At 67.5% G+C, this 47,382-nt stretch carries 48 protein-coding genes and 1 riboswitch (1 of these 49 running past the window's edge); of the genes, 31 read left to right on the top strand and 17 right to left on the bottom strand.

All coding sequences use genetic code 11. The features are described from left to right. From AC1DBE_RS05160 to AC1DBE_RS05140, 5 genes are all read left to right on the top strand, one after another. Positions 1-546 (top strand): ATP-binding cassette domain-containing protein (locus AC1DBE_RS05160; protein WP_476969798.1); only part of this gene is annotated, 546 nt, incomplete at its 5' end. A 277-nt stretch (positions 547-823) separates the two neighbouring features. Then, the gene (locus tag AC1DBE_RS05155; RefSeq protein WP_476969797.1) at positions 824-2,464 is read left to right on the top strand and encodes a peptide ABC transporter substrate-binding protein; all 1,641 of its coding nucleotides are present in this window, start codon (positions 824-826) and stop codon (positions 2,462-2,464) included. 215 nt (positions 2,465-2,679) lie between these two features. Then, positions 2,680-3,609: an ABC transporter permease gene (locus AC1DBE_RS05150; protein ID WP_476969796.1), complete on the top strand. Its 930-nt coding sequence runs from the start codon at positions 2,680-2,682 to the stop codon at positions 3,607-3,609. Continuing rightward, positions 3,599-4,591 (top strand): ABC transporter permease, encoded by a 993-nt coding sequence (locus AC1DBE_RS05145; RefSeq protein WP_476969795.1) that lies wholly within the window; start codon positions 3,599-3,601, stop codon positions 4,589-4,591. The genes AC1DBE_RS05150 and AC1DBE_RS05145 overlap by 11 nt, the downstream gene beginning before the upstream one ends. Before the next feature lie 11 nt (positions 4,592-4,602). Then, positions 4,603-6,324, top strand: coding sequence for an ABC transporter ATP-binding protein (locus tag AC1DBE_RS05140; RefSeq protein ID WP_476969794.1), 1,722 nt, complete (start codon positions 4,603-4,605; stop codon positions 6,322-6,324). 160 nt (positions 6,325-6,484) lie between these two features. Here the strand turns inward: AC1DBE_RS05140 and AC1DBE_RS05135 are convergent, their stop codons facing one another. After that, complete coding sequence (locus tag AC1DBE_RS05135; RefSeq protein WP_476969793.1) at positions 6,485-7,321, bottom strand: SGNH/GDSL hydrolase family protein; 837 nt, start codon at positions 7,319-7,321, stop codon at positions 6,485-6,487. 271 nt (positions 7,322-7,592) lie between these two features. On the opposite strand from AC1DBE_RS05135, the gene typA reads away from it, so the two are divergent. The 3 genes from typA to AC1DBE_RS05120 all read left to right on the top strand — a co-directional run bounded on the left by typA (position 7,593) and on the right by AC1DBE_RS05120 (position 11,124). Further along, complete coding sequence (gene typA, locus AC1DBE_RS05130) at positions 7,593-9,521, top strand: translational GTPase TypA (protein ID WP_476969792.1); 1,929 nt, start codon at positions 7,593-7,595, stop codon at positions 9,519-9,521. Positions 9,522-9,548: 27 nt separating this feature from the next. Further along, the gene (locus AC1DBE_RS05125; protein ID WP_476880378.1) at positions 9,549-9,926 is read left to right on the top strand and encodes a hypothetical protein; all 378 of its coding nucleotides are present in this window, start codon (positions 9,549-9,551) and stop codon (positions 9,924-9,926) included. Between the two features lie 388 nt (positions 9,927-10,314). Beyond that, a complete protein-coding gene (locus AC1DBE_RS05120) occupies positions 10,315-11,124 on the top strand; it encodes a hypothetical protein (RefSeq protein ID WP_476880379.1) in 810 nt (269 codons plus the stop codon). Positions 11,125-11,437: 313 nt separating this feature from the next. Here the strand turns inward: AC1DBE_RS05120 and AC1DBE_RS05115 are convergent, their stop codons facing one another. After that, complete coding sequence (locus tag AC1DBE_RS05115; RefSeq protein WP_476878408.1) at positions 11,438-11,692, bottom strand: putative acetyltransferase; 255 nt, start codon at positions 11,690-11,692, stop codon at positions 11,438-11,440. Positions 11,693-11,844: 152 nt separating this feature from the next. Here AC1DBE_RS05115 and fdxA point away from each other — a divergent pair, with 152 nt between their 5' ends. From fdxA to AC1DBE_RS05090, 5 genes are all read left to right on the top strand, one after another. Further along, positions 11,845-12,171 carry a ferredoxin gene (fdxA, locus tag AC1DBE_RS05110; protein ID WP_441403110.1) on the top strand — a complete coding sequence of 109 codons (327 nt, stop codon included), beginning with the start codon at positions 11,845-11,847 and terminating at the stop codon, positions 12,169-12,171. A gap of 10 nt (positions 12,172-12,181) precedes the next feature. Beyond that, on the top strand, positions 12,182-13,330 hold the full coding sequence (gene dapC / locus AC1DBE_RS05105; RefSeq protein WP_476903068.1) for a succinyldiaminopimelate transaminase: 1,149 nt from the start codon (positions 12,182-12,184) through the stop codon (positions 13,328-13,330). Between the two features lie 231 nt (positions 13,331-13,561). Next, on the top strand, positions 13,562-14,845 hold the full coding sequence (locus tag AC1DBE_RS05100) for a citrate synthase (protein WP_476878405.1): 1,284 nt from the start codon (positions 13,562-13,564) through the stop codon (positions 14,843-14,845). A gap of 137 nt (positions 14,846-14,982) precedes the next feature. After that, on the top strand, positions 14,983-15,621 hold the full coding sequence (locus AC1DBE_RS05095; protein ID WP_476878404.1) for a TetR/AcrR family transcriptional regulator: 639 nt from the start codon (positions 14,983-14,985) through the stop codon (positions 15,619-15,621). A 58-nt stretch (positions 15,622-15,679) separates the two neighbouring features. Continuing rightward, the gene (locus AC1DBE_RS05090) at positions 15,680-16,291 is read left to right on the top strand and encodes a hypothetical protein (RefSeq protein ID WP_476878403.1); all 612 of its coding nucleotides are present in this window, start codon (positions 15,680-15,682) and stop codon (positions 16,289-16,291) included. Between the two features lie 28 nt (positions 16,292-16,319). Here the strand turns inward: AC1DBE_RS05090 and AC1DBE_RS05085 are convergent, their stop codons facing one another. Together AC1DBE_RS05085 and dapD are read right to left on the bottom strand one after the other, a co-directional pair. Continuing rightward, positions 16,320-17,171 carry a hypothetical protein gene (locus AC1DBE_RS05085; RefSeq protein ID WP_476878402.1) on the bottom strand — a complete coding sequence of 284 codons (852 nt, stop codon included), beginning with the start codon at positions 17,169-17,171 and terminating at the stop codon, positions 16,320-16,322. Between the two features lie 66 nt (positions 17,172-17,237). Beyond that, entirely contained in the window at positions 17,238-18,248 is a 1,011-nt protein-coding gene (gene dapD, locus AC1DBE_RS05080; RefSeq protein WP_476969791.1) for a 2,3,4,5-tetrahydropyridine-2,6-dicarboxylate N-succinyltransferase, read from the bottom strand. A gap of 73 nt (positions 18,249-18,321) precedes the next feature. Here dapD and dapE point away from each other — a divergent pair, with 73 nt between their 5' ends. Further along, positions 18,322-19,446: a succinyl-diaminopimelate desuccinylase gene (gene dapE, locus AC1DBE_RS05075; RefSeq protein ID WP_476878400.1), complete on the top strand. Its 1,125-nt coding sequence runs from the start codon at positions 18,322-18,324 to the stop codon at positions 19,444-19,446. 84 nt (positions 19,447-19,530) lie between these two features. Here dapE and AC1DBE_RS05070 read toward each other — a convergent pair whose 3' ends face one another. The 4 genes from AC1DBE_RS05070 to AC1DBE_RS05055 form a co-directional block, all read right to left on the bottom strand. After that, a complete protein-coding gene (locus AC1DBE_RS05070) occupies positions 19,531-20,382 on the bottom strand; it encodes an amino acid ABC transporter permease (protein ID WP_476878399.1) in 852 nt (283 codons plus the stop codon). Further along, positions 20,379-21,026 (bottom strand): amino acid ABC transporter permease, encoded by a 648-nt coding sequence (locus AC1DBE_RS05065; RefSeq protein WP_476878398.1) that lies wholly within the window; start codon positions 21,024-21,026, stop codon positions 20,379-20,381. Before AC1DBE_RS05065 ends, AC1DBE_RS05070 begins: the two co-directional genes overlap by 4 nt. 62 nt (positions 21,027-21,088) lie before the next feature. Further along, complete coding sequence (locus AC1DBE_RS05060; protein WP_476969790.1) at positions 21,089-21,988, bottom strand: glutamate ABC transporter substrate-binding protein; 900 nt, start codon at positions 21,986-21,988, stop codon at positions 21,089-21,091. 60 nt (positions 21,989-22,048) lie between these two features. Further along, positions 22,049-22,804 carry an amino acid ABC transporter ATP-binding protein gene (locus tag AC1DBE_RS05055; protein ID WP_476878396.1) on the bottom strand — a complete coding sequence of 252 codons (756 nt, stop codon included), beginning with the start codon at positions 22,802-22,804 and terminating at the stop codon, positions 22,049-22,051. Between the two features lie 155 nt (positions 22,805-22,959). Here AC1DBE_RS05055 and AC1DBE_RS05050 point away from each other — a divergent pair, with 155 nt between their 5' ends. The 4 genes from AC1DBE_RS05050 (at position 22,960) to AC1DBE_RS05035 (ending at position 25,943) form a co-directional block, all read left to right on the top strand. Then, a complete protein-coding gene (locus tag AC1DBE_RS05050) occupies positions 22,960-23,835 on the top strand; it encodes an LOG family protein (protein WP_476878395.1) in 876 nt (291 codons plus the stop codon). A gap of 35 nt (positions 23,836-23,870) precedes the next feature. Then, a complete protein-coding gene (locus AC1DBE_RS05045) occupies positions 23,871-24,251 on the top strand; it encodes a DivIVA domain-containing protein (protein ID WP_476878394.1) in 381 nt (126 codons plus the stop codon). Next, a complete protein-coding gene (locus AC1DBE_RS05040) occupies positions 24,248-25,552 on the top strand; it encodes a hypothetical protein (RefSeq protein ID WP_476969789.1) in 1,305 nt (434 codons plus the stop codon). Before AC1DBE_RS05045 ends, AC1DBE_RS05040 begins: the two co-directional genes overlap by 4 nt. A gap of 223 nt (positions 25,553-25,775) precedes the next feature. After that, positions 25,776-25,943: a DUF3117 domain-containing protein gene (locus AC1DBE_RS05035; protein WP_079550332.1), complete on the top strand. Its 168-nt coding sequence runs from the start codon at positions 25,776-25,778 to the stop codon at positions 25,941-25,943. A gap of 62 nt (positions 25,944-26,005) precedes the next feature. On the opposite strand, the gene AC1DBE_RS05030 is transcribed toward AC1DBE_RS05035, so the two are convergent. After that, complete coding sequence (locus AC1DBE_RS05030) at positions 26,006-26,638, bottom strand: O-methyltransferase (RefSeq protein WP_476878393.1); 633 nt, start codon at positions 26,636-26,638, stop codon at positions 26,006-26,008. Between the two features lie 238 nt (positions 26,639-26,876). Between AC1DBE_RS05030 and sigE the strand changes: the two genes are divergently transcribed. The 3 genes from sigE to AC1DBE_RS05015 all read left to right on the top strand — a co-directional run bounded on the left by sigE (position 26,877) and on the right by AC1DBE_RS05015 (position 29,116). Beyond that, complete coding sequence (gene sigE / locus AC1DBE_RS05025) at positions 26,877-27,506, top strand: RNA polymerase sigma factor SigE (protein WP_476878392.1); 630 nt, start codon at positions 26,877-26,879, stop codon at positions 27,504-27,506. Between the two features lie 8 nt (positions 27,507-27,514). Further along, positions 27,515-28,639: a hypothetical protein gene (locus AC1DBE_RS05020; RefSeq protein ID WP_476878391.1), complete on the top strand. Its 1,125-nt coding sequence runs from the start codon at positions 27,515-27,517 to the stop codon at positions 28,637-28,639. Positions 28,640-28,738: 99 nt separating this feature from the next. Then, positions 28,739-29,116, top strand: a complete 378-nt coding sequence (locus AC1DBE_RS05015) for a twin-arginine translocase TatA/TatE family subunit (protein WP_476878390.1) — start codon at positions 28,739-28,741, stop codon at positions 29,114-29,116. Positions 29,117-29,155: 39 nt separating this feature from the next. Here the strand turns inward: AC1DBE_RS05015 and AC1DBE_RS05010 are convergent, their stop codons facing one another. The 3 genes from AC1DBE_RS05010 to AC1DBE_RS05000 are packed head-to-tail and all read right to left on the bottom strand — an operon-like array spanning position 29,156 to position 32,300. Next, positions 29,156-30,304, bottom strand: a complete 1,149-nt coding sequence (locus tag AC1DBE_RS05010; protein ID WP_476969788.1) for an Mrp/NBP35 family ATP-binding protein — start codon at positions 30,302-30,304, stop codon at positions 29,156-29,158. 12 nt (positions 30,305-30,316) lie between these two features. After that, positions 30,317-31,036 carry a DUF1003 domain-containing protein gene (locus AC1DBE_RS05005; protein WP_476878388.1) on the bottom strand — a complete coding sequence of 240 codons (720 nt, stop codon included), beginning with the start codon at positions 31,034-31,036 and terminating at the stop codon, positions 30,317-30,319. Then, a complete protein-coding gene (locus AC1DBE_RS05000) occupies positions 31,017-32,300 on the bottom strand; it encodes a magnesium transporter MgtE N-terminal domain-containing protein (RefSeq protein ID WP_476878387.1) in 1,284 nt (427 codons plus the stop codon). The genes AC1DBE_RS05005 and AC1DBE_RS05000 overlap by 20 nt, the downstream gene beginning before the upstream one ends. A gap of 77 nt (positions 32,301-32,377) precedes the next feature. On the opposite strand from AC1DBE_RS05000, the gene AC1DBE_RS04995 reads away from it, so the two are divergent. Beyond that, the gene (locus AC1DBE_RS04995; protein WP_476969787.1) at positions 32,378-33,274 is read left to right on the top strand and encodes a YflT domain-containing protein; all 897 of its coding nucleotides are present in this window, start codon (positions 32,378-32,380) and stop codon (positions 33,272-33,274) included. Positions 33,275-33,360: 86 nt separating this feature from the next. On the opposite strand, the gene AC1DBE_RS04990 is transcribed toward AC1DBE_RS04995, so the two are convergent. Continuing rightward, a complete protein-coding gene (locus AC1DBE_RS04990) occupies positions 33,361-34,944 on the bottom strand; it encodes an aminopeptidase P family protein (RefSeq protein ID WP_476969786.1) in 1,584 nt (527 codons plus the stop codon). A gap of 71 nt (positions 34,945-35,015) precedes the next feature. Between AC1DBE_RS04990 and AC1DBE_RS04985 the strand changes: the two genes are divergently transcribed. Together AC1DBE_RS04985 and AC1DBE_RS04980 are read left to right on the top strand one after the other, a co-directional pair. After that, entirely contained in the window at positions 35,016-35,861 is an 846-nt protein-coding gene (locus AC1DBE_RS04985) for a PHP domain-containing protein (RefSeq protein WP_476903064.1), read from the top strand. An 8-nt stretch (positions 35,862-35,869) separates the two neighbouring features. Continuing rightward, positions 35,870-36,478, top strand: a complete 609-nt coding sequence (locus AC1DBE_RS04980; RefSeq protein ID WP_476903261.1) for a MarC family protein — start codon at positions 35,870-35,872, stop codon at positions 36,476-36,478. 28 nt (positions 36,479-36,506) lie between these two features. Here the strand turns inward: AC1DBE_RS04980 and AC1DBE_RS04975 are convergent, their stop codons facing one another. The 3 genes from AC1DBE_RS04975 to AC1DBE_RS04965 form a co-directional block, all read right to left on the bottom strand. After that, positions 36,507-37,400, bottom strand: a complete 894-nt coding sequence (locus tag AC1DBE_RS04975; RefSeq protein ID WP_476880508.1) for a DNA-methyltransferase — start codon at positions 37,398-37,400, stop codon at positions 36,507-36,509. Positions 37,401-37,408: 8 nt separating this feature from the next. After that, the gene (locus tag AC1DBE_RS04970) at positions 37,409-39,157 is read right to left on the bottom strand and encodes a DEAD/DEAH box helicase (RefSeq protein WP_476969785.1); all 1,749 of its coding nucleotides are present in this window, start codon (positions 39,155-39,157) and stop codon (positions 37,409-37,411) included. A gap of 329 nt (positions 39,158-39,486) precedes the next feature. Next, entirely contained in the window at positions 39,487-41,043 is a 1,557-nt protein-coding gene (locus AC1DBE_RS04965; protein WP_476969784.1) for an RNB domain-containing ribonuclease, read from the bottom strand. A gap of 40 nt (positions 41,044-41,083) precedes the next feature. On the opposite strand from AC1DBE_RS04965, the gene AC1DBE_RS04960 reads away from it, so the two are divergent. Then, the gene (locus tag AC1DBE_RS04960) at positions 41,084-41,755 is read left to right on the top strand and encodes a ferritin-like fold-containing protein (RefSeq protein WP_476903062.1); all 672 of its coding nucleotides are present in this window, start codon (positions 41,084-41,086) and stop codon (positions 41,753-41,755) included. On the opposite strand, the gene thiE is transcribed toward AC1DBE_RS04960, so the two are convergent. Continuing rightward, positions 41,756-42,460 (bottom strand): thiamine phosphate synthase, encoded by a 705-nt coding sequence (gene thiE / locus AC1DBE_RS04955; protein ID WP_476969783.1) that lies wholly within the window; start codon positions 42,458-42,460, stop codon positions 41,756-41,758. It abuts the gene before it with no gap. A 26-nt stretch (positions 42,461-42,486) separates the two neighbouring features. Continuing rightward, positions 42,487-42,604, top strand: a riboswitch (TPP riboswitch). Between thiE and thiO the strand changes: the two genes are divergently transcribed. From thiO to AC1DBE_RS04925, 6 genes are all read left to right on the top strand, one after another. Next, on the top strand, positions 42,595-43,845 hold the full coding sequence (thiO, locus tag AC1DBE_RS04950; RefSeq protein ID WP_476969782.1) for a glycine oxidase ThiO: 1,251 nt from the start codon (positions 42,595-42,597) through the stop codon (positions 43,843-43,845). (Overlaps the previous riboswitch by 10 nt.) Further along, positions 43,842-44,078, top strand: a complete 237-nt coding sequence (gene thiS, locus AC1DBE_RS04945; RefSeq protein ID WP_476878210.1) for a sulfur carrier protein ThiS — start codon at positions 43,842-43,844, stop codon at positions 44,076-44,078. Before thiO ends, thiS begins: the two co-directional genes overlap by 4 nt. A gap of 5 nt (positions 44,079-44,083) precedes the next feature. Continuing rightward, complete coding sequence (locus AC1DBE_RS04940) at positions 44,084-44,890, top strand: thiazole synthase (protein ID WP_476969781.1); 807 nt, start codon at positions 44,084-44,086, stop codon at positions 44,888-44,890. Between the two features lie 166 nt (positions 44,891-45,056). Further along, positions 45,057-45,338 carry a DUF3311 domain-containing protein gene (locus tag AC1DBE_RS04935; RefSeq protein WP_476878212.1) on the top strand — a complete coding sequence of 94 codons (282 nt, stop codon included), beginning with the start codon at positions 45,057-45,059 and terminating at the stop codon, positions 45,336-45,338. Then, the gene (gene mctP / locus AC1DBE_RS04930) at positions 45,335-47,029 is read left to right on the top strand and encodes a monocarboxylate uptake permease MctP (protein ID WP_476969780.1); all 1,695 of its coding nucleotides are present in this window, start codon (positions 45,335-45,337) and stop codon (positions 47,027-47,029) included. Before AC1DBE_RS04935 ends, mctP begins: the two co-directional genes overlap by 4 nt. 140 nt (positions 47,030-47,169) lie before the next feature. Next, positions 47,170-47,382 carry the 5' portion of a YciI family protein gene (locus AC1DBE_RS04925; protein WP_476969807.1) on the top strand. Its footprint extends 114 nt past the window's final position, so the window shows 213 of its 327 coding nt (coding positions 1-213); its start codon is at positions 47,170-47,172; the stop codon falls past the right edge of the window.

The following is a 47,382-nucleotide window of genomic DNA, read 5'->3' as shown; positions in this document are numbered from 1 at the left end:
CCGTCGTCCTCCCTGAACCCGCGGCTGCCCATCGGGGAGAGCATCGGCGAACCGATGTTCCTCGCCGGCGTGGCCAAAGGGGCGGAACTGCAGTCGCGGATCGAGGCGCTGCTGGACCAGGTGGAACTGCCGCGCGACTACCGCAACCGCTACCCGCACGAACTCTCCGGCGGCCAGAAGCAGCGCGTCGGCATCGCCCGGGCCCTGTCCCTGAAGCCGAAGCTGATGGTGGCGGACGAGCCCACATCCGCCCTGGACGTCTCCGTCCAGGCGAAGGTCCTCGAGCTGTTCCAGGCGCTGCAGAAGGAACTGGGCTTTGCCTGCCTCTTTGTCACCCACGACCTCGCCGTCGTGGACGTGCTGGCCGACAGGATCTGCGTGATGCAGCGCGGCCGGATTGTCGAGCAGGGCAGCCGCGACCAGATCCTCCGGAACCCGCAGCAGCCCTACACGCAGCGGCTCCTGGCCGCCGTACCGCTGCCGGATCCGGAGAAGCAGCGCGAACGGAGGGAGCTCAGGGCGCAGCTGCTCGCAGGCGCGAACTAGGCGGATTTTGGGGGTTTTTCGGTTAATCCGGTATAACCCGCCGCCTCCGGAGGCGTATGGTACCAGCCAGTAATGTGTGACTTGAAATACGTGGCGATTGACGCTAGCCGTCACGAGATTGTTGAGTCACGGTTTGGCAACGGAGTTCCATCATTCGGACTTTTTGCGGTTAGGCTACTTCCATATGTAGGCCACGTCACAGGATATTTCTGTGCCCGGGCCTGCCGGGAAGCACAAGTCTCTCCCGCACGAACTCCCACAACTCTTAGGAGGCGGAATGCGTTTTTCGCGCACTTCCAAAGCACTGGGCATGGTGGCTATCGCCGCTCTGGCCCTGACCGGCTGCGGCGGCGGCGGTTCTAACACCGCCGGTGGCAGCACCGGTGGCAACGCCAGCAAGGTCATCATCGCTGACGGTTCCGAGCCGCAGCGTCCGCTGATGCCCGCCGACACCAACGAAGTTGGCGGCGGCAAGGTTATCGACATGATCTTCGCCGGTCTTGTCAGCTACGACCCCAGCGGCAAGCCCGTGAACGAACTGGCGGAGTCCATCGAGGGCAAGGACGGCCAGCACTTCACCATCAAGATCAAGAAGGACCAGAAGTTCACGAACGGCGAGGCCATCACCGCCAAGACGTTCGTTGATTCCTGGAACTTCGGCGCAGCCGCGAAGAACGCCCAGCTCAGCGGTGCCTTCTTTGAAAGCATCAAGGGCTACGACGAAGCCAGCAAGGAAGGCTCCAAGGTCGAGACCATGTCCGGCCTGAAGGTCGTCGACGACCAGACCTTCACCGTTGAACTGAAGCAGCCGGAATCCGACTGGCCGCTCCGCCTTGGCTACACCGCATTCGTTCCGGTTCCGTCCGGCGCGCTGAAGGACCCGAAGGCGTTCGGCGAAAAGCCGGTCGGCAACGGCCCGTACAAGCTGGCCGACGGCGGCTGGCAGCACAACGTGCAGATCCAGCTCGTCCCGAACCCGGACTACAACGGCCCGCGCAAGGCCAAGAACGCCGGCGTGACGTTCAAGATCTTCCAGAACGACGACGCTGCGTACCAGGACCTGCTGTCCAACAACCTGGACATCCTGCAGACCATCCCCACGAGCGCCTTGAAGAACTTCAAGAGCGACCTGGGCGACCGCACCATCAACAAGCCGTACGCCGGCAACCAGACCATCGCGATTCCGGAATACCTGCCGGAGTGGAGCGGTGAAGCCGGCAAGCTCCGCCGCCAGGCCATCTCCATGGCCATCAACCGCGACGAAATCACCAAGGTCATCTTCAACGGTGCACGCCAGCCCGCGAAGGACTTCACCGCTCCGGTTCTGTCCGGCTACAGCGACTCGATCCCGGGTTCCGAGAACCTGAAGTTCGACGCCGACAAGGCCAAGGCCGCTTGGGCCAAGGCTGACGCCATCCAGAAGTGGGACACGAACAAGACCTTCACCATCGCCTACAACGCCGACAAGGGCGGCCACAAGGCATGGGTTGAGGCTGTTGTGAACCAGCTCAAGAACACGCTGGGCATCAAGGTTGAGGGCAAGCCGTACGCAACCTTCAAGGAAGCCCGCAACGACGCCACCGCGGGCACGCTGACCGGTGCAATCCGCGCCGGCTGGCAGGCCGACTACCCGTCGCTGTACAACTTCCTCGGACCGATCTACAAGACCGGTGCAGGCTCCAACGACGCACGCTACGCCAACCCGGCGTTCGACAAGGCCGTCTCTGAAGGTCTTGCCGCTTCCTCCGTTGCCGACGGCAACAAGGCCATGAACAAGGCTCAGGAAACCCTCCTGACCGACCTTCCGGCCATCCCGCTGTGGTACCAGGTTGCCCAGGGCGGCTGGAGCGACAAGGTCTCCAACGTTGACTACGGCTGGGACGGCGTCCCGCTGTACTACAACATCACTGGCAAGTAATAACTGAACGACGGCGGGGGCTGCCTGGATTGGGGCCCTCGCCGTTGTTTTGCTTTCCCCCTATTTCTAAGCACCCGCCACGGCCGGTGCGATACGCAGCCGGTCCGCCGTGACCGTACCGGCGCCGGCTGCACACCATAATGAAAAGGTTCTTTGATGAACAACTCCGCCGCATCCTTGCACGGGATGCCTGCTGACGGGGGTGTCGTTCGCTAATGGCGACTTACATCCTCAAGCGTTTCCTGCAGCTGATCCCGGTCTTCCTGGGCGCCACGCTGCTGGTGTACTTCCTGGTCTTCAGCCTGCCTGGCGACCCCATCGTGGCCCTCTTCGGCGACAAGCCGGTCAACGAGGCCGTCGCGGCCCAGCTCCGGCAGCAGTACCACCTGGATCAGCCGTTCTGGATCCAATACCTGCTCTACCTCAAGGGCATCTTCACGTTCGACCTCGGCCAGGACTTCTCCGGCCGCCCCATTGCCTCCGTGCTGGGTGAGGTCTTCCCGGTGACGGCCCGCCTCGCCGTTATGGCCCTGATCTTCGAAGCCGTTTTCGGCATCATCTTCGGGCTGATCGCGGGCCTCCGCAAGGGCAAGTTCTTCGACGCGACCGTCCTGATCGCTTCCCTGATCGTCATCGGCATCCCGATCTTCGTGCTCGGCTTCGTGCTGCAGTTCACCATCGGCGTTCAGCTCGGCTGGGCCAAACCGACCGTCAGCTCGGCCGCCACGGTCCAGGACCTCATCCTGCCCGCGATCGTCCTGGGCCTCGGCTCCTTTGCCTACGTGCTGCGCCTGACCCGGACCAGCGTCATCGAAAACATGAACGCCGACTACGTCCGCACCGCCACCGCCAAGGGCCTGTCGCGTTTCCGCGTGGTCCGCGTGCACATCCTGCGCAACTCGCTGATCCCCGTCATCACCTTCCTCGGTGCTGACCTGGGCGCCCTCATGGGCGGTGCCATCGTCACCGAAGGCATCTTCAACGTCCCGGGCGTCGGCAACCGGCTGTACCGGGCCGTCACGCAGGGTGAGGGACCCACCGTCGTCTCCATCGTGACGGTGCTGGTGCTCATCTATGTTGTGTCCAACCTGCTTGTAGACCTGCTGTACGCCTGGCTTGACCCAAGGATCCGCTATGACGCCTGAGAACATCACCCCGGACCAGCGCACTGCGGCCCCGGCCAAGCGGCACGTCGAGCACTTCGTCGCCGACTTCTCCGAGACACCGCTGCAGGCAACCGACAAGGTCAAGGAAGACCAGGCTCCGCTGAGCCTGTGGGGCGAGGCCTGGAAGAACCTGCGCAAGCAGCCGCTCTTCCTGATCTCCGCCTTCCTGATCCTCGTCGTCGTCGCCGTGTCACTTTTCCCCTCGCTCTTCTCCGGCATCGACCCCGCCTCGGAGGCATGCCAGCTGGCCAACTCCGACGCCGGACCGACCGCCGGGCACCCGCTGGGCTTCACCCAGCAGGGCTGCGACGTGTACGCACGCGTGATCTTCGGTACCCGCTCCTCGGTGACCGTGGGCCTCTTCACCACCCTGGGTGTCCTGCTCATCGGCGGCATCATGGGCGCGCTTGCCGGTTACTACGGCGGCTGGGTGGACTCCATCCTGGCCCGCATCAACGACATCTTCTTCGCCCTGCCGCTGATCCTCGGCGCCATCGTGATGATGCAGCTGCCCGTCTTCCGTGCCAACCGCACGGCCTGGACGCTGGTGCTGATCCTGGTGACATTCGGCTGGCCTCAGATCGCCCGTATCACCCGCGGCGCCGTGATCGAGGTCCGCAACGCCGACTTCGTGACCGCCGCCCGCTCCCTGGGCGTTTCGAAGTTCGGTGCGCTGATGCGCCACGTTATGCCGAACTCGCTGGCTCCGATCATCGTCGTCGCCACCATCTCGCTGGGTACCTTCATCGTCGCGGAATCGACCCTGTCGTTCCTCGGCATCGGGCTGCCGCCGAGCGTGATGTCCTGGGGCAATGACATCCAGGCAGCGCAGGCTTCCCTGCGGTCCAACCCGATGCCCCTGCTCTGGCCGGCCATCGCGCTGTCCATCACGGTCCTGAGCTTCATCATGCTGGGCGACGCCCTGCGCGATGCGCTCGATCCCAAAGCGCGCAAGCGATGAAAGGGGACGCCATGAACGCCTCTGTCGAATTCCACGAAGCCGGCGCGGCCGCCGGACGTCCGCTCCTTGAAATCAAGGACCTGGCGATCAGCTTCACCACCAGCAACGGCGAAGTGAACGCTGTCCGCAACGCCCACCTCACCGTAATGCCGGGCGAAACCGTCGCCATCGTCGGCGAGTCCGGTTCCGGCAAGTCGACGACGGCGCTGGCCGCCATCGGCCTGCTGCCCAGCAACGGCCGTGTGGCCGCCGGCAATGTCTTCTTCGACGGCGAGGACATCGCCCACGCGTCGGAGAAGCGGATGATCGAACTGCGCGGCAACAGCATCGGTATGGTGCCGCAGGACCCGATGTCCAACCTCAACCCGGTCTGGAAGATCGGTTACCAGGTCCGCGAAACGCTGAAGGCGAACGGGCTGCCCAGCGGCCCCGACGACGTCGCGAAGGTGCTGTCCGAAGCCGGGCTGCCAGATGCCTCACGCCGTGCCAACCAGTACCCGCACGAGTTCTCCGGCGGCATGCGCCAGCGTGCCCTGATCGCGATCGGCCTGTCCTGCCAGCCGCGCCTGCTCATCGCCGATGAGCCGACGTCGGCCCTGGACGTGACCGTCCAGCGGCAGATCCTGGATCACCTGGACAAGATGACCACCGAACTCGGCACGGCCGTCCTGCTCATCACCCACGACCTCGGCCTCGCCGCCGAGCGCGCAGACAAGGTTGTGGTCATGTACCGCGGCCAGGTCGTCGAAGCCGGTCCGTCGCTGGAGCTGCTGCAGAACCCGCAGCACCCGTACACCCAGCGGCTGGTTGCCTCGGCGCCGTCGCTGGCGTCACGGCGCATCCAGGCTGCCAAGGAACTCGGCGTCGAATCCGATGACCTGCTGGCACCCGCCGAGGACGTCGTCGTTGCCTCGACCCTGCCCGACGAGGTGCTGCAGATTGAGAACCTCAAGAAGGTCTTCAAGCTGCGCTCCGGCTTCGGCCGTTCCACCGACTTCACCGCTGTGGACGACGTGTCCTTCAGCGTCAAGCGGGGAACGACGACGGCGATCGTGGGGGAGTCGGGTTCCGGCAAGTCCACCGTGGCCCAGATGGTCCTGAACCTGCTCCAGCCGACCTCCGGCAAGATCGTGTTCGACGGCGTCGACACTTCCACGCTGAACAGCAAGGAGATCTTCGCCTTCCGGCGCCGGGTGCAGCCGATCTTCCAGGACCCTTACGGTTCCCTCGACCCGATGTACAACATCTTCCGGACCATCGAGGAACCGCTGCGGACCCACAAGATCGGGGACAAGGCCAGCCGCGAGAAGAAGGTCCGGGAACTGCTGGACCAGGTGGCACTGCCGCAGTCCACCATGCAGCGCTACCCGAACGAGCTCTCCGGCGGCCAGCGCCAGCGTGTGGCTATCGCCCGTGCCCTGGCCCTCGACCCCGAGGTCATCATCTGCGACGAGGCGGTGTCCGCCCTGGACGTGCTGGTGCAGGCGCAGGTGCTGAACCTGCTCGCCGACCTGCAGTCGCGGCTGGGCCTGACCTACCTGTTCATTACCCATGACCTCGCGGTGGTCCGGCAGATCGCCGACCACGTGTGTGTGATGGAGAAGGGCAAGCTGGTCGAGACCGGTTCCACCGACGAGGTCTTCGACTCGCCGAAGCAGGATTACACGAAGGCGCTGCTGAACGCGATCCCCGGAGCGAAGCTGATGCTTCCCCCCGAGGTGGCTTCGGCCTAGCCAAGCGGTACCCCGCACGGCAGCACCACAACAAGAGCCGGCGTCCACCCTGGGGTGGACGCCGGCTCTTGCGTTGGCTGTTGCTGTGGTGGCTGGTGTTGAGTTGGCCGCTGTTGAGTTGGCTGATTCGCGTGTGTTCCGGCGGGGGCCGGGCGCATTGCTAGCCGAGGCCGAGGGCCTCGAAGCGCTTGGTGAGCACGCCGGCCGCGATCTCGTGGCCCTGCGCGTTCAGGTGTCGGTCGTCCTTCAGGTACTGCGCCAGACCGTACCGGGTGAGCCAGTCGCCGACGCTGACAAACGAGAGCCCGTATTCCTTGGCCACGGCACCCAGCAGCGTATCCACCTCGGTACGGCGCCCGCCGCCGGCCTGTGAGCCACGGGCGAGCGTTCCGACCATAACCACTTCGGCGTCGGGGTAGCGGTCTTCCACGGCCTGGATCAAACGCTCGGCATGCTCGGCGATCTCAACATTCGATGCTCCCCGGGTGGCATCGTTGCCGCCGCCTTCGATGACCACCAGGGGCGGTGTGCCGTAGGGCAGGTACCAGTCACCGTTTTCCAGGCCGTCGATGTAGCTGCCGCGGGTGCTGTTGCCGACGACGAATCCGGTGCCGCTGCCGCCGCCGAACACCACGTGGTAGCCCAGCCGGCCGAGGGCCTGCCGGGGCCAGCTGTCAGTGGGCTCCGACTGGGAATCACCAATAAGCACGGCCGTGTGGGCAACGTCTTCCACGATGATTTCCAGTCGGCCGTTCGCCGGGTTGCGGTACAGGGAACCGGCGGGAAGGCTGGCCGGGTCCACCGTGCCCTTCTTGCGGACCGTCCCGGCGGCCGCGGGCTGGCCTGGCCCGGCGACGGCCGCGACCGGGACGTCCTTCACACGGTCGGCGGACTTGGTAGGAGCAGCAGAATCCAGTGCCGGGGCACAGCCGCCAAGAAAGAGGGCGGCGGCGATCAGGGGCGGCATGACATGGGTCATCCTCAGGGCACTTCGCATGTCGGACTCCCCGCACGGTCGTAGGTACTCCAGCAATGATCCGGCATGTACCGGCCGAAAACCAGTGACATTGGTCACGGTGGGCCCCCGTCGGGTCAACGATTTGGTAACGGGGCGGGGGAGGGGTGCTGCCGGGATTTAGGCCAATAAATGCCCGGTCGTCTAGAATGGATGAAGGAGCCCTGTGTCAAAGGGCCTTGTCCGTCGTGCGTTCCGGTTGGAAATGTCGCGATACAACAGCTGACTTCACCACTGAATCGAGCAATAACGCATGTCTGAAACCACCACCAACACTGCGGTAGCCACTGCATCGCGCAGTGACCTGCGCAACGTCGCGATCGTGGCCCACGTTGACCACGGCAAGACCACCCTGGTCGATGCCATGCTCAAGCAGACCAACTCCTTTGCCGAGCACAACCACCTCGAAGACCGCGTCATGGACTCCGGTGACCTGGAACGCGAAAAGGGCATCACCATCCTCGCCAAGAACACCACGGTTGCCTACAACGGCCCGTCGTCGAACGGCGAGACCATCACCATCAACGTCATCGACACCCCCGGCCACGCCGACTTCGGCGGAGAGGTCGAGCGCGGCCTGTCCATGGTCGACGGCGTCGTCCTCCTCGTGGACGCCTCCGAGGGCCCGCTGCCCCAGACCCGCTTCGTGCTGCGCAAGGCCCTGGCCGCGCACCTGCCGGTGATCCTGCTGGTCAACAAGACCGACCGCCCCGACGCCCGGATCGAGGAAGTCGTCCACGAGTCCATGGACCTGCTCCTTGGCCTCGCCTCCGACCTCGCCGACGAAGTGCCGGACCTGGACCTGGACAAGATCCTCGAGGTTCCGGTTGTCTACGCCGCCGCCAAGGTTGGCCGCGCCTCCCTCGAGCAGCCCGCCGACGGCACCCCCCCGGAAAACGAGGACCTGGAGCCGCTCTTCAAGACCATCGTCGAGCACATCCCGGCCCCGACGTACAACCCCGAGGGTGTCCTCCAGGCGCACGTCACCAACCTGGACGCCTCCCCGTTCCTGGGCCGTCTGGCGCTCCTGCGCATCTACAACGGCACCCTGCGCAAGGGCCAGACCGTGGCCTGGGCGCGTGCCAACGGTGAGCTGAAGAACGTCAAGATCACCGAACTGCTGGCCACCAAGGCCCTGGACCGCGTCCCGGCCGAGTCCGCCGGCCCGGGCGAGATTGTCGCCGTCGCCGGTATCGAGGAAATCACCATCGGTGAGACCCTGACCGACGCCGAGAACCCGCAGCCGCTGCCGCTGATCACCGTGGACGATCCCGCGATCTCCATGACCATCGGTATCAACACCTCGCCGCTGGCCGGCAAGGTCAAGGGCGCGAAGGTCACCGCCCGCCAGGTCAAGGACCGCCTCGACAAGGAACTGATCGGTAACGTCTCGATCAAGGTTCTTCCCACCGAGCGTCCCGACGCTTGGGAAGTCCAGGGCCGTGGCGAGCTCGCGCTGGCCATCCTCGTTGAGCAGATGCGCCGCGAAGGCTTCGAGCTGACCGTGGGCAAGCCGCAGGTTGTCACCAAGGTGGTCGACGGCAAGGTCCACGAGCCGATGGAGCACATGACCATCGACGTGCCGGAAGAGTACCTCGGCGCCGTCACCCAGCTCATGGCAGCCCGCAAGGGCCGCATGACCAACATGGCCAACCACGGCACCGGCTGGTGCCGCATGGAATTCATCGTTCCGGCCCGTGGCCTGATCGGCTTCCGCACCCGGTTCCTCACGGACACCCGCGGCGCCGGCATTGCCGCTTCGATCTCCGAGGGCTACGAGCCGTGGGCCGGCCCGATCGAGTACCGCACCAACGGTTCGATGATCGCCGACCGCGCCGGTGTTGTGACGCCGTTCGCGATGATCAACCTGCAGGAACGTGGCTCCTTCTTCGTCAAGCCCACCTCCGAGGTGTACGAGGGCATGATCGTCGGCGAGAACTCCCGCGCCGACGACATGGACGTGAACATCACCAAGGAAAAGAAGCTCACCAACATGCGTGCCGCTTCCTCCGACACCTTCGAGAACCTGACGCCGCCGCGCGACCTGACCCTCGAAGAGTCCCTGGAATTCGCCCGCGAGGACGAGTGCGTGGAGGTCACCCCGGACGCCATCCGCATCCGTAAGGTCATCCTGGACACCAACGAGCGTGCCAAGGCCAACCGCGCCCGCGCCAAGGTCTGATCCCGGTCCTCGGGCCTCGGCTGAGACGTGACTAAGAGAGCTGCCGGCAGGGCAGGCGGTATTGCCGCCGCCCTGCCGGCAGCTCTTTTTGCTGCCCTGGCCGGGACCGTACTGCACCGCCAGAGCCTGTCCCTCGCCGGGGTTGAACTGCCCTGGGGTGTGCTCGCCGCGCTGGTGCTGCTGGCGTCGGTGGAGCTGTGGCTCGGAGCGGCCTTCCGTTCGGTCGTTCCGGCCGCTGTCTGCGGGGCAGGATGCTACGCCTTGGCCGGGTGGTGGGCCACCCTGGAGGCGGGCAAGCGGCTGATCATCGGAGACCTTCCCGGAAACCTGTGGATCTTCGGCATTGGCGTGGTAACAGTGGGCATGCTCATCTGGTGCCGCCGCTACGCCCGGGCGCGGAGGTAGGGCGGCTTCCCCTCCGACGGACATGCCCATCCTTCGTGCACCCGGATGAGCATGTCCATTTGCTGTGCCCGGATTTGGGCATGCCCGCCCCTCGCCCCCCGCCCGGATGGACATGCGCCGCTTCTGGTCCCCTGGACGGACATGCCCATTTTTCGTGCCAGGAATCGAGCATGCCCGCTCCTGCCGAGCACCCCGGACGGACATGCTCATTGGTCGGCTCAAAGGGTGGACATATATGCACTATGTCCATTGGTCAGGGAGGGCGTTGGACATGTCCGGCGCCGCCGACGGACATGTCCATTTCCGGGCGCTGGGACCGGACCCGGGTTTGTGCACATAGCGCCTTACGGGGCTGTCCTAGGCCAGACCTGGTCGTAACCATGGGCGCATGGTGAAAATCAATGAAGTCATGTCCACGTTCGACGGCGTCGCCCGCGCCAAGCACCTCGCGGCGGCGGGCGTTTCGGGCTTCCAGCTTCGGACAGCGCTGGCCGACGGGGCAGTCACCCGGGTGGCCCGTGGCGTCTATGCACTGCCGGACGCGGATCCGGTGCTGGTCTCCATCCGCTCCCTGCCCGCCGAACCGGCCTGCGTCAGTGCGGCCCATTTCGGCGGCCTATGGGTGCTGGATATGCCCCAACAACCCCACGTCGGCCTGACCCACAGCCGCAGCTACCCGGGTTTTGTCTGCCACCGCGCCGTGGCGCCGCCCACCCTGCTCGATACGGTGGTTCAAAGCCTGCGCTGCCTGCCTGAACTGGACGGGCTCGTGATTGCGGAATCGGCGGTCGCCATCAAGGGACTGCCATTGTCATCGCTTCGGCTACGTTTGGCCGGCCGGAACGACGCCCGGGAGCGCGCCATCGCCGCGGCCATTGTCCCGCAGTCCCAGTCAGTCATTGAGTGCCTGGCCCGATTCACTCTTCGCCGGGCTGGCTTCCACGTTGAGTCGCAGGTGAACATCCGGGGGATGGGCCACCTGGACCTCATGGTTGACGGCCGCCTGGGCATAGAGACCGACGGCGCGGGCTTCCACATGGACCGGCGGAGTTTCGAGGAAGATCGACGCCGATGGAACGTCACCACCCGGCTCGGGGTCCCCACCCTGGTGGTCACCTACCCCTTGCTCAAATACCGCCCGGAAGAATTCATCGCCATGGTCCGGGACGCGTTGAACCGGCTCAGCGTGGCAGCCTGAACCGGCGGCCCCAGCTACGGATCAGTCCGGGCCGCGACCAATGAGCATGTCCGTCTGAGACGCTTCGGCAAACGACCAATCCCGCCTGAGCTCTGAAGAATGAGCATGCTCGTCAGAAACGGTTCTGAAAAATGGGCATGTCCGTCCTGACGCACCGCGGTTGGACATGATGCCTATATGTCCATCCGTAGCGCCCGGGGATGGGCATGCCCGGCGGGGTGGGCGAAAAATGGGCATGTCCCGTCGTGGGTGGCGCGAAGGTTGGGCATGTCCCGCGGGGTGGGCCAGGGACGGGCATGTCCATCGGTGGGGGTCAGGGATGGGCATGTCCAGTGGGGCGCGGGCGCGGTTGCGGGGCCGGGGGGACCTCCTTGGCCGCCACCACCAGCGAAAGGGGAATGACGACGTCGGCGCGGCGGGTGCGGACGGTGCAGCCGTCGCCGGTCCGGTCCACGAGGTCGCCGAGGGCGTCCGTGAGGCCGCCCTCGATCCGGTAGCGCACCACCACACGGGTGCCCAGGGGCGCGTCGGAGAGGAACTGCTGCGGCGGAGGGATCGGTGAACTCACCCGTTCATAGTAGGACGCACCGGCTCTGTGACGCCCGGCTAGGTTCGCGGGATCAGGCTGGGAGATAATAGGCTCAGAAGTCAGCAGCCCGGCGCTCAGGCCGGGAGCAAGATCCGGCGGGACGCCGGAACCAACGTGGAGAGGCCAGGGACGTGACGTACGTAATCGCGCAGCCGTGTGTAGATGTCAAAGACAAGGCATGTATCGAAGAATGCCCCGTCGACTGCATCTATGAGGGCGAGCGTTCCCTGTACATCCACCCGGACGAGTGCGTGGACTGCGGCGCCTGCGAGCCGGTCTGCCCCGTCGAGGCGATCTACTACGAGGACGACACCCCCGAGGAATGGGCCGATTACTACAAGGCCAACGTCGAGTTCTTCGACGTGCTCGGCTCGCCGGGCGGCGCCGCCAAGATCGGCAACACCCACACCGACCACGCCATGATCGCCGCCCTGCCCCCGCAGAACCAAGACAACTAGGACGGCGCCGGTGACTTCTGCGGTGCGCAGCTTCGGACTCAGCCTGCCCGACTACCCGTGGGAAGCCATGGCCCCGTATCTTGCGCGGGCCGCCGAGCACCCCGGGGGCGTCGCGAATCTCTCCATCGGCACCCCGGTGGACGACACCCCGGCACTGGTGCAGGAGGCGCTCCGCGCGGCCTCCAACGCCCCCGGCTACCCCACGGTGCACGGGACGCCGGCGCTGCGCCAGGCCATCGCGGACTGGTTTGACCGGCGCCGCGGCGTCCCCGGGCTGGACCCGGCCAACGTGATGCCCACTGTTGGGTCCAAGGAACTGGTGGCCTGGCTGCCGTTCCTGCTCGGGCTCAAGCCGGGCGACGTCGTGGTCCGGCCGACCGTCGCGTACCCCACCTACGACATCGGGGCCACCTTCACCGGCGCCGAGCATGTGGCCGCCGATGACCTTGATGAGCTCGACGCCGGCACCAGGTCCCGGGTCCGGCTCATCTGGGTTAACTCCCCGGCCAACCCCACCGGCAGTGTGCGCGACGCCGAATCCCTGAAGCGGATCGTCGACCAGGCCCGGGAGATCGGCGCCGTGGTTGCCTCGGACGAGTGCTACGCGGAACTCGGCTGGGGGGAGTGGGACCTCCAACGCGGCGGGCAGCCCGTCCCCAGCATCCTGGACCCCCGCGTGGCCGGGGACTCCCACGAGGGCCTGCTGGCGGTCTATTCGTTGAGCAAACAGTCCAACCTCGCCGGCTACCGGGCCGCTTTTGTTGCCGGGGACGGCGCTATCATGGCCAACCTGGTGAACAGCCGCAAGCACGCAGGCATGATCGTCCCCTACCCCGTCCAGGAGGCCATGCGGGTGGCCCTCGGCGACGACGCGCACGTCCAGGCCCAGAAGGACCTGTACCGGGGACGCCGCGAGCGGATCGTCCCGGCGCTGGAACGTTTCGGCCTGGCCATTCACGAATCCCGCGCCGGACTCTACCTCTGGGCCACGGCCGGGGAACCGACCTGGGACACCGTGGGCCGGCTCGCGGACCGCGGGATCGTCGTCGGCCCCGGTGTGTTTTACGGCGACGCCGGAAACGGCTTCATCCGGGTGGCGCTCACTGCCTCGGACGAACGAATCGACGCCGCCGTCGAACGTCTGGCTACGGGACCGTAACAATGCTGTGACGCGGGCCACAAGATGCGCGATTTGGTCGCTTTGGCGGCGTCCCGGATTAGTGCCACCCGCGAACTGACGGTAGTTTTTAACTGACTATCAATGGTGGCTTTCCACAAGAAGGCAGCGCAGCCGTTGGAATCCGTGTCCCGATACAGGTTCCGTGGGCCGCTCCACCAGATGTTGGATCAAGCTTTCAACAGGGGCCCAGACGCCTCATGAGGAGAATCCATGACTGAGACCACCAGCGCAACCCTGCGTCATGCAGGCGGGGAGCTCGAGCTCCCGCGCATCAAGGTTGTTGAAGGAAACGAAGGCTACGACGTTTCCAAGCTGCTGAAGCAGACCGGCGCTGTCGCCTTTGACCCCGGTTTCATGAACACCGCGGCCACCACCTCCGCCATCACCTACATCGACGGCGACGCCGGCATCCTGCGCTACCGGGGCTACCCGATCGAGCAGCTCGCCCAGCACTCCAGCTTCCTGGAAGTTTCCTACCTGCTGATCTACGGCAACCTGCCGACGCCTGCCGAGCTGGAAGCGTTCGACCAGCGGATCCGCCACCACACCCTGCTGCACGAGGAGCTCAAGGGCTTCTTCAGCGGCTTCCCGCGCGACGCCCACCCCATGCCGGTGCTGTCCTCGGCCGTGTCCGCACTGTCCACGTTCTACCAGGACTCGCTGGACCCCTTCAACGCCGAGCAGGTTGAGGTTTCCACCTACCGGCTGCTGGCCAAGATGCCCGTCATCGCCGCCTACGCCCTGAAGAAGTCCGTCGGCCAGCCGATGCTGTACCCGGACAACTCGCACAACCTGGTGGAGAACTTCCTGCGCCTGAGCTTCGGCCTGCCGGCCGAGCAGTACGAGGTGGACCCGGTGGTCGCCAAGGCCCTGGACCTGCTGCTGATCCTGCACGCGGACCACGAGCAGAACTGCTCCACCTCCACGGTGCGGCTGGTCGGCTCCTCGAACGCCAACCTCTTCGCCTCCGTCTCGGCCGGCATCAACGCCCTCTTCGGCCCGGCCCACGGCGGCGCCAACGAGGCCGTGCTCAAGATGCTCCGCCAGATCCAGGCCGACGGCATCAAGCCCGAGGACTACATGGAGAAGGTCAAGAACAAGGAAGACGGCGTCCGCCTGATGGGCTTCGGCCACCGGGTCTACAAGAACTACGACCCCCGCGCCAAGATCGTCAAAGCCACGGCCCACGAGATCCTCACCAAGCTCGGCGGCAACGACGAGCTCCTGGACATCGCGCTCCGCCTCGAAGAGAAGGCGCTGCAGGACGACTACTTCATCGAGCGCAAGCTCTACCCGAACGTCGACTTCTACACCGGCCTGATCTACAAGGCCATGGGCTTCCCGGAGAAGATGTTCACCGTGCTGTTCGCTATCGGGCGCCTGCCGGGCTGGATCGCCCAGTGGCGTGAAATGATCAGCGACCCGAACACCAAGATCGGCCGCCCGCGGCAGCTCTACACGGGAGAGCCGGAGCGGAACTACCCGTCCCGCTAGGCACAGACTGACAAACGACACCGGCCGCGCACCCCACCCGGGGGCGCGGCCGGCGTCGTTCCCGGATGTTGCTGGAGTTACTGGTGTGACCGGCGTGGGACGCCGTTGAGCGGACACATCCGTGCTAAAAAAGAGCAATGCCCAAATTTGTCGACGCTGCTTTGCGGCGCCAGGAAGTTGTCGAAGCCGTCTTCAGGATCATCGCGGCCGACGGCCTGGAACGGGCCTCCCTCCGCGAAGTGGCCGACGAGGCCGACCTGGCCGTCGGCTCCGTGCGGCACTACTTCGCCAGCAGCGACGAGCTCCTGGCCCACTCCTTCGGGGTGGTGATCGACCGGATCGCCGGACGGCTCGACGCCGCCGAGACCCGGCTGGCAGCCGAGGCCCCCGGCTCGGCGGAGCACCGCACCGCGGTGCTGACCCTGCTGTCGGAACTGCTCCCGCTCGACGAGGACCGCGCCGTCGACGCCTGCGTGTGGATGGCCTTCAAGAACGCGGCCCGGACCCGGCCCTTCCTCGCCGCCGAAGCGGACCGCAGCCACCGGACGGTGGCCGCCGTCGTCGGCCGGCTGATGATGGACCTCACCGCGGACGACGGCGGTGCGGACGACGCCGGGCGCCAGCGCCTGGTCACCGAGGCGGAACGCCTGCTGGCCACCCTGGACGGCCTGACCATGCACGCGCTGCTGCAGCCCGAATGGATGACAGCGGAAATGTGCCACGATGTCCTGGACGCCCACCTGGCGAGTCTGGGCAGCGGCACCACCGCCCATTAACCTGCGCCAGCTTCAGGAATAGACTGGGAAAGTACGTCATGCCAAGGGAGGCAATCGGATGCACCACACAGGCGGTCCCGGCTGGCGGATCACCATGGACACCTCGGGGCCGATGCTGATTGCGCTTTACGTCCGGGACGCCGCCGGCCTGGACACTGCGGGCCAGCCGACACTCTCGCACGTCGCGCCGAAGATCCGCTCCTCGGACCACACCCACCTCATCGACGAAGTCGGCGGCATGCCCGCGCTGAAGACCGAGTGGGAGGCGTGGTGGGCGCAGCTCCTGAAAGCCCACCCGGAGATGGAACCCGAACTGGGTCCGCCCAGCTTCGGCGCGTTCGGCAATTCCCCGGCGCTCCGGCGGGTGCTCCAGGCGCATTTCGGTGCGGCCCTCAGTTGGGCGCGGGAACGCCGCGGCGAGTACCTGGCGCTGGAAGCGGAGCGCGACGCCAGCGGAGCCACGCAACTGCTGGCCGACCTGGTGGATGACCGGCTCTTGGAAGTCGGCCGGGCCGCGCGTGATTTCGACCTGACCATCATCGAACTTCCGCTCGCCGAGCCGCGGGCGTGGTACCTCGAGCCGGACAAGATCATCATGAGTTCGGCGCTGTTGTCCGAACCGGAACTGTTCCGCAGTTACGTCCAGCCCGTGGTGGACCTGCTGGTCTGAACCTGCTGGTCTGCGCCCCCTGCAGGGACTACGCTGCTGGCTTCTCGGCCATCGTGATGGTCACTGTCCCGGCGGGACCATCGGCGGACTGCCAGCCGTTGTGGGACATCCTGTTCCAGCTCTTGCCATCGACGTGCACCTCGGAGATGGACAGGGCCTTGGCGTTCGCGACCGCCCACTGGGCCACCGCCCACGCCGTGTTGTCCCGGGCCTGGACAGTCACGGTCCGGCCGGACGCGGCTGCGGGCACGGCCCCGAACGCTGAGACGAGCCGCTGCCGGACCAGTCCGGCGTTCCCGGCGGCGTCCGGCGTGCGCAGCGTGCAGTCGAGTCCCTGGGGCGTGTAGCCGGTCAGGGAGGAGGCAAACGCCCGCGCCATCGGCTCATGCTGCGCGTAGGCCCCTGGATACGCCGAACGCTGGACCCGCTGGGCAGCCTCGGTAATCGGAATCACTTCGTAGCCCGGGACCTTTTCGAGCGCGTCGTAGAAGGCATTCGTGGCATGGAACGGGTCCATCACCTGTTGCTCGGTGCCCCAGCCTTGCGAGGGCCGTTGCTGGAACAATCCCCGGGAATCCGGGCCGGCCTGATCGCCGTGGCCGATGTTGCGCAGTTTCGATTCCTGCATGGACGTGGCCAGCGCGATGCTGGCGGCGCGGGCCGGCAGGCCGCGCCGGACCGCGACGGCACTGATGAGGGAGGCGTTGGCAGCCTGGTCGGTGGCCAGGTCTTCACCGCCGGCGCCTGTCGCGGTGCACCGTTCAGTGACCAGGGTGTCGGAGCGCTGCAGGAATCCCACCGCCGTGTAGACGGCGCCCGCCACCATGGCCAGGGCCAGCAGCAGCACGATCCGACGGCGCCAGCGACCTCTGCGTGCCACGTCTGTTACTCCCTCGGGCCCGTCAGGGCCGGTCCATACTTGCGCCGGTCAGTTCTCGGAACCAGCCTAGTTGGTGTGCAGGGCCTCGTTGAGTTCCACGGTCTGCCCCTTGCGCGGCAGGACCTCCACCTCGCCGCTGGAGGAGTTGCGGCGGAACAGCAGGTTAGGGACGCCGGAGAGTTCCACGGCCTTGACGATCCGGCTGGTGTCCTCGCCGTCGTCGTCCTTCGGGCCGACCACGCGCACCCGGGTGCCGGCGGTGACGTAAAGGCCGGCCTCGATCACCGAATCGTCGCCGATGCTGATGCCGACGCCGGAGTTGGCGCCGAGCAGGACGCGCTCGCCCAGCGAGATCTTCTCCTTGCCGCCGCCGGACAGGGTGCCCATGATCGACGCGCCGCCGCCGACGTCGGAGCCGTCGCCGGCCACCACACCGGCGGAGATGCGCCCCTCGACCATGGAGGTGCCCAGCGTGCCGGCATTGAAGTTCACGAAGCCTTCGTGCATCACCGTGGTGCCTTCGGCCAGGTGCGCGCCGAGCCGGACACGGTCGGCGTCGGCGATCCGGACACCGGAGGGGATAACGTAGTCGACCATCCGCGGGAACTTGTCCACCCCGTACACGGTCACGGCGCCGCGCTTGCGCAGCCGCGCACGGGTCAGTTCGAAGTCCTCGACGGCGGCGGGACCGAAGTTGGTCCACACCACGTTCGGCAGCTTGCCGAAGATCCCGTCCAGGTTGATGCTGTTGGGCCGGACCAGGCGGTGCGAGAGCAGGTGCAGGCGCAGGTAGGCGTCCGCCGTGTCCGCCGGCGCCTCATCGAGGTTGATCTGCGCGAAGACCACTTTCTGTTCGGTGCCGCGGTCGGCGTCGTCGCCCGCCGCGGCGATGTCGAGCAGTGACTGGTCCGCGTTGGCGACGTCCCGCAGGTTGTCCGCGGCCGTGCCGAGGGCCGGCGCCGGGAACCAGACGTCCAGGACCGTGGCCTCGCCGTTGCGGGTGGCGATGGTGGCGACGCCGTAACCGTAGGCGGAGCGGGCGTCGGCGGGCACAGCGGCAGCAGGGGTTTCAGTCATGGGGTTAAGTCTATAGACGGCCCCTGCGCTGCCGGAAACCTGTGACGGGCGGGCGGGCGGATACAGTGGAACGGTGACTGAGCATACTGCCCCCGCCCGCCTGGACCTTCGCCAGGACGTAGCCCTGCTGACCGCGGATATCATCGACATTTTCAGTGTCTCCGGTGAGGAAGGGCGGCTGGCCGACGCCGTTGAGCACGCCTTGCGCGCCATTCCGCAACTCGAGGTGACCCGCGACGGCGATGCCATGGTTGCCCGCACCAACCTGGGCCGGGCGGAGCGGGTCATCCTCGCCGGGCACCTTGACACGGTCCCGCTGCCGTCCACCGAGGGCGCCCTGGGCACCGTTCCCTCGTACTGGCCATCCGGTTCGCCGGGGGAGGGGGTCCTCTACGGGCGCGGTGCCACCGACATGAAGAGCGGCGTCGCGGTGCAGCTGGCCCTGGCCGCGGGCCTGTTCGACGGCGCGGAGCCGAACAAGGACGTCACTTTCGTCTTTTACGACCACGAGGAAGTCGAGGGGGTCAAGAGCGGCCTCGGACGGCTGGTCCGCAACCACGGCGGCCTGCTCGAAGGCGATTTCGCGATCCTCCTGGAACCCACCGACGGAACGGTCGAGGGCGGCTGCAACGGCACCATCCGGTTTGAGGCGACCACCGTCGGCGAGGCCGCCCACTCGGCCCGCGCCTGGATGGGCAGCAACGCCATCCACGCCGCAGCGCCCATCCTGTCACGGCTGGCCGCGTACGAGCCCCGCACCGTCGCCGTCGACGGCCTGGACTACCGCGAGAGCCTGAACGCCGTGCGGGTGCACGGCGGAACGGCCGGCAACGTCATCCCGGACCGCTGCGTGGTGGAAATCAATTACCGCTTCGCCCCGGACAAGACCCCCGACCAGGCCGAGGAGCACGTCCGTGAACTGCTGGCCGGGTTCGACCTGGTCCGCACCGACGGCGCCGCCGGTGCCCGGCCGGGGCTGAACCACCCGGCTGCTGCGTCCTTCGTCGCCGCCGTCGGTGCCGAGCCGAAGCCCAAATACGGCTGGACCGACGTCGCGCGTTTCAGCGAACTGGGCGTCCCGGCGGTGAACTTCGGTCCGGGTGATGCGCTGCTGGCGCACAAGGACGACGAGCACGTCCACGCCGATGCGATCCGCGAATGCCTGCGCGCGCTGCGGAGCTGGCTTGGCGTGCGGTGACACACCGCGCTTAAAACGAACGGCCCGGAACCGCAAGGTTCCGGGCCGTTCCCGTTTCCGGCGCTGGGCGCCGTGGTCGGTTCGCTACACTTCCGCGGGCACGCTGGCCGCCGGAGTGACAGCCGCACCGGGCTTCCGGGACAGCCGGCGCTCCAGCCACTTGGCGATCGCGGCCAGGATCAGGCACATGCCGACATACAGGACGGCAGCGACGATCGCCGCCGGGATGATCGGCGAACCGTACTGGATCTGGCTGCCGAAGAACTTGGCCTGGAACAGGATCTCGTTGTACGTCACGATGAACCCGAGTGCGGTGTCCTTCAGGATCACCACAAGCTGCGAAATGATCACCGGGAGCATGGAACGGACCGCCTGGGGGAGCAGGATGCTGGTCATGACCTTGCTCTTGGGCAGCCCGATGGCGTAGCCGGCCTCGCTCTGGCCGCGGGGCAGCGACTCGATGCCGGCCCGGAAAACCTCGGCCAGCACAGAACCGTTGTAGAGCACCAGGCCGGCGACGACGGCGGTGAACGGCGTGATGCCCTGCACCCCAACCGTCGGCAGGCCGTAGTAGAAGATCATCATCAGGATCAGCAGCGGCACGGCACGGAAGAGTTCCGTGAAGCCGTAGCACGGTGCGCTGATCCAGCGGCGGTCGGAGAGGCGCCCGAAAGCCAGCAGGATGCCCAGGATCAGGCTCAGGACCGCGGCCGTGCCGAAGGCGGCCAGGGTGGCCCCGACCGCCTGGCCGATGGTCTGCTGCACCAGCGGGAACGTAAAGAGCTGCCACTTCTTGGCATCAAACTGGCCGCTCTGGGCAAACCTCAAAACGATAAAGCCCACGATCAGCAGGATCACCAGGGCAGTGATTACCCCGAAGATCCGGTACCGCGAGCGGGCCTTGGGCCCGGGGGCGTCAAAGAGGACAGAACTCATCGGGCAACCTTCCACTTCAGTTCAAGCTTTCGCTGCAGCGCGGAAAGGATGAAAACGAGGATCACGAACACCAGGGCCACCCACAGGAGGCCCACCATGGCGGGTTCGCCGCGTTCGGAGAGGTTGGCACGGATCGCGCCGGCCTCAAAGACCGAGAAGCCTGCAGCAACCGTTGTGTTCTTGAGCAGCGCGATAAACACGCTGAACATCGGCGGGATGACGGCGCGGAACGCCTGCGGCAGGATCACCAGGGTGAGCGTCTGGGCGAAGGGGAGTCCGATGGCCCGGGCCGCTTCAGCCTGGCCCACGGGGACGGTGTTGATGCCCGACCGGACCGCCTCGGCCACATAGGTGGCGGTGTAGAGGCTCAGGCCGATGATGGCCGCCGTTGTGAAGTCGATGGGGACGAGCCCGAGCTTCGGGTACCCGAGCGCGAAGAAGAACAACACCAGGGTCAGCGGCGTATTGCGCACCACGTTCACGTACAGCGTCGCGGCCGCGCGCATCGCGGGAACCGGCGAGACACGCAGGGTCGCGACGATGGTGCCAAGAATGAGGGCGAAGATCGCGGAAAAGAAGAAAAGTATCAGTGTGTTCCGGAACCCCGTGATGAAGAGGTCCGAATTGTCCAGCAGCGTATTCACAGAATCGTCGCTTTCAGCAGGTGCGGAGGGGGCGGCCCTTCGGCCGCCCCCTCAACATCGGTTTAGTAGTTATCTACTGCGGGCTGCTTGACCTTGGTGCCGGACTGGCCGAGCGACTGGTCGTAAAGCTTCTGCCACACGGAACCGCCGTCGGTGAACATCTTGTTGATGAACTGGCGCAGGGCGGTGTCACCCTTCTTCAGGCCGACACCGTACTTCTCGGTGGTGAACGGCTCGCCGACGACCTTCAGGTTGTCCGGGTCCTGGGCGGCGTAGCCGAGGAGGATGGCCTGGTCGGTGGTGACGGCGTCAACCTGGCCGCTCTTGAGCGCCTCGACGCACTGCGAGTACGTGTCGAACTCGGTGGTCTTGGTGTTGGGGAAGTTCGCCTTGATGTTCTGGATCGGCGTGGAACCGGTGGCCGAGCAGACGATCTTGCCCGAGATGTCCTTCTCGCTGTTGATCGAGGAGTTGTCCTTCTTCACGAGCAGGCCCTGGCCGGTCACGAAGTACGGGCCAGCGAAGTCGATCAGCTTCTTGCGCTTGTCCGTGATGGAGTAGGTGCCCACGTAGTAGTCGATGTCACCGTTGGTGATGGCCGACTCGCGGTTGGCGGAGGGGATCGGCTTGAACTCGATCTTGTCCTTGCTGATGCCCATCGATGCCGCGATCCACTTGGCGATCTCGATGTCGAAGCCGGTGAACTCGCCCGTGGCCGCATCTTTGAAGCCAAGGCCGGGCTGGTCCTGCTTGACGCCGACCCGCAGCTTGCCGCTGGACTTAACGGCGTCGTAAGTGGGGCTGCCCGTGAGCGTGACGTTGTCCGCGACCTTGTACGGGGCGGGCTCGGAGTTGGCCGGAGCCGCGCCGCCACCGGTGCCGCCGCAGGCGCTGAGGGAAAGAGCCAGTGCCGCAGTAGCTGCGACCAGCATCGGCTTCTTCCGGGTAAAGAAGTTCTTCATCGGATACCTTTCATTGGACGGCCGCCGTGGGGCGGCCAGAGACAAATACCTGGTGGTTTTCTAGTGCGTCAGGAGCTTGGACAGGAAGTCCTTGGCGCGGCTGCTCTTCGGGTTGGTGAAGAATTCCTCGGGCGTCGCGTCCTCGACGATCTGGCCGTCCGCCATAAAGACCACACGGTCCGCGGCCTTGCGGGCGAAGCCCATCTCGTGGGTCACCACAATCATGGTCATGCCTTCTTTGGCGAGCTGGACCATGACGTCGAGGACCTCGTTGATCATTTCCGGGTCCAGCGCGGAGGTGGGCTCGTCGAAGAGCATCACCTTCGGCTTCATGGCCAGCGCCCGGGCAATCGCCACGCGTTGCTGCTGCCCGCCGGAGAGCTGCGCCGGCAGCTTCGGTGCCTGCTGCCCGACGCCGACGCGCTCCAGCAGGGCCATGGCGTCCTTGTCCGCCTCCGCCTTGGACACCCCCTTGACCTTGATCGGTCCGAGGGTGACGTTTTCGAGGATGGTCTTGTGGGCAAACAGGTTGAAGGACTGGAAGACCATACCGACGTCGGCGCGCAGCTTGGCGAGTGCCTTCCCTTCAGCGGGAAGTTCCTTGCCATCGATCTTGATCACGCCGTCGTCGATGGTCTCGAGACGGTTGATGGCACGGCAGAGCGTTGACTTGCCGGAGCCCGACGGGCCAATGACAACAACCACCTCGCCCTTGCGGACGCTGAGGTTGATGTCCTTGAGGACGTGCAGCTGGCCGTAATGCTTGTTGACGGCATTCAGGGAGACAAGGGCATCGCCCGGCGCTTGAGTAGTCATAAGAAGAATCTAGCGAACATTAGCCGAATATGACCGCAATCACTCGGAGATGGTCCACATCGTGATCCAAGAGATACCCGCAGGTCAGGCTCCCTGCGGCCGCTTCCGGGGGTCCGACGCGCCGCTGCGGCCGGGGCTCCGATCCGCGCTAGCCTATGGGGATGAGTACCGAACCGCAGCCCGCTGAGGGCCAGAACCCCGCAGGAAACGCCGGTTCCGGACGGCGGGACGTCCCGCCGCCCAACGGCATCCGCCATAAGGGCCCGCTGGAACTGCGGCGCAAGGCTGCGCGGGTCACGATGTCCGACCAGACGCTGCTGGACACCAAAGGACCGGGCCAGTTTGTGCACACCGACCCGTGGCGGGTGCTGAGGATCCAGAGTGAATTCGTCGAAGGCTTCGGCGCCCTCGCCGACCTCGGATCGGCAGTCAGCGTCTTCGGCTCCGCGCGGACAAAGCCCGGCAGCCCCAACTACGAGCTGGCCGTCGACGTCGGACGCAAGCTTGCCGAAGCCGGGCTGGCAGTCATCACCGGGGGCGGTCCGGGTTCCATGGAGGCCGCGAACAAAGGCGCCGTCCAGGGCAACGGGGTATCCGTCGGCCTCGGGATCGAACTGCCCTTCGAGCAGGGCATGAACCAGTGGGTGGACCTGGGCATCAACTTCCGGTACTTCTTCGCGCGGAAGACCATGTTCGTGAAGTACGCGCAGGGGTTTATCGTGCTCCCCGGCGGCCTCGGCACCCTCGACGAGCTGTTTGAGGCCATGGTCCTGGTGCAGACCCGGAAGGTCACGTCCTTCCCGATCGTGCTGATCGGCACCGCGTTCTGGAGCCCGATGCTGGACTGGATCCAAACCACCCTGGTCGCCGAGGGCATGGTGTCCGAAGTGGACCTCGACCTCGTCCAGGTGGTCGATGACCCGGCGCTCGCCGTCGAACTCATCGTCGAAGGCGCCGCACGCCACCGTAATCCGAACGGGAACAACCCGGCGACCGGCGGCACCGGCACCGGCGACGGCCCGCGGGCCTGAGCCTGCGGCCCAGCCGCGTCTGGCACGATGGAGCTGTGAGCTTCTTCCTGGTCTTTGTGGCGGTCGTGCTGGTCGCCGTCGCCATCCTCCTCGGCACCGATCTGGTGCAGCGGGTCCTTCGCCGCAGCAGCGGCGAACAACCCTTCAACGACGGGTTCGACGAGCCGGTGGCGTCGCTGCCGGCGGTGCTCCTGCCCGAGCGGGCCGAACCGGCCGACATCGACCGGATTCGGTTCGCCGTGGGTGTGAGGGGCTACCGGATGGACCAGGTGGACCAGGTCCTTGACGAACTGCGCGACCAGATCGCCCGGAAAGACCGTGAAATCACGGCCCTCCGGGACGGCCAGGCGCCCGCACGCCCGGAAAACCCGCAGCCGGCCGTTGAGGCGAAAAGCGCCCCGGACCCGGCCCCGTGACGCCGGTGGTGCAGGAGGGCCTGAACACAGCCGTGTGGCGCAGGATCTCCGCCGGCGCCGGCCGCGCCGCGCGCTGGCCCTGGTGGCTGCAGGTGGGCGGCCTCTACATTGCCGCCCGGCTGGTCAGCGCCTGCATCTTTATGGCGGCGGCGCTGCACCAGGGCGTGAACCCGTGGTTCCCGGCTAAGCCCGATTACTGGAACTTCATCAACATTTGGGACGCCCGCTGGTACGGGGAGGCCCTGCAGCACGGCTACCCCGCCGAGCTGCCCACCGACGCTGCCGGCAACGTGCAGGAAAACGCGTGGGCCTTCTACCCGCTCTTCCCGCTGCTGGGCCGGATTCTGGCCGGACTGACCGGCATCGCGCCGGCATCCGCCCTGACGATCATCGCCATGCTCTCCGGCCTGGCCGCCTCGTTTGTGGTTTACCGGCTTTTCCGGCAGAAAGCCACCCACCGCACCGCGCTCTGGGGCACGGTATTCCTCTGCTCCTTCCCCATCTCGCCGGTCCTGCAGGTCCCCTACGCGGAGTCACTTAACCTGTTGCTGCTGGCTGGCGCCCTGCTGCTGGTCCTCCGCCGGCGCTACCTCTGGGCCGTACCGGTGGTGCTGCTGATGTGCCTCTCCCGGCCCACCGGAGTTCCGTTTGCGGCCATGGTGGGGCTGCTCTTCCTGTACCGGGCCTACCCGGGCGCCGTCGCCCTCTTCCGGGGCCGGCCGTCCGCCTCCGGCCAGGCGGCCGTGCCCGCTCCTGCCGCGGCCGCCCCTGCCGCTCCGCCGCACACCGCCGGCCAGCTGTGGTCGCTGGCGGTTCTGACTGCGGCCAGCGGGATCGGCGCGCTGTTGTGGCCCGCATACGCCTGGGCCGTCACTGGCGACATTGAGGCGTACACCAAAACTGAAACCGTGTGGCGCGGGCAGGACCTGGTGCCGTTCAAGCCCTGGTTCGACACGGGCGTCCAGTTGTTCGGGCCCGTCCTGGGGCTGCTGGCGCCGTTTGTGTTCGTAGCCGTCTTCGTCCTGCTGATGATGTCCCGGCCGGTGGTGGCCCTGGGCACCGAGATGAGGCTGTGGTGTGTTTGTTACGTGGGCTACCTGCTGGTGTTCCTGCACCCGCAAACCAGTACCTTCCGGATGCTCCTGCCGCTGTTTCCGCTGGCCCTCGGCGCCGCGTTTGTTTCCCGCTCGCGCGCCTACCGGGGAACGGTTGTGGTGATGTTTTTGCTGCTGCAGATTGTCTGGGTGGTGTGGCTCTGGGCCTGGGCCCCGCTGCCCGGCGGGGGCGACTATCCGCCGTGACGCGGAACACCTTTGGCTGCGGGAATTCCCGGATTCGCGCGGACCACAAAATATCCATCGATTAGCTACACGGGCGTAATTACGGGATAATGGAGCGTAAGCAAGGAAAACTAAGTATTGAGCTTCGGCGGCACCATCACGACCGCCAGGCTGCTTGTTTGACCAAGCGGACACAGCCCGGCCGGGCTGGTAAGTCACGGGACTACTGGAGGGGATATTCCTCATGGCGGCTATGAAACCACGCACCGGCGACGGCCCTATGGAAGTGACAAAAGAGGGCCGCAGCCTGATTATGCGGGTTCCGCTCGAAGGCGGGGGACGGCTTGTGGTCGAACTCAATGCTGCAGAAGCGACAAATCTTAAGGAATGCCTGGTCGGCGTTACCGAATAACTTTTAGTCACACCAGAAGGGGCCCGCTGCCAATTGGCTGCGGGCCCCTTTGTGTGTCCGGGTTATTTCTTGACCGCCACCAGCAGGCCGTCTCCGGTCGGCAGCATGGCCGCGGAGAGACGCTCGTCGTCGCGGATGGACTTGCCCACCTGGCGGAGCACCACAGTGGTGGCGTCGCGGGCGGCGGGGTTGGAGACGCGGTCCTTGTCCAGGGCGTCGTTGACAATCAGCAGGCCGCCGGACTTAAGCAGCCGGACGGCCTGCTCCACGTAGCCGGGGTAGTTGGGTTTGTCCGCGTCAATGAACACCAGGTCATAGGCGCCGTCGGTCAGGCGCGGCAGCACGTCGCCGGCGCGGCCGGAAATCGTGCGGGTGCGGTTGGCCGGGCTGCCGGCCTCCTGGAAGGACTCCCGGGCGGCACGCAGGTGCTCGACGTCGACGTCGATGGTGGTCAGGACCGCCTGCGGGCCGAGGCCCCGGAGGATGCAGACGCCCGAAACGCCCGCGCCGGTGCCGATTTCCACGGCGGTCTGCGCCTTGGACGCGGCGGCCAGTACCGTCAGGACGGCGCCGACGCCGGGACCGATCGGGGTGACACCGAGCTCGAAAGACCGTTCACGCGCGTGCAACAGAACCTCGTCCTCGGCAGGCAGATCTTCTGCGTAGGACCAGCTCGTGGACTTATCGGCGCTCATGGGTATCGCTTTCCGGGCAGGAGGGGAGTGTTTCATACAGCGTACTGTGTCCGGCCCGCCGTACCGGGCCGGCGTTCCGCCGTGGGCGGAAGAATCAGCGGCGTCAGGAAATTCCCAGCTTATTTTGACATGATGGTGATCCGCTCATCCGCGAGGTGATCGGCGCCGAACCTAGGGTATGGACCCTGCAGCAGCGTGAACCATTCGGCGTAAGAACCATCCGCGAGGGGAGTGGACAATGTCAGTTCTGGCAAGTGTCCCTGCAACTGATGATTCCCAGCCCACGGCCGAGGCCGAGTGGGTCAGGCCTACATGGGAAGAAGTGGTGACGAACCACTCCGCCAAGGTCTACCGCCTGGCGTACCGGCTCACGGGCAACAAGTTCGACGCCGAAGACCTCACCCAGGAAGTGTTTGTGCGGGTCTTCCGCTCGCTGGAGAACTTCAAGCCCGGCACTCTCGACGGCTGGCTGCACCGTATCACCACCAACCTCTTCCTTGACCAGGCCCGGCGCAAGAGCCGGATCCGCTTCGACGCTCTGGCCGAAGACGCCGAGTCACGGATCCCGGGCCGCGAACCGGGCCCGGAACAAAGCTTCGAATTCAACAACCTCGACCTCGACGTCCAGGCCGCCCTGGAGGAGCTCCCGCCGGACTTCCGCGCCGCCGTCGTACTATGCGACCTCGAGGGCCTGTCCTACGACGAGGTGGCCGTGGCGCTTGACGTCAAGCTCGGCACCGTCAGGTCCAGGATCCACCGCGGCCGGACCATGCTCCGCGAAAAGCTTGCCCACCGCGCACCGCGGCCGGCGTCGAAGCAGGCTCTGAAGCCGCGGCTCAAGATGCCGCGCATCGCCGGCCTCCTCTAACACCGGCAATGGGTCTGCTGAAACACTCCCTGGGCGGCCTTGCCTGCGCGTACTTCGCCCGCAGGCCGCGACGCCCCCTCGCCCCGGCCCGGACGCTGACCGCAAAGGCTCAGGAGCGGCGCCGCAAACACGTCGAACGCTGCGCCGCCTGCCGCGCGCGCCAGCAGCGCGAACGTGAGTACCTGGAACGGCTGCGCGCCGCCGCCGTGCCCGCCGCGAGCAGCGACCTGACCGCGCGCTTGCTGGCACGCACAAGCGCACTGGCCGCCGGGCAGGACACCGCGGGGCACAGCGCCGCCGACACAGAAGCTGCGCCCCAGCCGGGCAGACCGGAGCGGAAGTCCCAGCGCCCACCACACCGGCCGCTCGGTCTTGCCGTCCGGATCGCCGGGGGAGCCGCTGCGACGGCGGCCCTCATGGGCGGCGCCGCGTACGTCATGGGCGGCGACACCGCGCTGCCCGCGAGGGATGCCTTGTCCGCGGCGTTTCCGGGGACTGCACCGTCCGGCCCCGCTATGGCGGCGGCCAGTGTCTCCGGGGCCGCCTGGCAGCTGAGCAGCGAACCCGATGTGGCACCGCCCGGCTCGCTCACCGCCGAACAGCTCGCCGCGCTGCAATCCGGTGGCTGGGCCTGCCCGGAACTGCGGGAACTCGGCTACCACCTCGTCTGGGCCCGGGGCACCGTCGCCAACGGCTCCGAAGTCCTGGAACTCCGCCTCACCGACGGCAGCCATTTCGCCACTGTCCTGGAGCAGCACACCGCCACTGAGGGGGCCGCGGGCCAGCCCGCCAAGACCGCTGCTGCGCCGCCGATCAACGTCCTGACCGGCCACCCCGCCACCGAGGACGGCTTCGTTGCCGCGCGGGCCGGTGCTGCCACGCCCGCGGAGTACGCCGCCGTGCCGGCCGGAGCCCTCTGGGTCAACCCGGAGGCGCCGTTCCGTGCGATTTACCGTACGCCGGGGGCGACGTTCACCTACGTCTCCGACCTGCCGGCGGAGCAGGCCGACGACGCTCTGGGCGCCCTGGTGCATGGCCGGCCCGGCCAGGCAGCGAAGGTTCGGGGCACGGAGGAAATGCCTGCACGGCTCGAGCGTGGCCTCGGCCGTATTGTCGAGCTGCTGGCACGATGACGCCAGTGACTGGCCACCCGCAGGGCGGCTTCCGCGGTCGAGCCGCAGGCTGGCGCTTCGGAATCGTCGCCCGCCGGACTGAGAGGGTAATCTCCTAGAGTGCTTGGAATCAATGGACCGGAGTTCATTCTTCTGCTGATCATCGGCCTTCTGGTGATCGGCCCCAGCCGCTTGCCTGAATACACCCAGAAGCTGGCCAACATTGTCCGGGAAGTCCGCCGGATGGCCTCCGGGGCCCGGGAGCAGATCAAGGACGAAGTCGGCATCGACATCGACGACGTGGACTGGAAGAAGTACGATCCGCGGCAGTACGACCCCCGCCGGATCATCCGGGAAGCCCTGCTGGAGGACGAGACCAAGCCGGTGAGCGCCGGGGCGCCCGCAGCGGTTGCCGCGGCCGAGGAGCGCCGTCCGGCCCGCGTCGTCGAACGCCTGCCGGAAGGCGTAGCCGCGCCGTTCGACTCCGAGGCCACCTAGTCCCGACCCCGGCCCGGCGCCCTGGAAGCTCGGCGGCTGTCAGCGGGGCTGGAGGCCCAGCGACATTCCCTTGAGCCCGCGCGGGCTGGACGCCAACTTCCCGGCGATGCCCGCGAGGGCCCCCGCCGCCGCCGTCTCGGGACGGCCCAGTACCAGCGGCACCCCGCTGTCGCCGCCTTCGCGCAGCAGGATGTCCAGCGGAATCTGGCCCAGCAGCGGCACATCGGTGCCCACCGTCGCGGAGAGCCGCTCGGCGAGTACGGCGCCGCCGCCGCTGCCAAAGAGTTCCATGGTGCCGCCGTCGGGCATTTCCAGGTAGGACATGTTTTCCACGACACCGGCCACCGACTGGCCTGTCTGCACGGCGATGGCCCCGGCCCGTTCCGCCACGTCGGCCGCCGCGGCCTGCGGAGTGGTGACCACCAGGATCTGGGCCTTCGGCAGCAGCTGGGCCACCGAGATGGCGATGTCGCCGGTGCCGGGCGGCAGGTCCAGGAAGAGGGCGTCGAGGTCGCCGAAGTAGACGTCCGTGAGGAACTGTTCGAGGGCCCGGTGCAGCATGGGACCGCGCCAGGCGACCGGCTGGTTGCCGCTGACGAACATGCCGATGGAGATGACCTTGACCCCGTACGCCACCGGCGGCAGGATCATGTCGTCAACCCGGGTGGGCGCCTGGGTGATGCCCATCAGCGCCGGCACGGAAAAGCCGTAAACGTCCGCGTCGATGATGCCCACCCGCAGCCCCTTGGCCGCGAGGGCGCAGGCCAGGTTGACCGTCACCGAGGACTTTCCCACCCCGCCCTTGCCGCTTGCCACGGCGAAGACCTTGGTCAGGGAGCCCGGTGCATTGAACGGGATACCGCGCTGCCCGCCGGGACCGCGCAGTTGCTCCTTGAGGGCATCGCGCTGCTGCTGGGTCATGACCTTGAGATCGACGTCGACGGCGGTCACGCCCGGAATGGCGGCCAGCGCCGCTTCGCAGTCGGCGGTGATCGTGCCGCGCAGCGGGCACCCGGCGATGGTGAGCAGTACGGTGATCCGCACCGCACCGGCGTCGGAAACTTGGACCGCGTCCACCATGCCGAGTTCGGTGATGGGCCGCCGCAGCTCGGGGTCGATGACGGTGGCCAGCGCTGCGCGGACAGCTTGTTCCAGGGACGCCGGGGTTGATCCCTGCGGGGTGTTCATGGGGTGTGGGGCTCAGCTTTCGGGGAAGGTGCGCGGCGCGGACGGATCCTGGCCGTCCGGTCCGGTCTTGACGCGGGGGATCTGCTGGGTGCGGGGGCTGCGCTGTTTGTCGCGGCGTTCCTTCAGCTTTTCCTTGACCTTGTCCCGCGGGGATTCGTGCATGCCCGCGGAGGGGTCGTGGGTGCGCAGTTCCTCCTGCGCTTCAAGCATGTCCTCCAGCAGGCTGCGGAGCTCGGCGCGGACGTAGTCACGGGTGGCCACTTCGCGCAGGGCGATGCGCAGCGAGGCGAGTTCCCGCGTCAGGTACTCGGTGTCCGAGAGGTTGCGCTCGGCGCGCTGGCGGTCCTGCTGGAGCGAGACCCGGTCCCGGTCGTCCTGGCGGTTCTGCGCGAGCAGCAGCAGGGGAGCGGCGTAGGACGCCTGCAGGGACAGCATCAGGGTCAGCAGCGTGAAGCCGAGGTCCCGGGAGTCGAACTGCCAGTCGGTGGGCGCCCAGGTGTTCCAGGCGAGCCAGAACACACAGAACACGGTCATGTAGACCAGGAACTGCGGGGTGCCCATAAACCGGGCGAAGCCTTCGGTGGCGTGCCCGAACGCGTCCGGGTTGGGGGAGAACTTCGGGAGGATCCGCTGCCGGCCGCTCAGCGGGGTGTCGAGGCTGCCCGTCATCCGGGCACCGGGCCGGGCGTTGGAGTTCCGGGGCGTGCTGATATCAGCCAATGCGGCCTCCAAGCTTCCTTATCGGGGCGTCGTCCTCGTGGGCGCGCCAGTCATCGGGCAACAGATGATCAAGCACGTCATCAACAGTCACCGCCCCGACGAGCCGTCCGTCGTCGTTGACCACGGGGAGTGAGTTGAGGTTGTAAGTTGCCAGGGCACGTGCGACCTCGCTGATGTGGGCCTGGTCAGACACAGGTTCCAGGTTCTTGTCCACAAGGTTGCCCAGCGGCTCCGGCGGCGGGTAGCGCAGCAGTTGCTGGATGTGCACGACGCCGAGGAAACGCCCCGTGGGAGTCTCCAGCGGCGGGCGGGCTATGAAGATCGACGACGCCAGGGCGGGGGAGAGTTCCTCGCGCCGGACGTGGGCCAGCGCCTCGGCAACGGTGGCTTCCGGCGGCAGGATGACCGGGACCGGGGTCATGAGGCCGCCGGCGGTGTCCTCGTCGTATTCGAGCAGGCGGCGCACGTCTTCGGCGCCTTCCGGCTCCATCAGCTGGAGGAGTTCCTCGGCCTGGGCGCTGGGGAGCTCGGCGAGGAGGTCGGCGGCGTCGTCGGGGTCCATCTCTTCGAGCACGTCGGCGGCGCGTTCGACGTCGAGCGCGGACAGGATCTCCACCTGGTCGCCCTCCGGCATTTCTTGCAGGACATCGGCGAGGCGTTCGTCCTGGAGTTCGCTGGCGACTTCAAAGCGGCGCTTGTCGCTCATCTCCTGCAGGGCCTCGGCGAAGTCGGCTGGCTTGAGGTCCTCGTGGGTGGCGACGAACTGGGTGGCGGCCTGGGGTTCCGTGCGGGCTCCCTGCTGCGCGTCGGCCCAGTCGATGATCATGGTCTCGTTGCGGCGCAGCCGGCTCAGCGGGGAGAGGGAGTGGCCGCGGCGGACAAAGAGTTTGCTGACAAACCAGTCCCCCGAGCGGTGCCGGTCCATGGCGATGTCCTCAATGGTCGCGTCCCCGCTGCCGTCGGCAAGGGTTACGCGGCGATCGAACATTTCGGCCACCACCAGCGTTTCCGCGCCGCGTTGTTCGAACCGGCGGAGATTTACCAGCCCGGTGCAGATGACCTGGGTCTGGTCGATGGAGGTAATGCGGGTCATCGGCACGAAGACTCGCTTCTTGCCGGGCACCTCGACGACGATGCCCACCACGTGCGGGGCGCCCCGGTTGCCGCGGGAGAGCACCACAACGTCGCGCAGCCGTCCCAGACGGTCGCCCAGGGGGTCGAAGACGTCCAGTCCGAGGAGGCGCGCGACAAATACCCGCGAAAGAGTTGTGCTCACCCCTACAGGCTACCGAGTCCGCTCTCTTTTAGCTGAATTTGCAGGTACTGCCCAGCCGGATGGGTGAGAATGGGCGTATGTCAAACATTTTTGGTGGTCCTAAGGCCGGTGGTCCCGGCGGGGCGGACGAGTCCCGCACGGTTCCCAAAGGGGACACAGTCGGTTCCTACAACTCCTACCTGGACGCCCAGAAGGCGGTGGACTACCTGGCGGACCAGCAGTTCCCGGTGCAGCTGGTCTCGATCGTCGGCAATGACCTGAAGATGGTGGAGCGCGTCACCGGCCGCCTGACGTACCCCCGCGTTGCACTCTCCGGTGCACTGAGCGGCATGTGGTTCGGCCTGTTCGTGGGCGTAATGCTCTCCTTCTTCTCGGAGACCGGCGGCTACTTCTCGATCGTCACCTCGGTCCTGATGGGTGCAGCCTTCTTTATGCTGTTCGGCATCGTCACGTACGCGATGCAGCGGGGTAAGCGCGACTTCACTTCCACCAGCCAGGTTGTGGCCACGAACTACGACGTCGTGGTGGCCTTTGAGGCTGCCCACGAGGCGCGCCGCCTGCTGCACCAGCTTCCCATGACGCATCATGACGCCTCCGCTCCGGTGCGCCAGCAGCCGGACCACCAGCCCCAGTTCCAGCCGGGACCGCAGCAGCCGGGCCAGCCCGGACACGGCCCGCAGGGCTACGGCCAGCCGGGCCAGCCTCCGCAGGGCTACGGCCAGCCCGGCCAGGGCCAGGCTCCGCAGCGTCCGGCGGGCTGGAGCGACCCCTACGGCCAGCGGACCGCCGACGCCGGCCGCGAGCCTGGCGCCAACGGCGAAACCGTGCAGGAACAGCAGCCGTCCCGCCCCTCCGCCATCGCCTACCCCGACCTGCCGGACGGGCGACCGCAGTACGGTGTCCGGGTCACGGAGGAGCCCCGGCAGGAGACCCCCCGTCAGGACGACCCCCGCCGCGAGGGTGACCAGCAGTAGGGACACCTTCACGATAAACGGGAGGGGCGCCGGTTCATCACCGGCGGCCCTCCCTTTTTTGTGCCTTCTTATGTGTCTTCCGGTTGCTACGGCTGCTCGGCTTCGACTTCCTGGTAGATGCCGGCCATCCAGGACTCGACGTCGTCGGCCCGGCGCGGCAGCGCGGCGCTCAGGTTGACCGGGCCCTCGGCCGTCATCAGGATGTCGTCCTCGATCCGGACGCCGATGCCGCGGTACTCGGCCGGAATCCCCAGGTCCTCTTCCTTGAAGTACAGGCCGGGTTCGATCGTGAAGACCATCCCCGGGGTCAGGACGCCGTCGAGGTACAGTTCACGCTTGGCCTGGGCGCAGTCGTGCACGTCCAGGCCCAGGTGGTGGCTGGTGCCGTGCGGCATCCAGCGGCGGTGCTGCTGGCCTTCGGAGCTGATGGCCTCCTCAACGGAGACGGGCAGGAGGCCCCACTCGGCGAGGCGCTCGGCCAGCACCGTGGTGGCCGCAGTGTGGATGTCGCGGAACTTCGTGCCGGGCTGCGCGGCGGCAAGGCCGGCGTCGGCGGCGTCGAGCACTGCCTCATAGACCTTGCGCTGGATTTCGGAGAAGGTGCCGTTGGCCGGCAGGGTGCGGGTGATGTCCGCCGTGTACAGAGAATCGGCCTCGACGCCGGCGTCGAGCAGCAGCAGCTCACCGGCGGTGACCTTGCCGGTGTTGCGGGTCCAGTGCAGGACGGTGGCGTTGTTGCCGGAGGCGGCTATGGTGTCGTAGCCGAGTTCGTTGCCCTCTTCGCGGGCCCGGGCGAAGAACGCGCCTTCGACCACGCGCTCGCCGCGGTGGTGGGTCAGGGCCCGCGGCAGGGCCTTGACCACTTCGGTGAAGCCCTGGACCGTGGCGGCCACAGCGGTCTTCATCTGTTCGACCTCCCACTCGTCCTTGATCAGGCGCAGCTCGGAGAGGGCTTCGCTGAGCTTCTCGTCCAGGGCGTCCAGGACACCCAGGTCCAGGTTCTCCGGATCCTTCGCGGTGTTGTAGCGGGCGGTGTCCACCAGCGCGTCGATGTTCTCATCCACCTTGCGCACCAGCCGGATGGAGGTGCCGCCGATTTCAGGGGCGCCGACGTTCTTGGTGATGGCGAGCTCGAGTTCGCCGAGGTCGGCGGTCTCGAGGCCCAGCTTGGCCTTGAACTCGGCGAGGGTGGGACGGGCGCCGATCCAGAACTCGCCGGAGCGCGAGTCGGCGTAGAACTGCTCGGTGTCGCGGCCGGCCAGGGGCCGGAAGTACAGCGTCGCGCGGTGGTGGCCGCCGTCGTCGCCGGCACCTTCATCGGTGGGCTCGAGGATCAGCACAGCGTCGGGCTCGTGGTCCAGGCCCAGGCCGGTGAGGTGCGCGAAGCCTGAGTGCGGGCGGAACCGGTAGTCGCAGTCGTTGGAGCGGACCTTCAACGGGCCGGCGGGGATGACCAGGCGTTCACCTTTGAACAGCTCGGAGATGGCTCGACGGCGGGCCGCGGCGTGGCCGGCGACGGCATCCAGCTCGGGGAGCTGGTCCGGGGCCGGAGCCCAATTGCTGGCCATAAATGCCTTGAAGGCGTCGGAACTGGGCCGCTGTGAGCGGTTGTTGACGCGCTCCTCGAGGGGCTGGGAAGTGGAGACTTGGGTGTTATCTGCATCGTTCACCGTCCCATAGTCTCACCAGCGGCGCGGCTTAGGCCAACAAGCCGCCCCGGCGGATCTACTAGGCTGGGCAGGTGAGGATTGACCTGCATGCCCACTCGAACGTTTCCGACGGCACCCAGCCCCCAGCGGGGGTGATCGCGTCGGCTGCGGAGGCGGGGCTCGACGTCGTCGCCCTGACCGATCACGACTCCACCGACGGCTGGGCAGAGGCCTCGGCCGCGGCGCGGAACCTCGGCGTGGCACTGGTCCCCGGCATGGAAGTCTCCTGCCGGACCAGTGAGGGCATCAGCGTGCACCTCCTCAGCTACCTCCACGACCCCGCACACCCCGGGCTGCTGGAGGAAATCACCAAAGCCAAGGACGCCCGGTTCACCCGCGCCGAACGAATGGTCAGCCTGCTCGCCGAGGACTACCCGCTGAGCTGGGACGACGTCATCCACCACGTAGCCCCGGGCGCCACCCTGGGCCGCCCGCACATCGCCGACGCCCTGGTGGCCGCGGGTGTTGTGGCGGACCGCAGCGAGGCCTTCGAGACCATCCTGACCTCGCGCTCCCGGTACTGGGTGCAGCACTACGCGCCGGATCCGGCATACGCCGTCGAACTGGTCCGCGACGCCGGCGGTGTGCCGGTCTTCGCGCATCCGGTGGCGTCCTCCCGCGGACGGGTAGTGGGGGAGCGCACCTATCGGGAGATGATCGACGCCGGCCTGGCCGGGCTCGAGATCGACCACCGGGACAACCCGGAAGAGGGCAGGGTGTTCCTGCGCCGCCTCGCCGAACAGCACGGCCTGCTGGTGACCGGCTCCTCGGACTACCACGGGGCCGGGAAACCGAACCTGCTGGGCGAGAACCTGACCGCCCCGGAGGTGCTGGCCCGGATCGAGGAACAGGCCAGCGGAACGTCCGTGGTGCGCTGATGGACTGGATTGACCTTCAGCTCCTGGCCTCGGTGATCGTCACGCTGTTCGTGATCATGGACCCGCCCGGCACCGTTCCGATCTTTATGTCCCTGACCGCCCAGATGGATGCCCGGGACCGCAACCGTTCCGCGCTGCAGGCGCTGCTGGTGGCGACCGGCGTGATCGTGACGTTCGCGATTTTCGGGCAGTCCATCCTCAATTACATGCACATCTCGCTGGCGGCGCTGCAGGGCGCGGGCGGCCTGCTGCTGGTGCTCATCGCGCTGCAGCTGCTCACCGGTTCCACCGGCGGCGAGGAGAACGCGGCCAAGTACAAAAACGTCGCCTTTGTGCCGCTGGGGACCCCGCTGATGGCGGGCCCCGGCGCGATTGTGGCGGTCATGGTCTTCGTTCAGCGTTCGGGAAGCATGGCGCAGTACCTCGCCGTCGGGCTTGGAATTGCGGTCACGCTCGCATCCCTGTACCTGGCGATGCGGTTCGCCGGCCTCGTGCAGCGCGCGCTGGGCGAGAACGGCGTCGAGCTGGTCACCCGGATCGCCGGCCTGCTGCTCTCCGCGATCGCGGTGCAGATGATTGCCGACGCCGTGCACGCCTTCGTCAAGAGCTGGACCTGACGGCGTCTGCCGGCCAGCAGCCGAAGGGCTAGCTGGGGACGGCCGGCGGTTCGGCTTCCGGCTGGGCCGTGAACTCGGCGTATGCGCCAAGCCGTTTGGCCATCACGTCGACGGCGGCCTGGTTCTGGTCCACGCAGACGAACTTCCTGCCGAGCTTGGCCGCTACGGCGCCCAGCGTGCCCGAACCGGCGAAGAAATCCAGGCACCAGTCGCCGGGCCGGGATGAGGCGGCGACCACCCGCCGGATCAGGCCTTCGGGTTTCTGCGTCGGGTAGCCGGTTTTTTCCTTGCCGGTGGGGGAGACGATCGTGTGCCACCAGACGTCGGTGGGCAGCTTGCCCAGTTCCCGCTTGGCCGGTGTCACCAGCCCCGGCGCCATGTACGGTTCACGGTCCACCTCGGCGCTGTCGAAGTGGTATTTCGCCGGGTTCTTCACGTAGACGAGGATGTTGTCGTGCTTGGTGGGCCAGCGGAACTTGGCGCGGGCGCCGTAGTCGTAGGCCCAGATGATTTCGTTCAGGAAGCACTCCCGGCCGAAGATCGCATCGAGCATGACCTTGGCGTAGTGCACCTCGCGGTAATCCAGGTGCAGGTACAGCGTGCCGTCATCGGCCAGCAGCCGCCACGCTTCGACCAGCCGCGGCTCCAAAAAGGACCAGTAGTCGCTGAAGGCGTCGTCGTAGCTGTGCAGCGCACCCTTGATGGTGTCGTAGGAGCGGCCCTTGAAGCCGACACGGTCGCCCTCGCCCCCGGCATTCAGCACCATTTTGGTTTCCTGGCGCCGCTGGACACGTCCGGTGTTAAACGGCGGGTCCACGTAAATGAGTGTGAAGGCGCCGTCCGGCAGCGTCGGGAGGTACTCCGCGTTGTCCGCGTGTACCACCAGATTGCTGCCGTCCGGCGCCCAGACGGTGTCAGCCATGGTGCGGGTTAGGCCTCGGTGCCGCGTGCCGTAGCTCCGCCCTGTGCCTCGCCAGCCACCACTTCGCCGTTGCGGCGGCGGGTGCGGGTGCGGCGGCGGGCACGGGTGGCCCGGTCTACCTCGGTGGGGGCGCCGGCGGTTGCCGCAGCGCGGCCCGTTGCCTCGGCGGGTGCCGCGGCGGTGGTGTCCTTTTCCGGCGTACGACGTCGGCGCTCACCGGAGCGGCCGCCTTCGCGCGATCCTTCGCGGGCGCCGTCACGGCCGCCCTCGCGGTTGCCGGAACGGCCGCCCTCACGGGGCGCACGGCCGCCGTCGCGGCCGCCGCTCCTGGACCCGTCACGGCCGCCGGCCGGCGCGCCGCCGCGGGCGTTCTTCTTGCCGGTCTCGCCCAGATCCTCGAGGACTTCGGCGTCCACACCGGCAAGCACGCGCTTGTCCCGGGGCAGGCGGCCCTTCGTGCCCTCGGGAATGTCGAGCTCCTCGTACAGGTGCGGGGAGGAGGAGTAGGTTTCGACCGGTTCGGGGTAGCTCAGGCCCAGGGCCTTGTTGATCAGGCCCCAGCGCGGCATGTCATCCCAGTCGACGAAGGTCACGGCGGTGCCCTTGTTGCCGGCGCGGCCGGTGCGGCCAACGCGGTGCAGGTAGATCTTCTCGTCTTCGACGCACTGGTAGTTGATGACGTGCGTGACGTCGTCGACGTCGATGCCGCGGGCCGCGACGTCGGTGGCGACAAGGACGTCCACCTTGTTGTTGCGGAAGGCGCGCAGCGCCTGTTCGCGGGCGCCCTGGCCGAGGTCGCCGTGGATGGCGGCCGCGGCGAACCCGCGGTCCACGAGTTCCTCGGCAACCTTCGCGGCGGTGCGCTTGGTCTTGGTGAAGATGATGGTCCGGCCGCGGCCGCGGGCCTGCAGGATGCGGGCCACCACCTCCACCTTGTCCATGCTGTGGGCGCGGTAGATCAACTGGCGGATGTCGCGCTTGGTCAGGCCCTCATCCTCGGGGTCCGCCGCGCGGATGTGGGTGGGCTGGGTCATGTACCGCCGCGCCATTGCAATGACCGGGCCGGGCATGGTGGCCGAGAACAGCAGCGTCTGGCGGACGGCCGGGGTCCCGGCGATCAGGGTCTCGACGTCGGGCAGGAAGCCGAGGTCCAGCATTTCGTCGGCCTCGTCCAGGATGACCATTTTGACGTTCTTGAGGACCAGGTGCTTCTGCTTGTAGAGGTCGATCAGGCGGCCGGGGGTGCCGACGACGACCTCAACGCCCTGCTGCAGCGCCTCGACCTGCGGCTCGTAGGCGCGGCCGCCGTAGATGGTGGTGATCCGGGCGTTGCGCTTGCGGGAGGCGGTCTGCAGGTCGCTGGCGACCTGGACGGCGAGCTCACGGGTCGGCACGATCACGAGGGCCTGGGGCGCGCCGGGGGCAGGCAGCGCGGCGTAGCCGGCGTCATCGCGGCCGATCACACGCTGCAGCGCCGGGATGCCGAAGCCGAGGGTCTTGCCGGTACCGGTCTTGGCCTGGCCGATGATGTCGTGGCCGCCGAGGGCGACGGGCAGGGTCATGGCCTGGATCGGGAACGGGTGGGTGATGCCGGCGTCCGCCAGGGATTCAACGATGTCGGCGCGGACGTTGTAGTCGGCGAACGACTTTTCCGCGATTTCGTGGGGGGTCTCGTCGGAGATGATGGTCTCTTCCGGCTCGATCGTTTCCGTGCCGGATTCGTCGGTCAGAAGCTGGTGCGTGTGCAATTCACTCACAGGGGAGTTTCCTTATTCATTTGGGCTGCGCTGCTTGCTCGACGGGGCCGGCCGGGCGGCCGTTCCGGAGCACGCACAGGCGCGCAAGCATGTCCAGCGGAAGCCGATCGCGGGCTATCTAGGTGCTGGCACTGGGACCAGCGGGTGTGTCTCAAGATCGCGTAGGGGCGGGCTTGTTGAATTCATAAAACATGGAAATCAACGACCGGGCATCCATTACTACCGTTCCAGTCTAGCTGTTCGGCGTTCGGAACCCCGACGGCGGCTGGCAGCGGCGCGGCACAGGCCACACCGGCTCCGGGTGCGGTGTTGGGCCGGGACGGGGTAATTCAGCCCACCAGCTCCAGCCGGACCTCCCGCGTGACGATGTCCGCGGACACCACACGCACCCGCACCTGGGTGCCGGACTCCAGCTCGCCGGGGCAGCGTGCCGTCACCGCGGGCTCGGCGATCTGGACGATCCCGGACGGGCCGTTGCCGTTCCCGTTTCCATTCGCGTTGCCGTTGCCGTTGGCGTTGGCCGGGGCACCATTCGCACCGTTCGCATCATTCGCGCCGTTGGCACCATTCGCACCGTTGGGTGCACCGTTTTTGGCCGGCTTCGATCCGGAGATGACGACGGCGTCGAACTCCTGGCCGACGTGGTTGATGAGCAGGGCGGCCTCCACTGTGTCCAGCGCCAGCCGCTCGAGTTTGGCGGCCAACTGGTCGGAGGCGGCCATGATCGCCGGCAGGGAGGGCAGTGCCTCGCGGGCCCACTCTGGAACCTCGTCGCCGTTGGACAGCGCCTCGCAGATGACCAGGACAAACCGGTCGATCAGGCGGCGCAGCGGGGCCGTTGAGTGGGCGTACGCCGCCCCGATGGCGGACTGGATGGCGTCCTCGGGAACCACGCCGTCGAACGGCGTGTAGCCGGCGCCGCGGAACAGCATCCCGGCCGAGTGCACAATGGCCAGTTGGCGCGGGTCGGTGGGATCCAGGGTCCGCAGGTATTCCCCGTAGCTGATCCGGCCGTCCCACGGCTTGCCGAGGGCGCCGGTCTGGCGCCGGAAGTGCCGGAGCGAGCGCTCATCCGGGGCCGGCATGGTGCGCAGGATGCCCACCTTGCCCTGCAGCATCAGCTCGGCCGCGGCCATCCCGGTCATCAGGGAAATCTGGGCGTTCCAGTCTTCCACCGGCAGCGGCGGGGCGGCGACGATCCGGTAGCCGCCGTCGGGCAGCTGCTCGATTTCCTGTTCGGGAATATTCAGGCTTGCCCCGCCGCGGGCGCGCTCGAGCTCCACCCGTTTGCTGCCCACCTCCTTGAGCAGCTGCAGCACGGGCGCGGCGGTCCCGGCGTCCAGATCCGCCTGCACACCGTGGTAGCTGAGCTTGGCACGGCTGCGGACCTGCGCCCGCCGGACCCGCACCGAGGACACCTCGGCGGCCGCGTCGAGGTCGAACTCCCAGACGAAAGCGGCGCAGAGCTGGTCGGCGAGGAGGCTGCCGGCGGCCTCGCTGATGATCTCGGGGTGCAGCGGGATCCGGCCGTCCGGGGTGTAGAACGTCTGCCCGCGGCGCCTGGTCTCGGCGTCGAGCGCACCGCCGGGAGCCACGAAGGAGGGGACATCGGCAATCGCGTAGAACACCTTGTAGCCGTCACCGGAGCGGTCGATGAACAGGGCCTGGTCCAGGTCCGTGGAGGACGCCGGATCAATGGTCACGAATTCCACGTGCGTCAGGTCCAGGCCGGGCAGCTCATGGCCGGCCACGGCGGCCTCGGCGTCCCGCAGCGCGTCGGCCGGGAACGGCCCCGGCAGTTCCAGGACGGTGCGCAGCGCGTTCAGCGCTTGGGCCAGCTGGTTCTGCTGCTGTCGGACGCTCGGAGTCAGGCGATGATGAGACACGGAATCAGGGTAGCCCGATTTCCGCCGCTAGTGTTGAAGCATGAGCACCTCCCCGGATGAGCCCGCCCGCTTCAACCGTTTCCGCAGGGACCTGCTGGGCGTTATGGCCTACGGGGAGTTGTCGGCGTTCGAACGGCTCTCCTCCGACGCCCGGTATTCGCCCACCCTGCACGACCGGTCCGTGCTGGGCCGCCTTGCCGTCATCGAGTTCCAGCACTTCGAGCTGGTCTGCGCGAAACTGGCCGAACTCGGCGTGGACGCGGAGGAGGCGATGCAGCCGTTCCAGGCCTCGGTGGACCACTTCCATGAGCGCACCCGGCCCGCCGACTGGTACGAGTCACTGATGAAGGCGTACGTCATCGACACGGTCTCCGCCGACTTTTACCGGCGGGTTTCGGGTTATGTGGACGCCGGCACGGCCGGTCTGATCGAGCAGGTCCAGTCCGCAGGCGACGCGACGGCCGTGCTCCGGGAGCGGCTGAAGGCGGCGCTGGCCGATGACCCGCGGCTGGCTTCCCGGCTGGCCCTGTGGGCCCGGCGGTTGCTCGGCGAGGCGCTCACCCAGGCCCAACGGGTCAGTGTGGACCACGCGTTCCTCGACGGGCTGGCCGGTGAGGACCCGGCCCGGGCCGGTGAGCTCGCCCGGGAGCTCACCGCGGAACTCGCCGCCGGGCACTCCCGCCGGATGTCCGGGCTGGGGCTCGCGGGCTAGCTAGCCGACGTCGGAATCCGCGCCGGCGTCGAGCGCGGCGAGCAGGGCGCGCGCTGCGCCCGCCGGGTCCGCGGCCTCGGTGATCGCCCGGACCACCACAATCCTGCGGGCCCCGGCGTCGACCACCTGCTCCACGTTGCCCAGATCGATCCCGCCGATCGCGAACCACGGCACCACTCCGGAGACCTTGCCGACGCCGGCTTCCGAGGCCCGCCCGATAGCCGCGGCGGCGTACCGCACCAGGTCCGTTCCGACCGCGGCGCGGCCAGGCTTGGTGGGCGTCGCCCAGACCGGCCCCACGCAGAAGTAGTCCAAGCCGGTCCGGCCCGGGGAGGCGGCGATGGCCGCGTCCACCTGGTCCGGCGTGTGGGTGGACATGCCGATCACCGTGTTCTTGCCCAGGAAGTCGCGGGCCGCCGTGAACGGAATGTCCTTCTGGCCCATGTGGAAGACCGGCGCACCCGCCAGCGAGGCGAGGTCGGCGCGGTCATTGACGGCCCACAGCCGGCCGTGCCGCTGCGCCGTGGCGTGCAGGACCCCGAGGAGCTCCAGTTCCTCGGCCGCCTCCAGCGACTTGTCCCGCAACTGGATGATGTCCACCCCGCCGGCAAAGGCAGCGTCGACAAAATCTTCAAAGTCCCCGCGCTCTTTCCGTGCATCAGTGCACAGATACAGGCGGGCGGTGGTGTGCAGGTCCTGGCTCATATCCCAAGCGTAGTTCCTCTAAACTGGGCGCATACCGCGGGAGCCCGCGGGCCGTACGCGGCCGCCGGGCTGAGAGGGCGTCAGAGCCGACCGCTTGACCTGATCCGGTTAGTACCGGCGTAGGGAAGGAAACCATGACCCCACCAGCCGTACCGTACGACGTCGCCGTGATCGGCGGGGGAGTGATCGGCCACGGAATCGCCTGGGCAGCGCGCCGCTCCGGCCGGACTGTGGCCCTCATCGATGATGCCCCCGGCAGCGGCGCCAGCTGGGCCGCCGCCGGCATGCTGGCGCCGGTCAGCGAACTTCACTACCAGGAGGAAGACCTCTTGGCCCTGATGCTCGAAGGCTCCAGGCTGTGGCCGGCCTTCGCCGCCAGCCTGGCCGACGGCGCGCCCGGGGACCTGCCCGACGGCGGCCCGCAGCCGGGCAGCACCGGCTACAGCACGACGCCGACCCTCGCCGTCGGCGTGGACGCCGCCGACCGCCGGGCGCTCACCGACCTGCGGGAGGTGCAGCTGGCGTGCGGCCTCGCCGTGGACCCCCTGACGGTGCGGGAGGCACGGTCCCGGGAGCCCCTTCTGAGCCCCGGCATCTCCTGCGCCTTCGCCATCCCCGCCGACCACCAGGTGGACCCGCGGCGGCTGCTGGCACGGATGGGGCGTCTGCTGGCCGCCGACCCGGAATTCGTGGCCGTGCCGAGCCGGGCGGCGGCCCTGCTCTGGGAGGACGGCGGCGTCGCCGGGGCCCGGCTGGAGGGCGGGGGAGATATCCGTGCCACCGAAACGGTCGTGGCCAACGGCCTCGGCGCAGCCGATCTGCAGGCCCTGCCGCAGGGGCTGGTGCTGCCGCTGCGCCCCGTCTACGGTGACATCCTCAGGCTGCGGGTGCCGCCCCGGCTCCGTCCCTTGCTGGGCTCCACGGTCCGGGGGCTGGTCCGCGGGGTCCCGGTGTACATCGTGCCCCGGGACGACGGCACGGTGGTGATCGGCGCGACCCAGCGCGAGGACGCACCGTCGACCGCCAGCGCGGTCTCGGCCGGCAGCGTCTACCAGCTCCTGCGTGACGCCCAGCAGCTTCTTCCGGCGGTCGCCGAACTCGAACTGCTGGAAGCCACAGCGCGGGCGCGGCCGGGCACACCGGACAACGCCCCGCTGATCGGGCGGGTCGCCGGTCCGGGGGATGGCCCTGACATCGAGGGCCTGATCATCGCCACCGGGTTCTTCCGGCACGGGGTCCTGCTGACTCCGGCCGCCGCGGCGATCTGCCAGGCGTTGCTGGACGGCCGGCCGGATCCGCGCTGGGCCCGGTTCCGCCCCGACCGCTTTCCCCGCCCGGAGGCCGCGGCCCATAAGTTCCCAGCAAAAGACAGGACACCAGCATGAACATCAGGCTCAACGGAGCACAGCACGCCGTCGCCGACGGCGCCACCGTCAGCGCCCTGGTCAGCGGGGTCACCGGACGGCCGCTTGCCGCCAACGGCCAGGCCACGGACGGGCGGAAGCTCGGCGTCGCGGTCGCCCGCAACGCCGAGGTGGTCCCGCGCAGCCAGTGGCACGCGACGGCGCTCGCCGAGGGCGACGACGTCGAACTCGTCACCGCAGTGCAGGGAGGATAAACGCCATGGAAGAGACCGTACTGACCCAGGCCCAGCCAGGCCGTGACCTGCTGACCGTAGACGGCGTCGACCTGCGCTCGCGGCTGATCATGGGCACCGGAGGCGCGCCCAGCCTCGACGGACTGGGCGCCGCGCTGGTGGCCTCCGGCACCGAGCTCACCACGGTGGCCATGCGCCGCTACTCCCCGGCCGAGAGCGGATCGCTGTTTCAGCTGCTGGCGGACCACAACATCCGGGTGCTGCCCAACACCGCCGGCTGCTTCACCGCCCGGGACGCCGTGCTCACCGCCGAACTGGCACGGGAAGCCCTGGAGACGGACTGGGTGAAGCTCGAGGTCATTGCCGATGAGCACACCCTGCTGCCGGACGCCCTGGAACTGGTGGAGGCAACGGAGCAGCTGGTGGGCCGTGGCTTCAAGGTTTTTGCCTACACCAATGACGACCCCGTCCTGGCCCTCCGGCTTGAGCACCTGGGTGCCGCCGCCGTGATGCCCCTGGGCGCCCCGATCGGCACGGGGCTGGGCATCCTGAACCCGCACAACATCGAGCTGATCGTGTCCCGGGCCTCGGTGCCGGTGGTGCTTGACGCCGGCATCGGCACCGCGTCCGACGCGGCGCTCGCCATGGAGCTGGGCTGCGACGCCGTGCTGCTGGCCACCGCCGTCACCCGGGCGCAGGACCCTGCCCTGATGGGCGAGGCATTCAAGCACGCCGTCATCGCCGGGCGCCTGGCACGGCTGGCGGGCCGGATTCCGCGGCGGGAACACGCGCTCGCGTCCTCCGCTATGGAGGGCCGTGCCGAGTTCCTCTAGCCGCAGCGGGCCACGGAAACGTACTGCAGGGTAGTTGAGCACTGTTGCGGAAACGGCAACGTGTCTATTGTGTCCCTTAGACCGCGGCACACCGTGGTCTGCAGGTCGCCGGCACGTCCCGGGAAGCCTTCCCGCACCGGGGGCCCGTCTCGAGGAGGAGGCGACGATGTCCAGTCCTGATGTGCCAACGCGGGGGCCGGCCAAGCCTGGCCCGTACGTGATTTCCGGAATCCTGTTGCTGATCGCGATCGTGGTTCCGTTATTTGTGCCCGGATACTCCTTCGACCAGCCGCGCCTGGCGGGTATCCCGTTCTTCTACTGGTACCAAATGGCCTGGATTCCGGTCACCGCGGCCCTGGTGGGCATTTCGTATTGGCTGGTGACCAAGGAGGACCGCCGCCGGCGTGAAGCTGTCCGGGGCCAGGCCGGGATGGGGGAGGAACGATGAACGCCGCAGCCGTGCCCCTGGCAGCACCGGACCGGCCGGTCGACGGTGTGGCTCTGACCATTGTGATCGTCCTCTTTGTCCTTGTCGCAGCCCTGGGCTTCTTCGCCGCGCGGTGGCGGCGGGAGGAAAACACCGGGCTGCACAGCCTTGACGAGTGGGGCCTGGGCGGCCGCGGCTTCGGCACCTGGGTGACCTGGTTCCTGCTGGGCGGCGACCTCTACACCGCGTATACCTTCGTGGCCGTTCCCGCGGCCATGTGGGCCACCGGGGCCGTGAGCGGCTTCTTCGCCGTCCCCTACACGATCGTGCTGTACCCCATCGTGTTCCTGCTGATGAGCAGGCTGTGGTCCGTCTCGCACCGGCACGGTTTTGTCACGCCGGCGGACTTCGTCGGGGGCCGCTACGGCAGCAAGGCGCTGACACTCGCCGTCGCCGTCACCGGGATCGTCGCCACCATGCCCTACATCGCCCTGCAACTGGTGGGCATCAAGGCGGTGCTCACCGTCCTCGGACTGGGCAGCGCCGAGAACGTCCTGCTGACAGACCTGCCGCTGATCATCGCGTTTGTGGTCCTGGCGGCCTACACGTACACCTCGGGCCTCCGCGCTCCGGCCCTGATCGCCGTCGTGAAGGACCTCCTGATCTACCTTGCCGTGATCGTCGCGGTGATCTACCTGCCCATCAAGTTCGGCGGCTGGGGCACCATCTTCGACGCCGCGCAGACGAAGCTCGGGACGGTCAACCCGGCCACGGGCAAACCTGCGGGGGTCTTTATTCCGGGCGCGGCCAGCTACTCGGCGTACTGGACGCTGGCACTCGGCTCGGCCCTGGCCCTGTTTATGTACCCGCACTCGATCACCGGCGTCCTGGCCACCAAGAGCCGGAACACCATCCGCCGGAACGCCGCGGTGCTGCCCCTCTACTCGCTCATGCTGGGGTTCCTGGCACTGCTCGGCTACGCGGCCATCTACGCCGGCACTAAACCGACCGACCTCAACGGGACCATCAATCCGCAGCTGGTGGTACCACAGCTGTTCCTGGACCACTTCCCGTCCTGGTTCGCCGGGATTGCGCTCGCCGCGATCGCCATCGGGGCCCTGGTGCCGGCGGCCATCATGTCCATCGCCGCCGCCAACCTGTTCACCAGGAACATCTACCGCGACCTGATCAAGCCCGACGCCACCCCCCGCCAGGAAGCGAGCGTTTCCAAGATCGCATCCCTCGTGGTGAAGTTCGGTGCCCTGATCTTCGTGATCGCGATGGACCAGTCCGCAGCGATCAACATGCAGCTGCTCGGCGGGATCTGGATCCTGCAGACCTTCCCGGCGATCGTGGCCGGGCTCTACACCCGGTGGTTCCACCGCCGGGCACTGTTCATCGGCTGGGCGGCCGGCATCCTGTACGGCACCATCGCGGCGTACAACGTGGTCAACCCGGTGACGAAGGCCCACTTTGGCGGGTCCATCGCGGCGATCCCGGGCACCGACGTCCAGGTGTACATCGCGGTGGTGGCGTTCGCCATCAACCTGATCGTCGCGGCCGTCCTGACGGCGCTCTTCCGGGTCATGAAAGTCCGCGAGGGCACGGACATCACCCGGTCCTCGGATTACGGCGCCGACGAGAACGATCCCAAGGTGGCCCAGCTCCAGCGCGAGCACCCGCTCGCCGAGCCGGGAGGCCCCACGTACTGACCAGCGGGAGGCCCCACGTACTGACCAGCAGTAGACATCGGCCGGAAAACATTTTTCCGGCCGATGTCTTTTTCGCGCTTGCCCGCACGTAGTAGAGATGTAGCTAACAACAACCAACCCAAGGAGCCAGCGTGGAATACATGCTCTTCATCTGCACCGATCCCACCGCACCCGCCTACGTGGCCGCGGAGGACAACATCGAGGAATGGTCCGCCGACGTGGAGGCCCGGGGGATCGCCCGGCACGGTGACCGGCTCCGGCCTGTGCAGGACGCAACCACCGTCACGGTGCGGGAAGGGCAGCTGATGGTGGTGGACGGCCCGTTCGCCGAAACGAAGGAGTGGGTGGCAGGC

This window comes from Arthrobacter sp. 10T416 (assembly GCF_056394165.1).
The sequence above is the reverse complement of the archived record's forward strand: the minus strand, read 5'-3'. Positions and strand labels throughout refer to the sequence as shown.

Coding starts and splice junctions, on each gene's coding strand:
- AC1DBE_RS05155 (WP_476969797.1), top strand. CDS start 824: ATGCGTTTTTCGCGCACTTCCAAAGCACTGGGCATGGTGGCTATCGCC.
- AC1DBE_RS05150 (WP_476969796.1), top strand. CDS start 2,680: ATGGCGACTTACATCCTCAAGCGTTTCCTGCAGCTGATCCCGGTCTTC.
- AC1DBE_RS05145 (WP_476969795.1), top strand. CDS start 3,599: ATGACGCCTGAGAACATCACCCCGGACCAGCGCACTGCGGCCCCGGCC.
- AC1DBE_RS05140 (WP_476969794.1), top strand. CDS start 4,603: ATGAACGCCTCTGTCGAATTCCACGAAGCCGGCGCGGCCGCCGGACGT.
- AC1DBE_RS05135 (WP_476969793.1), bottom strand. CDS start 7,321: ATGCGAAGTGCCCTGAGGATGACCCATGTCATGCCGCCCCTGATCGCC.
- typA (WP_476969792.1), top strand. CDS start 7,593: ATGTCTGAAACCACCACCAACACTGCGGTAGCCACTGCATCGCGCAGT.
- AC1DBE_RS05120 (WP_476880379.1), top strand. CDS start 10,315: ATGGTGAAAATCAATGAAGTCATGTCCACGTTCGACGGCGTCGCCCGC.
- AC1DBE_RS05100 (WP_476878405.1), top strand. CDS start 13,562: ATGACTGAGACCACCAGCGCAACCCTGCGTCATGCAGGCGGGGAGCTC.
- AC1DBE_RS05095 (WP_476878404.1), top strand. CDS start 14,983: ATGCCCAAATTTGTCGACGCTGCTTTGCGGCGCCAGGAAGTTGTCGAA.
- AC1DBE_RS05090 (WP_476878403.1), top strand. CDS start 15,680: ATGCACCACACAGGCGGTCCCGGCTGGCGGATCACCATGGACACCTCG.
- dapD (WP_476969791.1), bottom strand. CDS start 18,248: ATGACTGAAACCCCTGCTGCCGCTGTGCCCGCCGACGCCCGCTCCGCC.
- AC1DBE_RS05070 (WP_476878399.1), bottom strand. CDS start 20,382: ATGAGTTCTGTCCTCTTTGACGCCCCCGGGCCCAAGGCCCGCTCGCGG.
- AC1DBE_RS05060 (WP_476969790.1), bottom strand. CDS start 21,988: ATGAAGAACTTCTTTACCCGGAAGAAGCCGATGCTGGTCGCAGCTACT.
- AC1DBE_RS05055 (WP_476878396.1), bottom strand. CDS start 22,804: ATGACTACTCAAGCGCCGGGCGATGCCCTTGTCTCCCTGAATGCCGTC.
- AC1DBE_RS05050 (WP_476878395.1), top strand. CDS start 22,960: ATGGGGATGAGTACCGAACCGCAGCCCGCTGAGGGCCAGAACCCCGCA.
- AC1DBE_RS05035 (WP_079550332.1), top strand. CDS start 25,776: ATGGCGGCTATGAAACCACGCACCGGCGACGGCCCTATGGAAGTGACA.
- AC1DBE_RS05030 (WP_476878393.1), bottom strand. CDS start 26,638: ATGAGCGCCGATAAGTCCACGAGCTGGTCCTACGCAGAAGATCTGCCT.
- sigE (WP_476878392.1), top strand. CDS start 26,877: ATGTCAGTTCTGGCAAGTGTCCCTGCAACTGATGATTCCCAGCCCACG.
- AC1DBE_RS05020 (WP_476878391.1), top strand. CDS start 27,515: ATGGGTCTGCTGAAACACTCCCTGGGCGGCCTTGCCTGCGCGTACTTC.
- AC1DBE_RS05010 (WP_476969788.1), bottom strand. CDS start 30,304: ATGAACACCCCGCAGGGATCAACCCCGGCGTCCCTGGAACAAGCTGTC.
- AC1DBE_RS04995 (WP_476969787.1), top strand. CDS start 32,378: ATGTCAAACATTTTTGGTGGTCCTAAGGCCGGTGGTCCCGGCGGGGCG.
- AC1DBE_RS04975 (WP_476880508.1), bottom strand. CDS start 37,400: ATGGCTGACACCGTCTGGGCGCCGGACGGCAGCAATCTGGTGGTACAC.
- AC1DBE_RS04960 (WP_476903062.1), top strand. CDS start 41,084: ATGAGCACCTCCCCGGATGAGCCCGCCCGCTTCAACCGTTTCCGCAGG.
- thiE (WP_476969783.1), bottom strand. CDS start 42,460: ATGAGCCAGGACCTGCACACCACCGCCCGCCTGTATCTGTGCACTGAT.
- thiO (WP_476969782.1), top strand. CDS start 42,595: ATGACCCCACCAGCCGTACCGTACGACGTCGCCGTGATCGGCGGGGGA.
- thiS (WP_476878210.1), top strand. CDS start 43,842: ATGAACATCAGGCTCAACGGAGCACAGCACGCCGTCGCCGACGGCGCC.
- AC1DBE_RS04940 (WP_476969781.1), top strand. CDS start 44,084: ATGGAAGAGACCGTACTGACCCAGGCCCAGCCAGGCCGTGACCTGCTG.
- AC1DBE_RS04935 (WP_476878212.1), top strand. CDS start 45,057: ATGTCCAGTCCTGATGTGCCAACGCGGGGGCCGGCCAAGCCTGGCCCG.
- mctP (WP_476969780.1), top strand. CDS start 45,335: ATGAACGCCGCAGCCGTGCCCCTGGCAGCACCGGACCGGCCGGTCGAC.